Source organism: Klebsiella sp. 7-CIP_Kleb. (genome assembly GCF_050378655.1).
Taxonomy (GTDB): domain Bacteria; phylum Pseudomonadota; class Gammaproteobacteria; order Enterobacterales; family Enterobacteriaceae; genus Klebsiella; species Klebsiella quasipneumoniae.
This window is the reverse complement of sequence record NZ_JBNRLJ010000005.1, coordinates 56,758-111,711: the sequence shown is the minus strand read 5'-3', so window position 1 is coordinate 111,711 and position 54,954 is coordinate 56,758. Positions and strand designations below refer to the sequence as shown.

The 54,954-nt window shown below is 57.3% G+C and carries 58 protein-coding genes and 1 tRNA gene (2 of these 59 cut by a window edge); 25 read left to right on the top strand and 34 right to left on the bottom strand.

Features of this window, described 5'->3' with window-relative positions:
- The 3 genes from plsC to ACQUTI_RS17770 all read left to right on the top strand — a co-directional run.
- A protein-coding gene (plsC, locus tag ACQUTI_RS17780) for a 1-acylglycerol-3-phosphate O-acyltransferase (RefSeq protein WP_004205223.1) crosses the window boundary here: on the top strand, positions 1-333 show its 3' portion. It extends 405 nt beyond the left edge of the window; 333 of the gene's 738 nt are visible here — the last part of the coding sequence; the start codon falls outside the window, past its left edge; its stop codon occupies positions 331-333.
- Positions 334-416: 83 nt separating this feature from the next.
- Positions 417-1,829 carry a cell division protein FtsP gene (gene ftsP / locus ACQUTI_RS17775; RefSeq protein WP_004205222.1) on the top strand — a complete coding sequence of 471 codons (1,413 nt, stop codon included), beginning with the start codon at positions 417-419 and terminating at the stop codon, positions 1,827-1,829.
- A 33-nt stretch (positions 1,830-1,862) separates the two neighbouring features.
- On the top strand, positions 1,863-4,136 hold the full coding sequence (locus ACQUTI_RS17770; protein WP_072500773.1) for a YgiQ family radical SAM protein: 2,274 nt from the start codon (positions 1,863-1,865) through the stop codon (positions 4,134-4,136).
- An 86-nt stretch (positions 4,137-4,222) separates the two neighbouring features.
- Here ACQUTI_RS17770 and dkgA read toward each other — a convergent pair whose 3' ends face one another.
- Both dkgA and yqhD read right to left on the bottom strand, forming a co-directional pair.
- The gene (gene dkgA / locus ACQUTI_RS17765) at positions 4,223-5,050 is read right to left on the bottom strand and encodes a 2,5-didehydrogluconate reductase DkgA (RefSeq protein WP_004205220.1); all 828 of its coding nucleotides are present in this window, start codon (positions 5,048-5,050) and stop codon (positions 4,223-4,225) included.
- A 144-nt stretch (positions 5,051-5,194) separates the two neighbouring features.
- Complete coding sequence (yqhD, locus tag ACQUTI_RS17760; protein ID WP_023319157.1) at positions 5,195-6,358, bottom strand: alcohol dehydrogenase; 1,164 nt, start codon at positions 6,356-6,358, stop codon at positions 5,195-5,197.
- A gap of 196 nt (positions 6,359-6,554) precedes the next feature.
- On the opposite strand from yqhD, the gene ACQUTI_RS17755 reads away from it, so the two are divergent.
- On the top strand, positions 6,555-7,454 hold the full coding sequence (locus ACQUTI_RS17755) for an AraC family transcriptional regulator (protein WP_023319156.1): 900 nt from the start codon (positions 6,555-6,557) through the stop codon (positions 7,452-7,454).
- 51 nt (positions 7,455-7,505) lie between these two features.
- Here the strand turns inward: ACQUTI_RS17755 and yghB are convergent, their stop codons facing one another.
- Together yghB and metC are read right to left on the bottom strand one after the other, a co-directional pair.
- Entirely contained in the window at positions 7,506-8,165 is a 660-nt protein-coding gene (gene yghB, locus ACQUTI_RS17750) for a DedA family general envelope maintenance protein YghB (protein ID WP_004205217.1), read from the bottom strand.
- Between the two features lie 131 nt (positions 8,166-8,296).
- Positions 8,297-9,484, bottom strand: coding sequence for a cystathionine beta-lyase (gene metC, locus ACQUTI_RS17745; protein WP_108450845.1), 1,188 nt, complete (start codon positions 9,482-9,484; stop codon positions 8,297-8,299).
- A 250-nt stretch (positions 9,485-9,734) separates the two neighbouring features.
- On the opposite strand from metC, the gene exbB reads away from it, so the two are divergent.
- The 5 genes from exbB to ACQUTI_RS17720 all read left to right on the top strand — a co-directional run bounded on the left by exbB (position 9,735) and on the right by ACQUTI_RS17720 (position 12,908).
- Complete coding sequence (gene exbB, locus ACQUTI_RS17740) at positions 9,735-10,466, top strand: tol-pal system-associated acyl-CoA thioesterase (RefSeq protein WP_004174395.1); 732 nt, start codon at positions 9,735-9,737, stop codon at positions 10,464-10,466.
- Positions 10,467-10,472: 6 nt separating this feature from the next.
- Positions 10,473-10,898 (top strand): TonB system transport protein ExbD, encoded by a 426-nt coding sequence (exbD, locus tag ACQUTI_RS17735; RefSeq protein ID WP_002916785.1) that lies wholly within the window; start codon positions 10,473-10,475, stop codon positions 10,896-10,898.
- 140 nt (positions 10,899-11,038) lie between these two features.
- A complete protein-coding gene (locus ACQUTI_RS17730) occupies positions 11,039-11,533 on the top strand; it encodes a TIGR00645 family protein (protein ID WP_004105804.1) in 495 nt (164 codons plus the stop codon).
- Positions 11,534-11,654: 121 nt separating this feature from the next.
- Positions 11,655-12,542 carry a YghX family hydrolase gene (gene yghX, locus ACQUTI_RS17725; protein ID WP_064189586.1) on the top strand — a complete coding sequence of 296 codons (888 nt, stop codon included), beginning with the start codon at positions 11,655-11,657 and terminating at the stop codon, positions 12,540-12,542.
- 78 nt (positions 12,543-12,620) lie between these two features.
- Positions 12,621-12,908, top strand: a complete 288-nt coding sequence (locus ACQUTI_RS17720) for a DUF2623 family protein (protein ID WP_004205207.1) — start codon at positions 12,621-12,623, stop codon at positions 12,906-12,908.
- A 35-nt stretch (positions 12,909-12,943) separates the two neighbouring features.
- Here ACQUTI_RS17720 and yghU read toward each other — a convergent pair whose 3' ends face one another.
- Together yghU and ACQUTI_RS17710 are read right to left on the bottom strand one after the other, a co-directional pair.
- Positions 12,944-13,810, bottom strand: coding sequence for a glutathione-dependent disulfide-bond oxidoreductase (gene yghU, locus ACQUTI_RS17715; protein ID WP_002916742.1), 867 nt, complete (start codon positions 13,808-13,810; stop codon positions 12,944-12,946).
- Positions 13,811-13,857: 47 nt separating this feature from the next.
- Positions 13,858-14,418 carry a DsbA family protein gene (locus ACQUTI_RS17710; protein ID WP_032456622.1) on the bottom strand — a complete coding sequence of 187 codons (561 nt, stop codon included), beginning with the start codon at positions 14,416-14,418 and terminating at the stop codon, positions 13,858-13,860.
- A gap of 34 nt (positions 14,419-14,452) precedes the next feature.
- On the opposite strand from ACQUTI_RS17710, the gene ACQUTI_RS17705 reads away from it, so the two are divergent.
- The 3 genes from ACQUTI_RS17705 (at position 14,453) to ACQUTI_RS17695 (ending at position 17,834) form a co-directional block, all read left to right on the top strand.
- Positions 14,453-14,560: a hypothetical protein gene (locus ACQUTI_RS17705; protein ID WP_032426103.1), complete on the top strand. Its 108-nt coding sequence runs from the start codon at positions 14,453-14,455 to the stop codon at positions 14,558-14,560.
- 76 nt (positions 14,561-14,636) lie between these two features.
- Positions 14,637-16,502, top strand: a complete 1,866-nt coding sequence (gene gss / locus ACQUTI_RS17700; RefSeq protein WP_004205206.1) for a bifunctional glutathionylspermidine amidase/synthase — start codon at positions 14,637-14,639, stop codon at positions 16,500-16,502.
- A 150-nt stretch (positions 16,503-16,652) separates the two neighbouring features.
- On the top strand, positions 16,653-17,834 hold the full coding sequence (locus ACQUTI_RS17695) for a PLP-dependent aminotransferase family protein (RefSeq protein ID WP_004205205.1): 1,182 nt from the start codon (positions 16,653-16,655) through the stop codon (positions 17,832-17,834).
- A gap of 195 nt (positions 17,835-18,029) precedes the next feature.
- Here the strand turns inward: ACQUTI_RS17695 and ACQUTI_RS17690 are convergent, their stop codons facing one another.
- From ACQUTI_RS17690 to ACQUTI_RS17680, 3 genes are all read right to left on the bottom strand, one after another.
- A complete protein-coding gene (locus tag ACQUTI_RS17690) occupies positions 18,030-18,218 on the bottom strand; it encodes a hypothetical protein (protein WP_004205204.1) in 189 nt (62 codons plus the stop codon).
- A gap of 205 nt (positions 18,219-18,423) precedes the next feature.
- On the bottom strand, positions 18,424-18,762 hold the full coding sequence (locus ACQUTI_RS17685) for a hypothetical protein (protein ID WP_025999196.1): 339 nt from the start codon (positions 18,760-18,762) through the stop codon (positions 18,424-18,426).
- Between the two features lie 86 nt (positions 18,763-18,848).
- Positions 18,849-19,451, bottom strand: a complete 603-nt coding sequence (locus tag ACQUTI_RS17680; RefSeq protein WP_108450846.1) for a short chain dehydrogenase — start codon at positions 19,449-19,451, stop codon at positions 18,849-18,851.
- Positions 19,452-19,548: 97 nt separating this feature from the next.
- Between ACQUTI_RS17680 and ACQUTI_RS17675 the strand changes: the two genes are divergently transcribed.
- Positions 19,549-20,460 (top strand): LysR family transcriptional regulator, encoded by a 912-nt coding sequence (locus ACQUTI_RS17675; RefSeq protein WP_032456620.1) that lies wholly within the window; start codon positions 19,549-19,551, stop codon positions 20,458-20,460.
- Here the strand turns inward: ACQUTI_RS17675 and ACQUTI_RS17670 are convergent, their stop codons facing one another.
- From ACQUTI_RS17670 to ACQUTI_RS17655, 4 genes are all read right to left on the bottom strand, one after another.
- Positions 20,461-21,609 carry a trans-sulfuration enzyme family protein gene (locus ACQUTI_RS17670; protein WP_108450847.1) on the bottom strand — a complete coding sequence of 383 codons (1,149 nt, stop codon included), beginning with the start codon at positions 21,607-21,609 and terminating at the stop codon, positions 20,461-20,463.
- Positions 21,610-21,619: 10 nt separating this feature from the next.
- Positions 21,620-22,996 (bottom strand): pyridoxal-phosphate dependent enzyme, encoded by a 1,377-nt coding sequence (locus ACQUTI_RS17665; RefSeq protein ID WP_072500772.1) that lies wholly within the window; start codon positions 22,994-22,996, stop codon positions 21,620-21,622.
- 559 nt (positions 22,997-23,555) lie between these two features.
- Positions 23,556-23,631 (bottom strand) — tRNA-Phe (locus tag ACQUTI_RS17660).
- A gap of 105 nt (positions 23,632-23,736) precedes the next feature.
- Positions 23,737-24,450, bottom strand: a complete 714-nt coding sequence (locus ACQUTI_RS17655) for a DUF554 domain-containing protein (RefSeq protein WP_004205197.1) — start codon at positions 24,448-24,450, stop codon at positions 23,737-23,739.
- A 419-nt stretch (positions 24,451-24,869) separates the two neighbouring features.
- On the opposite strand from ACQUTI_RS17655, the gene ACQUTI_RS17650 reads away from it, so the two are divergent.
- Positions 24,870-27,008, top strand: a complete 2,139-nt coding sequence (locus ACQUTI_RS17650) for an ornithine decarboxylase (RefSeq protein ID WP_004900586.1) — start codon at positions 24,870-24,872, stop codon at positions 27,006-27,008.
- Between the two features lie 42 nt (positions 27,009-27,050).
- Here ACQUTI_RS17650 and ACQUTI_RS17645 read toward each other — a convergent pair whose 3' ends face one another.
- The 4 genes from ACQUTI_RS17645 to mutY all read right to left on the bottom strand — a co-directional run bounded on the left by ACQUTI_RS17645 (position 27,051) and on the right by mutY (position 30,987).
- Positions 27,051-28,304, bottom strand: a complete 1,254-nt coding sequence (locus ACQUTI_RS17645; protein WP_023319141.1) for a nucleoside permease — start codon at positions 28,302-28,304, stop codon at positions 27,051-27,053.
- A 190-nt stretch (positions 28,305-28,494) separates the two neighbouring features.
- Positions 28,495-29,577 (bottom strand): membrane-bound lytic murein transglycosylase MltC, encoded by a 1,083-nt coding sequence (mltC, locus tag ACQUTI_RS17640; protein ID WP_002916629.1) that lies wholly within the window; start codon positions 29,575-29,577, stop codon positions 28,495-28,497.
- A gap of 48 nt (positions 29,578-29,625) precedes the next feature.
- Positions 29,626-29,901 carry an oxidative damage protection protein gene (locus ACQUTI_RS17635; RefSeq protein WP_004105744.1) on the bottom strand — a complete coding sequence of 92 codons (276 nt, stop codon included), beginning with the start codon at positions 29,899-29,901 and terminating at the stop codon, positions 29,626-29,628.
- Positions 29,902-29,928: 27 nt separating this feature from the next.
- The gene (mutY, locus tag ACQUTI_RS17630; RefSeq protein ID WP_017899765.1) at positions 29,929-30,987 is read right to left on the bottom strand and encodes an A/G-specific adenine glycosylase; all 1,059 of its coding nucleotides are present in this window, start codon (positions 30,985-30,987) and stop codon (positions 29,929-29,931) included.
- A 136-nt stretch (positions 30,988-31,123) separates the two neighbouring features.
- On the opposite strand from mutY, the gene trmB reads away from it, so the two are divergent.
- From trmB to ACQUTI_RS17615, 3 genes are read left to right on the top strand one after another with little or no spacing between them, the layout of a single operon-like run.
- A complete protein-coding gene (gene trmB, locus ACQUTI_RS17625) occupies positions 31,124-31,843 on the top strand; it encodes a tRNA (guanosine(46)-N7)-methyltransferase TrmB (RefSeq protein WP_004205192.1) in 720 nt (239 codons plus the stop codon).
- A complete protein-coding gene (locus tag ACQUTI_RS17620) occupies positions 31,843-32,169 on the top strand; it encodes a YggL family protein (RefSeq protein WP_002916620.1) in 327 nt (108 codons plus the stop codon). Before trmB ends, ACQUTI_RS17620 begins: the two co-directional genes overlap by 1 nt.
- Positions 32,170-32,219: 50 nt before the next feature.
- The gene (locus ACQUTI_RS17615) at positions 32,220-32,939 is read left to right on the top strand and encodes a DUF2884 domain-containing protein (protein WP_004205190.1); all 720 of its coding nucleotides are present in this window, start codon (positions 32,220-32,222) and stop codon (positions 32,937-32,939) included.
- A 47-nt stretch (positions 32,940-32,986) separates the two neighbouring features.
- Here ACQUTI_RS17615 and ACQUTI_RS17610 read toward each other — a convergent pair whose 3' ends face one another.
- The 8 genes from ACQUTI_RS17610 to ACQUTI_RS17575 all read right to left on the bottom strand — a co-directional run bounded on the left by ACQUTI_RS17610 (position 32,987) and on the right by ACQUTI_RS17575 (position 39,438).
- Complete coding sequence (locus ACQUTI_RS17610; RefSeq protein ID WP_048295591.1) at positions 32,987-34,288, bottom strand: TRAP transporter large permease; 1,302 nt, start codon at positions 34,286-34,288, stop codon at positions 32,987-32,989.
- The gene (locus tag ACQUTI_RS17605; RefSeq protein ID WP_064150879.1) at positions 34,281-34,790 is read right to left on the bottom strand and encodes a TRAP transporter small permease; all 510 of its coding nucleotides are present in this window, start codon (positions 34,788-34,790) and stop codon (positions 34,281-34,283) included. The genes ACQUTI_RS17610 and ACQUTI_RS17605 overlap by 8 nt, the downstream gene beginning before the upstream one ends.
- A gap of 46 nt (positions 34,791-34,836) precedes the next feature.
- Positions 34,837-35,823 (bottom strand): TRAP transporter substrate-binding protein, encoded by a 987-nt coding sequence (locus tag ACQUTI_RS17600; RefSeq protein ID WP_428923333.1) that lies wholly within the window; start codon positions 35,821-35,823, stop codon positions 34,837-34,839.
- A gap of 304 nt (positions 35,824-36,127) precedes the next feature.
- The gene (gene hemW, locus ACQUTI_RS17595) at positions 36,128-37,264 is read right to left on the bottom strand and encodes a radical SAM family heme chaperone HemW (RefSeq protein WP_064183218.1); all 1,137 of its coding nucleotides are present in this window, start codon (positions 37,262-37,264) and stop codon (positions 36,128-36,130) included.
- On the bottom strand, positions 37,257-37,850 hold the full coding sequence (locus ACQUTI_RS17590) for an XTP/dITP diphosphatase (protein ID WP_004205185.1): 594 nt from the start codon (positions 37,848-37,850) through the stop codon (positions 37,257-37,259). The genes hemW and ACQUTI_RS17590 overlap by 8 nt, the downstream gene beginning before the upstream one ends.
- A 12-nt stretch (positions 37,851-37,862) precedes the next feature.
- Entirely contained in the window at positions 37,863-38,153 is a 291-nt protein-coding gene (gene yggU, locus ACQUTI_RS17585; protein ID WP_023319134.1) for a DUF167 family protein YggU, read from the bottom strand.
- On the bottom strand, positions 38,150-38,716 hold the full coding sequence (locus ACQUTI_RS17580) for a YggT family protein (protein ID WP_004205182.1): 567 nt from the start codon (positions 38,714-38,716) through the stop codon (positions 38,150-38,152). The genes yggU and ACQUTI_RS17580 overlap by 4 nt, the downstream gene beginning before the upstream one ends.
- A 20-nt stretch (positions 38,717-38,736) precedes the next feature.
- On the bottom strand, positions 38,737-39,438 hold the full coding sequence (locus ACQUTI_RS17575; RefSeq protein WP_004205181.1) for a YggS family pyridoxal phosphate-dependent enzyme: 702 nt from the start codon (positions 39,436-39,438) through the stop codon (positions 38,737-38,739).
- A 16-nt stretch (positions 39,439-39,454) separates the two neighbouring features.
- On the opposite strand from ACQUTI_RS17575, the gene ACQUTI_RS17570 reads away from it, so the two are divergent.
- Together ACQUTI_RS17570 and ACQUTI_RS17565 are read left to right on the top strand one after the other, a co-directional pair.
- Entirely contained in the window at positions 39,455-40,435 is a 981-nt protein-coding gene (locus ACQUTI_RS17570; protein ID WP_101993845.1) for a type IV pilus twitching motility protein PilT, read from the top strand.
- A 348-nt stretch (positions 40,436-40,783) separates the two neighbouring features.
- On the top strand, positions 40,784-41,437 hold the full coding sequence (locus tag ACQUTI_RS17565) for a LuxR family transcriptional regulator (RefSeq protein ID WP_004205179.1): 654 nt from the start codon (positions 40,784-40,786) through the stop codon (positions 41,435-41,437).
- Between the two features lie 51 nt (positions 41,438-41,488).
- On the opposite strand, the gene ruvX is transcribed toward ACQUTI_RS17565, so the two are convergent.
- The 8 genes from ruvX to metK form a co-directional block, all read right to left on the bottom strand.
- Complete coding sequence (ruvX, locus tag ACQUTI_RS17560) at positions 41,489-41,905, bottom strand: Holliday junction resolvase RuvX (RefSeq protein ID WP_004205178.1); 417 nt, start codon at positions 41,903-41,905, stop codon at positions 41,489-41,491.
- Positions 41,905-42,468 (bottom strand): YqgE/AlgH family protein, encoded by a 564-nt coding sequence (locus ACQUTI_RS17555; RefSeq protein WP_002916603.1) that lies wholly within the window; start codon positions 42,466-42,468, stop codon positions 41,905-41,907. The genes ruvX and ACQUTI_RS17555 overlap by 1 nt, the downstream gene beginning before the upstream one ends.
- 174 nt (positions 42,469-42,642) lie before the next feature.
- A complete protein-coding gene (gene gshB / locus ACQUTI_RS17550; protein ID WP_004205176.1) occupies positions 42,643-43,593 on the bottom strand; it encodes a glutathione synthase in 951 nt (316 codons plus the stop codon).
- Positions 43,594-43,613: 20 nt separating this feature from the next.
- Positions 43,614-44,345 (bottom strand): 16S rRNA (uracil(1498)-N(3))-methyltransferase, encoded by a 732-nt coding sequence (rsmE, locus tag ACQUTI_RS17545; RefSeq protein WP_004205175.1) that lies wholly within the window; start codon positions 44,343-44,345, stop codon positions 43,614-43,616.
- A 91-nt stretch (positions 44,346-44,436) separates the two neighbouring features.
- A complete protein-coding gene (gene endA / locus ACQUTI_RS17540) occupies positions 44,437-45,144 on the bottom strand; it encodes a deoxyribonuclease I (RefSeq protein WP_004205174.1) in 708 nt (235 codons plus the stop codon).
- A gap of 94 nt (positions 45,145-45,238) precedes the next feature.
- Complete coding sequence (locus tag ACQUTI_RS17535; RefSeq protein ID WP_004205173.1) at positions 45,239-45,739, bottom strand: SprT family zinc-dependent metalloprotease; 501 nt, start codon at positions 45,737-45,739, stop codon at positions 45,239-45,241.
- Positions 45,740-45,816: 77 nt separating this feature from the next.
- Positions 45,817-47,211, bottom strand: a complete 1,395-nt coding sequence (locus tag ACQUTI_RS17530) for a sugar porter family MFS transporter (RefSeq protein ID WP_004205171.1) — start codon at positions 47,209-47,211, stop codon at positions 45,817-45,819.
- A gap of 380 nt (positions 47,212-47,591) precedes the next feature.
- Entirely contained in the window at positions 47,592-48,746 is a 1,155-nt protein-coding gene (metK, locus tag ACQUTI_RS17525; RefSeq protein WP_004205170.1) for a methionine adenosyltransferase, read from the bottom strand.
- A 467-nt stretch (positions 48,747-49,213) separates the two neighbouring features.
- On the opposite strand from metK, the gene ACQUTI_RS17520 reads away from it, so the two are divergent.
- The 4 genes from ACQUTI_RS17520 to speB all read left to right on the top strand — a co-directional run bounded on the left by ACQUTI_RS17520 (position 49,214) and on the right by speB (position 52,718).
- A complete protein-coding gene (locus tag ACQUTI_RS17520) occupies positions 49,214-49,363 on the top strand; it encodes a hypothetical protein (RefSeq protein ID WP_418268681.1) in 150 nt (49 codons plus the stop codon).
- Between the two features lie 84 nt (positions 49,364-49,447).
- Positions 49,448-49,579 (top strand): acid stress response protein YqgB, encoded by a 132-nt coding sequence (yqgB, locus tag ACQUTI_RS17515; RefSeq protein ID WP_002916578.1) that lies wholly within the window; start codon positions 49,448-49,450, stop codon positions 49,577-49,579.
- An 8-nt stretch (positions 49,580-49,587) separates the two neighbouring features.
- Complete coding sequence (gene speA / locus ACQUTI_RS17510; protein ID WP_004205167.1) at positions 49,588-51,564, top strand: biosynthetic arginine decarboxylase; 1,977 nt, start codon at positions 49,588-49,590, stop codon at positions 51,562-51,564.
- Between the two features lie 233 nt (positions 51,565-51,797).
- On the top strand, positions 51,798-52,718 hold the full coding sequence (gene speB, locus ACQUTI_RS17505; RefSeq protein WP_004205166.1) for an agmatinase: 921 nt from the start codon (positions 51,798-51,800) through the stop codon (positions 52,716-52,718).
- Positions 52,719-52,845: 127 nt separating this feature from the next.
- Here speB and ACQUTI_RS17500 read toward each other — a convergent pair whose 3' ends face one another.
- Entirely contained in the window at positions 52,846-54,066 is a 1,221-nt protein-coding gene (locus ACQUTI_RS17500) for an MFS transporter (protein ID WP_057212958.1), read from the bottom strand.
- 427 nt (positions 54,067-54,493) lie between these two features.
- On the opposite strand from ACQUTI_RS17500, the gene ACQUTI_RS17495 reads away from it, so the two are divergent.
- Together ACQUTI_RS17495 and ACQUTI_RS17490 are read left to right on the top strand one after the other, a co-directional pair.
- Entirely contained in the window at positions 54,494-54,817 is a 324-nt protein-coding gene (locus ACQUTI_RS17495) for a Rieske (2Fe-2S) protein (protein WP_004151769.1), read from the top strand.
- Positions 54,814-54,954, top strand: the beginning of a protein-coding gene (locus ACQUTI_RS17490) for a recombinase-like helix-turn-helix domain-containing protein (RefSeq protein WP_017899772.1). The gene runs 168 nt beyond the window's last position; only the first 141 of its 309 coding nucleotides appear in the window; its start codon is at positions 54,814-54,816; its stop codon lies beyond the right edge, outside the window. The genes ACQUTI_RS17495 and ACQUTI_RS17490 overlap by 4 nt, the downstream gene beginning before the upstream one ends.

Genomic DNA, 54,954 nt, shown 5'->3' with positions numbered 1-54,954 from the left:
AAAAAGCGTAAAATTTCGTTCTGGATGTTCCCGGAAGGGACCCGCAGCCGCGGCCGCGGTCTGCTGCCGTTTAAAACCGGCGCCTTCCACGCGGCTATTGCCGCCGGAGTGCCGATTATTCCGGTGTGTGTCTCGAATACATCGAATAAAATAAAGCTCAATCGCTGGAACAACGGTCTGGTGATTGTGGAAATGCTGCCGCCGGTGGATACCAGCCAGTTCGGTAAAGACAACGTGCGCGCGCTGGCGACGCATTGCCGCGAGCTGATGGCCGCCAAAATCGCTGAGCTGGACAACGAAGTGGCCGAGCGCGAAGCGGCCGGCAAGCAATAAGACAGGAAACGCCGCCACCGCGCGCGTATTGCTGGCGGGAAACGAATTCCCTTTTTCATTTGTCAGTATGTCATGGAGTTAATATGTCACTCAGTCGGCGTCAGTTTATTAAGGCTTCCGGCGTAGCGCTGTGCGCTGGCGCCGCGCCGCTGAAGGCCCATGCCGCCGGCCAGCAGCCTGCGCTGCCGGTTCCGCCGCTGCTGGAATCCCGTCGCGGTCAGCCGCTGTTTCTGACGCTGCAGCGTTCGCACTGGTCGTTTACGCCAGGCACCCGCGCCCCCGTCTGGGGGATCAATGGCCGCTATATGGGGCCGACGATCCGCGTCTGGAGCGGAGACGACGTCAAGCTTATCTACAGCAACCGTCTGACAGAGAACGTCGCGATGACCATCCGCGGCCTGCAGGTGCCGGGCCCGCTGATCGGCGGCGCGGCGCGCATGATGTCGCCGAACGCCGACTGGGCGCCGGTGCTGCCGATCCGCCAGAGTGCGGCGACGCTGTGGTACCAGGCCAATACGCCGAACCGGATGGCGAAGCAGGTCTATAACGGTCTGGCCGGCATGTGGCTGGTGGAGGATGAGGTGAGCAAGAACCTGCCGATCCCTAACCACTATGGCGTCGATGACTTCCCGGTGATAATTCAGGATAAACGGCTGGATAACTTCGGCACGCCGGAATATAGCGAACCGGGCAGCGGCGGCTTCGTCGGCGACACGCTGCTGGTCAATGGCGTGCAGAGCCCCTATGTCGAAGTGTCGCGCGGCTGGGTGCGACTGCGCCTGCTGAACGCCTCCAACTCCCGGCGCTATCAGCTACAGATGAGCGATGGCCGACTGCTGCATGTCATTTCCGGCGACCAGGGGTTCCTGCCGGCGCCGGTTTCGCTCAAGCAGCTGTCGCTGGCGCCGGGGGAACGGCGTGAAATCCTGGTCGATATGACCAACGGCGATGAAGTGTCCATTACCTGCGGCGAAGCGGCGAGCATTGTCGACCGTATCCGCGGCTTTTTTGAACCGTCCAGCATTCTGGTCTCCACGCTGGTGCTGACCCTGCGCCCGACCGGGCTGCTGCCGCTGGTCACCGACAGTCTGCCGGTGCGTCTGCTGCCGACCGAGCTGCTCTCCGGTACGCCGATCCGCAGCCGGGATATCACCCTCGGCGACGATCCAGGGATTAACGGCCAGCTATGGGATCCGCAGCGTATTGATATTACGGCGCAGCAGGGGACCTGGGAGCGCTGGACAGTGCGCGCCGACCGCCCGCAGTCGTTCCATATTGAAGGGGTGATGTTCCAGATCCGTAACGTCAACGGTTCGACCCCTTTCCCGGAAGACCGCGGCTGGAAGGACACCGTGTGGGTCGACGGGCAGGTCGAACTGCTGGTCTACTACGCCCAGCCGTCGTGGCCGCACTTCCCGTTCCAGTATCTGAGCCAGACGCTGGAGCTGGCCGACCGCGGTTCGATTGGCCAGATGCTGGTGAATCCTGCGCCATAATCTCTTCGACCCTGGCCGGCATACGGTCAGGGTTTGAGAAAATCCTCCTTCATTTCCACTATCATTCCGGCTTATAATCCACGCCCTTTTGGTTATTTTTTTATCATTTTCCCCGGAAGCAATATGAGCGCAATATCCCTGATCCAACCGGATCGTGACCTTTTTTCCTGGCCGCAATACTGGGCTGCCTGTTTCGGCCCTGCGCCATTTTTACCGATGTCGCGTGAAGAGATGGATCAACTTGGCTGGGATAGCTGCGACATTATTCTGGTGACCGGCGACGCCTACGTCGACCACCCGAGCTTCGGGATGGCCATCTGCGGCCGAATGCTGGAAGCGCAGGGGTTCCGCGTGGGGATCATCTCCCAGCCGGACTGGAACACCAAAGACGACTTCATGCGTCTGGGCAAACCGAACCTGTTCTTCGGCGTGACCGCCGGCAACATGGACTCGATGATCAACCGCTACACCGCCGACCGTAAGCTGCGTCATGATGACGCTTACACCGCCGGCAACGTGGCGGGCAAGCGTCCGGACCGCGCCACCCTGGTCTACACCCAGCGCTGTAAAGAGGCGTGGAAAGATGTGCCCGTGATCCTCGGCGGCATCGAAGCCAGCCTGCGCCGTACCGCCCACTATGATTACTGGTCCGATACCGTGCGCCGCTCGGTGCTGGTGGACTCCAAGGCCGATATGCTGATGTTCGGCAACGGCGAGCGTCCGCTGGTGGAAGTGGCTCATCGCCTGGCGATGGGCGAAACCATAGATCAGATCCGCGATGTGCGCAATACCGCCATCATGGTGAAAGAGGCCCTCCCGGGCTGGAGCGGCGTTGACTCCACCCGTCTGGATACCCCGGGCAAAATCGACCCCATCCCGCACCCGTATGGTGAAGATCTGCCGTGTGCAGACAACAAACCGGTGGCCCCGAAAAAAGCCGAGGCTAAAGCCGTTGTCGTGCAGCCGCCGCGGCCAAAACCGTGGGAAAAGACCTATGTGCTGCTGCCCTCCTTCGAGAAGGTGAAAGGCGATAAGGTCCTGTACGCTCACGCCTCGCGCATTCTGCACCATGAAACCAACCCCGGCTGCGCCCGGGCGCTGATGCAAAAGCACGGCGAGCGCTACATCTGGATCAACCCGCCGGCAATCCCGCTCTCCACCGAAGAGATGGACAGCGTTTTCGCGCTGCCCTACAAGCGCGTGCCGCATCCTTCCTATGGCGATGCGCGCATCCCGGCGTATGAGATGATCCGCTTCTCTATCAACATCATGCGCGGCTGCTTCGGCGGCTGTTCGTTCTGCTCGATCACCGAGCACGAAGGACGCATTATCCAGAGCCGTTCTGAGGATTCGATCATCAATGAGATCGAAGCCATTCGCGACACGGTGCCGGGCTTTACCGGAGTGATCTCCGATCTCGGCGGACCCACCGCCAACATGTATATGCTGCGCTGCAAATCGCCACGAGCCGAGCAGACCTGTCGCCGTCTCTCCTGCGTCTACCCGGATATCTGCCCGCACATGGATACCAACCATGAGCCGACGATCAACCTTTACCGTCGCGCCCGCGAGCTGAAGGGCATCAAGAAGATCCTTATCGCCTCCGGGGTACGCTATGACATCGCGGTCGAAGATCCGCGCTATATTAAAGAGCTGGCGACCCACCACGTCGGCGGCTATCTGAAGATCGCGCCGGAGCATACCGAAGAGGGCCCGCTGTCGAAGATGATGAAGCCGGGAATGGGCAGCTACGACCGCTTTAAAGAGCTGTTCGACACCTATTCGAAGCAGGCGGGTAAAGAGCAGTATCTGATCCCGTACTTTATCTCCGCCCACCCGGGGACCCGTGATGAAGACATGGTGAACCTGGCGCTGTGGCTGAAGAAGCACCGCTTCCGTCTCGACCAGGTGCAGAACTTCTATCCGTCGCCGCTGGCGAACTCGACCACCATGTATTACACCGGCAAAAACCCGCTGGGCAAGATCGGCTATAAGAGTGAAGAGGTGGTGGTGCCGAAGGGTGATAAACAGCGCCGTCTGCACAAAGCGCTGCTGCGCTACCACGATCCGGCCAACTGGCCGCTGATCCGTCAGGCGCTGGAGACGATGGGCAAGAAACACCTGATTGGCTCTCGTCGCGACTGCCTGGTGCCGGCGCCGACCCTGGATGAGATGCGCGAAGCGCGTCGCCAGAACCGTCATACCCGCCCGGCGCTGACCAAGCACACGCCGATTGCGCATCAGCGTTCTAACGGTGGCGCAACGGCGAAAAAGCCCGTCAAACGGGGTAAAGTCGCCGGGCGTTAAGCCTGACTTTGCGCCCGGCTGCGTTTCGCTGGCCGGGTGGTTTCTCAAGCCGGGCACGCATCAGCGCAGCCCGGCTTTTTTACCTGTTATCCGCCGAACTGATCCGGGTCAGGACCCAGACGCTTGCCCTGATCCAGCTTCGCAATCTCACCCAGCTCCTCTTTATCCAGGCGGAAATCCCAGACGTTAAAGTTTTCAGCGATGCGCGACGGCGTGACGGATTTCGGGATCACCACCAGACCGCTGTCGAGATGCCAGCGGATGACAATCTGCGCCGGCGTTTTACCATATTTATCAGCCAGCTGATGGATGACTTTCTGATCGAAGACGCCCTTACCGCCCTGGGCCAGCGGGCTCCAGGATTCGGTCTGGATCTTGTGGGTGGCGTTCCAGGCGTGCAGCTGCCGCTGCTGAAGCAGCGGATGCAGCTCTATCTGGTTGATCACCGGCGCGACGCCGGTTTCATCAATCAGCTTCTGCAGATGCGGTACCTGGAAATTACACACGCCGATGCTCTTCGCCAGCCCCTGCTGCTGCAGCTCAATCAGCGCCTGCCAGGCCTCGACGTAATGGCCGATAGCCGGCACCGGCCAGTGGATTAAATAGAGATCCACATAGTCCAGTTTCAGCTTGCTGAGACTCTCTTTCAGCGCCTCGTGTGGCCGTTTTTGATCGTCGTTCCATAGCTTGGTGGTGATGAACAGCTCATCGCGATTGACGCCAGCGCTTTGCAGCGCGTTGCCGACGCCAGCCTCATTTTGGTACGCGGCGGCGGTGTCAAAAGAGCGATAACCGACTTCCAGCGCCTTATGAATGGCGGAGACGACTTCCTCGTTGCCAGCTTTCCACACGCCGAGACCCAGCTGCGGCATCAGGTTGCCGTCGTGTAGTTTTATAACGGTTGGATGTGTCATGCCTTCCTCCTGTTAATGAACTCGGCGAAGCAGGATCCGCCGAGGGGTAGCATTAAGTCTGGACGAAATAGCTAAAAACGGTAGTAAAAACACCCCTCCCCGACGTTTGTTTAACGTAAGGAGAGGTGAATCAGGCGGGGTAACTTAGCGGGCAGCCTCGTAGATACGGCGGCTGACGTCCAGGGTGATATCCTGATGCTCGCCCAGTTTGGTCATGCCGTGCTCTTCCAGTTTCGCCAGCAGCGCCGGGATGGAGCTCCCGTCGAGACCGTAATCGGAAAGGCGGGTCGGCACGCCCATCTGCTCGAAGAACTGGCGCGTCGCGGCGATGGCGGCATCGATACGCTGGTCGTCGGAGCCCTCGGTGATATGCCACACGCGCTCAGCATATTGCAGCAGCTTGTCGCGCTTGGTATCGCGCTTCTCATTCCACAGCGCCGGCAGAACGATAGCCAGCGTCTGGGCGTGATCGAGACCATGCATCGCCGTCAGTTCGTGACCAAGCATATGCGTTGCCCAGTCCTGCGGCACGCCAGCGCCGATCAGGCCGTTCAGCGCCTGGGTCGCGGCCCACATAATGTTGGCGCGCACGTTATAATTTTCCGGCTCCTGCAGCGCTTTCGGGCCATCCTCGATCAGGGTCAGGAGAATGCCTTCGGCGAAGCGGTCCTGAATTTTGCCGTCAACCGGGTAGGTGACGTACTGTTCGACGGTATGGACGAAGGCGTCAACCACGCCGTTGGCGACCTGGCGCGGCGGCAGGGTATAGGTGTAGACCGGGTCGAGGATCGCGAACTGCGGCTGAACGTGCGAAGACATAAACGCGCGTTTGTCGCCGGTAGTTTTCCGCGAAATCACCGCCCCTTTGTTTGATTCAGAACCGGTCGCCGGCAGAGTGAGAACCGAGCCCATTGGAATGGCGCTGGCGATCTTACTGCCATAGGTTTCCAGAATTTCCCACGGATCAATGTTGGCGTCATAGTGGGCTGCTGCCGCGATAAATTTGGTGCCATCCAGCACCGAACCGCCGCCGACCGCCAGCAGGAAAGTGACCTTCTCTTCGCGGGCGAGCTTCACCGCATTCATCAGGGTTTCGTAAGACGGGTTCGGCTCGATGCCGCCAAATTCAAGGACGTCCAGGCCATTCAGGGCGGTCAGTACCTGATCCAGGACGCCCGTTTTTTTCACGCTGCCGCCGCCGTAGGTGATCAGTACGCGAGCTTCCGCCGGGATCTGTTCACGCAACTTTTCAATCGCGCCTTTGCCAAACAGAATGCGGGTTGGGGTATGCAGGTCAAAATTATTCATTGCTTGGGTCCTCCAAAGAGTAAAACTGCCGACAGGGACGATACCGCTGCCCGATGACGGTTATTGTGGTCCTCGCGCCGTTGCCCCTCAATGCACATTTCTGCCTATGTCTTGCCTATTTCTCCATATAGCTGGAGAATCCGCGGCGACCTGCGCACAATATATAGGTGAAGAAACATCGGGAGAGACGGTGGCAATGCAACACGCAGAGATATGTCGGACACTGACAGAGAAGGTTAACCAGCTGAAAGATAAGCACGAAATGTTAAGTTCGCTGCTACCTGACGTTCGGCTGCTGTACGGGACGCAGCCCGGACCGCGGATGCCGGTGATGTACCAGCCGGGGATCGTTTTTCTCTTTTCTGGCCATAAAATTGGTTATATCAATGAGCGGACGTTTCGCTACGATACAAACGAATATCTACTGCTGACCGTACCGCTGCCCTTCGAGTGCGAAACCTTTGCCACCCCGGAGGTGCCCCTGGCCGGGATGCGCCTGAACGTCGATATCCTGCAGCTGCAGGAGCTGCTGATGGACATTGGCGAGGATCCGCTGTTTCAGCCCGCCGTTGCCTCCAGCGGGATAAACTCCGCAGTGCTTTCGGAGGACATCTTGTGCGCTGCTGAACGGCTGCTCGACGTGATGGAGCGGCCGTTGGACGCGCGGATCCTTGGCAAGCAGATCGTCCGTGAAATCCTCTACTATGTGCTGACGGGACCCTGCGGCGGCGCGCTGCTGGCGCTGGTCAGCCGGCAGACCCACTTCAGCCTGATTAGCCGCGTGCTCAAGCATATCGAGAGTCAGTACACCGAAAACCTCAGCGTCGATCGGCTGGCGGCCGAAGCGAATATGAGCGTGTCGGCGTTTCACCATAATTTTAAAGCGGTGACCAGCACTTCGCCGCTGCAGTATCTGAAAACCTACCGTTTGCACAAGGCGCGCATGCTGATGATCCATGACGGCATGAAGGCCAGTGCGGCGGCGATACAGGTGGGCTATGAAAGTCCTTCCCAGTTCAGCCGCGAGTTTAAGCGCTACTTCGGGATGACGCCCGGGGAAGACGCCGCGCGTATTCGTATGATGCAGGGGATGTAAGACCGGGGGAGGGAGCAGGCCGGGCGGGCGCAGCCCCCCCGGCAGTCAACGTCAGGCGCTGCAGTATTTCTTTTTGATCACCACGAACAGCGTGCCGAGCAGGCCAGCCAGCAGCAGGGCAATTGGCAGGATCATCAGGCAGGTCATCACCTGATCTTCATGACGTTTCACAAACGGGATCATGCTCAGCGCATAGCCGAGGCCCGTGACCACGCCGACCCACAGCAGGGCGCTCAGCCAGTTGAAGAACTGGAAGCGGCGGTTAGGCAGACCGGAAATCCCCGCCATGGTTGGCAGCAGGGTACGGACAAAGGCCAGAAAGCGGCCCGCGAGCAGCGCCAGCAGACCGTGGCGGTCAAACATGCAGGTGGCGCGCTGATGGTACTTATGCGGCAGGTGCGCCAGCCAGCCTTTCACCGTTTGCGTATTGCCCAGCCAGCGCCCCTGTACATAGCTCAGCCAGCAGCCGAGGCTGGCGGCGGCGGTCAGAATGGCGATAGTGGGCACAAAGTCCATGACGCCTTTAGCAATCAGCGCGCCGGCGAGCAGCAGCAGGCTGTCTCCAGGTAAAAAGGAGGCAGGCAGCAGCCCGTTTTCCAGAAACAGGGTCGCGAACATAACCAGATATACAACGCCCACAACATGAGGGTTCGCCAGTGCGGCAAAATCATGTTGCCACAGCGCGGCGACAATCTCTTGAATGACAACCATGGACTTTCCTAAGTGGTACCGTATTGTTGACTAGTGTACTCCTGAAGAGACCCGAGCACCTTGATCCCGGGCGCAACAAAAGCGGCCGCTCCGATAAAAAGCGTCCGCTATTGTTGCCACTGACTGTCACTTTACACGATACGCGCGAAGCCCGCTGCTAAATCCGCCTGCAGATCGTCAACATTTTCGAGACCAATGTGCAAACGGATCAGCGTGCCGCTGAAGTCGACTTCCGCATCCGGTCGGATGTGAGCGATTTGCTCCGGCTGATTGGCCAGTATCAGCGATTCAAAGCCGCCCCACGAGTAGGCCATGCTGAACAGGCTGAAGTTGTCGAGATACTCTGTCAGCTCAGCGTCGTTGAGACGCTTGTTGAGCACAAACGAGAACAGCCCGCTGCTGCCGGTAAAATCGCGTTTCCAGAACTCATGGCCTTTACTGCCGGGCAGGGCGGGGTGGTTGACCCGCGCCACCTGCGGATGCTGCGCCAGCCACTCGGCGATGCGCAGGCTGCTTTCATGATGCTGACGCAGGCGGACGCCCAGCGTGCGCAGGCCGCGGCTGGTCATATAGGCGGTATCGGCGTCCAGCATTTGCCCCATCAGATAGGCATTCTCACGCAGCTGCGGCCAGCAGCGCGCGTTCGCCACCGCGGTGCCGACCATGGCGTCGGAGTGGCCGATCAGGTATTTGGTGCCTGCCTGGATGGAAATATCAATGCCAAAATCCAGCGCTTTGAACAGGATCCCCGCCGCCCAGGTGTTATCGATCATGATAATCGCTTCCGGCGCGACCTGACGCACGGCGGCGACAATCGCTGGCACATCATGCACTTCCATGGTGATGGATCCGGGCGATTCCAGGAACACCACGCGGGTCTCCGGCCGAATAAGTTGGGCAATATCAGCGCCGATTAAGGGATCGAACCAGCTGGTGGTGACGCCGAGTTTAGCGAGAATTTTGGTACAAAAGTCCTGGCTTGGCTCATAGGCGGTATTGGTCATCAGCACATGGTCGCCCTGCTCGACAAACGCCAGGATAGTGTTGGCTACCGCGGCGGCGCCGCAGGGGAAGAGGGCGCAGCCGGCGCCGCCTTCCAGCTCGCACATCGCTTCCTGCAGCGAGAAGTGGGTCAGGGTGCCGCGACGCCCGTAAAACAGCTCGCCGTTGGCCCGATTGCGAGTGGCGTGCTTTTTGGCCTCTACGGTGTCGAAAACCAGCGATGACGCGCGCTGGATCACGCTGTTCACTGAGCCCTGGGTGTACTTTTTGCTCCGCCCGGCGTTGACCAGCGCGGTATCAAGATGTTTATCAGCCATGTTGATGAACCTGTTTTTATACGTCTGGACGTCTAAACTAGCATGATTCTTCTTTTCTGTACCAGCGCGCTGCCGATACAGGCGAAAATTTTACCAGGCCCGCGGTTAGCCACTTTTTTACTGCGTAAGCGCAAGGAAAAGAAACGTGATTTGCTGCACAGTGTAAATACTAATGAGAACCACTATCAATTCGATGTCGTTTTGATATTATTGAGGGCAGATTTTGTGATTATCGTCGTGGAGATAGAGCGTGGGTAATAATTTGATGCAGGCGGATCTCTCCGTTTGGGGTATGTATCATCATGCTGATATTGTCGTTAAGGTGGTGATGATTGGCCTGATTCTGGCGTCAGTCGTCACCTGGGCCATCTTCTTCGGCAAAGGGGCGGAAATCCTCGCCAGTAAGCGTCGCCTCAAACGCGAACAGCAGCAGCTGGCGGAAGCCCGCTCTCTCGATCAGGCCAGCGATATCGCCAGCGCCTTTGAGGCGAAAAGCCTCACCACCCAGCTTATCAATGAAGCGCAGAACGAACTCGAACTCTCCGCCGGCGCCGAAGACAATGAAGGCATCAAGGAACGAACCGGTTTCCGCCTTGAGCGCCGCGTCGCGGCCGTCGGTCGCCATATGGGGCGCGGCAACGGCTACCTGGCCACCATCGGCGCCATTTCGCCGTTCGTTGGCCTATTCGGGACCGTCTGGGGCATCATGAACAGCTTTATCGGCATCGCTCAGACCCAGACCACCAACCTTGCGGTGGTGGCGCCGGGCATCGCGGAAGCGCTGCTGGCGACGGCCATCGGCCTGTTCGCCGCCATCCCGGCGGTGGTCATCTATAACATCTTCGCCCGCATGATCGGCAGCTATAAGGCCTCGCTCGGTGACGTCGCCGCTCAGGTACTCCTGCTGCAAAGCCGCGATCTGGACCTCAGCGCCAGCGGCGTGAAGCCGGTGCGCAGCGCGCAGAAATTACGGGTAGGTTGATCGGCTATGGCGATGCGTCTTAATGAAAATCTGGACGATAACGGCGAAATGCATGAGATCAACGTGACGCCGTTTATCGACGTCATGCTGGTTCTGCTGATTATCTTTATGGTGGCCGCGCCGCTGGCGACGGTCGACGTGAAGGTGAATCTGCCGGCCTCCTCCAGCCAGCCGCAACCGCGACCGGAAAAACCTATCTACCTGTCGGTGAAGGCGGATAAGAGCATGTTCCTCGGCAACGACCCGGTGACCGAAGCGAATATGATTAACGCCCTGGATAGCCTGACCGCCGGCAAAAAAGATACCACCGTCTTCTTCCGCGCGGATAAAACCGTCGATTACGAGACGATGATGAAAGTGATGGATACCCTGCATCAGGCGGGATATCTCAAGATCGGGCTGGTGGGCGAAGAGACCGTCAAAGCCAAATAACCCGATGCTTTTCCTGAAAAGGCTGGCCGCGCGCCGGCCTTTTTTATTGTCGTCTGCCAGCGAAGTGTTGGCCTGGCGTTGCCATCACGTTATCTGTCTGGGATATAATGTCGCTTCTTTTTGTTAACTGACAGGATCTTATGGAACGCTTTCTGGAAAATGCTATGTACGCCTCGCGCTGGCTGCTGGCGCCGGTTTATTTTGGCCTCTCGCTCGGTCTGATTGCGCTGACCATCAAATTTTTTCAGGAGATCTTCCACATACTGCCGCATATTTTTAGCGTCAGTGAGTCGGATATGATTCTGACCCTGCTGTCGCTGGTGGATATGACCCTGGTGGGCGGTTTGCTGGTGATGGTGATGTTCTCTGGATATGAAAATTTTGTCTCGCAGCTGGATATTAACGAGGGTAAAGAAAAACTCAGTTGGCTGGGCAAAATGGACGCGACTTCGCTGAAAAATAAGGTTGCCGCCTCCATCGTGGCGATCTCCTCTATTCACCTGCTGCGGGTGTTTATGGATGCGAAAAACGTCCCGGACAATAAGCTGATGTGGTACGTGATTATCCACCTGACCTTCGTGCTGTCGGCCTTTGTGATGGGCTACCTCGATCGTCTGACCAAAGTGAAACACTAATCCCTTCTCTCCCGGCGGTGGCAGCTGCCGGGCTTTTTTCTCCCCGTTTCTGCTTTACTGCGCTGGCGTATGTCCGGGCTTCTGCTTTGCTTAAAAGGCGATAAACAATGGAGGCAGGGTGATGACGCGATTAACGGCCAAAGATTTCCCGCAGCAGCTGCTCGAGTATTATGACTACTATGCCCACGGTAAAATCAGCAAACGCGAGTTTCTCCAGCTGGCGGGGAAATATGCCGTCGGCGGGATGACCGCGCTGGCGCTGTTTAATCTGCTGAAGCCCGACTATGCCCTGGCAGAGCAGGTACCGTTCACCGAACCGGATATCCGCCCGGAGTATATTCATTATCCCTCTCCTGACGGCCACGGCGAAGTGCGGGCTTACCTGGTGACGCCGACGAAAATAGCCGATAAAGCGCCCGCCGTTGTGGTGGTACATGAGAACCGCGGCCTGAATCCCTATATTGAAGACGTCGCCCGGCGGGTAGCGAAAGCGGGGTATATCGCGCTGGCGCCGGATGGCCTGAGCTCCGTCGGCGGCTATCCGGGGAATGATGATGAAGGCCGCGCGCTCCAGCAGAAAGTCGATCCCGTGAAGCTGATGAATGATTTTTTTGCGGCGGTCGCGTTTATGGCGAAGCATCCGCAGGCGACGGGGAAGGTCGGTATCACCGGTTTTTGTTACGGCGGCGGCGTCAGCAACGCGGCGGCGGTCGCCATTCCGGAGCTGGCCTGCGCGGTGCCATTTTACGGCCGCCAGCCGCCGCTGAAGGAGGTCGATAAAATTAAAGCGCCGCTGCTGTTGCACTATGCCGGCCTCGATAGCGGCATTAATGAAGGCTGGCCTGCCTATGAACAGGCGTTGAAGGAACACCATAAAGTCTACGAGGCCTATATCTATCAGGGCGTGAATCACGGCTTTCATAATGATTCTACGCCGCGCTACGATCGGGCTGCGGCTGATCTGGCCTGGCAACGCACGCTGGCATGGTTTGATAAGTATTTACGCTAACGCAAACGTCATAAATAGCGCTACCGCTCGCTCAAAAAAACGCTATATAATTTATTATATAACGATTGGGAGAGCTTGATGGAAAATCATTTTGGCAAAGGCTTAATGGCGGGGCTACAGGCATCCTATGCTGATACCGCCGCGCATGCGGCGAATTTTTGCGCCGACTATAAACGCGGGTTTGTGCTTGGTTACTCGCACCGCATGTTTGAAAAAACCGGCGACCGCCAGCTCAGCGCGTGGGAGGCGGGGATCCTGACCCGTCGCTATGGCCTTGACAGAGATATGGTGATGGACTTCTTCAAAGAGAGTGGTTCCTCGACCGCGATGCGCTACTTTATGGCGGGCTATCGGCTGGAAAGCTAACAACCGGAGGCGGTTGCCTCCGGTGGGTCAGAGCGTTACGCCTGGCGCTTATCTTCCGTTTGGGTGTCAAAGTCGCGGGCGTCGTGGCGCTCATGCAGCTGCTCATTGAGCGGGCCGTTGGTGCGGTTCACGATGCGTCCCCGCTTGACCGCCGGGCGGTTGCCCACATCCTGCGCCCAGCGCAGCACGTTTTTATAGCTCCCGGCGTCGAGAAACTCCGCTGCGTTATAGACATTGCCCAGCACGACGTTGCCGTACCACGGCCAGACAGCCATATCGGCGATGGTGTACTCCTCGCCGGCTACATAGCGACCGCGGGCGAGCTGTTTGTCCAGCACGTCGAGCTGGCGTTTGGCTTCCATCGTAAAGCGGTCGATCGCGTACTCGATCTTCACCGGCGCATAGTTATAGAAGTGGCCGAAGCCGCCGCCGAGGAACGGCGCCGCGCCCTGCAGCCAGAACAGCCAGTTGAGGGTTTCGGTGCGACCGGCAGGATCTTTCGGCAGGAAGAAACCAAATTTTTCCGCCAGATAGAGAAGAATGTTGCCGGACTCAAATACCCGGGTCGGCGGCGTGGTGGAATGGTCGCTGAGGGCCGGGATCTTCGAGTTCGGGTTGATCTCGACAAAGCCGCTGGAAAACTGATCCCCTTCGCCAATGCGTATCAGCCAGGCGTCGTACTCCGCGCCGCTGACGCCTAACGCCAGCAGCTCCTCCAGCATGATCGTCACCTTCTGGCCGTTGGGCGTGCCGAGTGAGTATAGCTGGAGCGGATGGGTTCCCACCGGCAGGACGCGTTCATGAGTCGCGCCGGAAACGGGACGGTTGATGTTGGCGAACGCGCCGCCGCTGTTTTGCTTCCATTCCCACACTTTTGGTGGCTGGTAGTTTTGCTCTGACATGCTGGTTTGCCTTTTTCGTGGATGTACAAAAAGTGTAGCAGGTGACCTCAGGCCATAATCCGCGCGGCCCACACGCTGACATCATCGCCGCTGCCCAGATCCGGCTGCACCAGGCCATTGACCATAAAGGTCGGCGAGACATGGATGCCGTTCTGGCGGGCATATTTACTGTGCCATTTGATCACGTCCTGCAGCTCCGGGCGGGCAAAGGCGGCCCCCAGCAGCACGTGACTGTAGCGCTCAATGCGTTCAATGATTTGCTGCGGGGTGGCGTTCATGTTCGGCCCGCTGCAGTGATCGGTAAACTCAAACTCTTCCCGATGGTCTGCCACGGCCTGCATCACCTTATGCGCCTGCTCTCTGCCATGCGGCAGGGTGGACGCGGCGAGGATGCAGCGGACAATCACCCCAGAGAACAGATGCCACGGCTGCGATTGCAGCCGTATCTTGATGGTGACGTTATCGGCGCCGACCTCATCGAGCAGATCGTCGAGTTTATTAAACGCGCGGACAGAGTAGGGGCAGGTGGGCTCAAGGAACACCTCAAACGTCCGCGGGCCGTGTCCCCAGACCAGCGGTTGGGCATTCAGATGCGAGTGTGTGCTCATTGTCGACTCCTGATGTTGCGTTGTTTTTTGTTATATCACCGATAACGATATCACTTCTGCTTCCGGCTGCAGGGTTATTTTCCTTAACGGCACGATTAGCGAAACGAATGAGTGGTATCATCGTTACACCTCTGTCTGGTAAGTGCCTGCGGCAGGATAAGAAGAGGGAGTTTTGTTTCGCCAACTGCCCGGGCTGCATTAATTTGAGGTCAGGCTAAATGAGCAAAGGATCGACAAGCAGTGACGCCCCGTTTGGGACATTGTTAGGCTACGCGCCCGGCGGCGTAGCGATTTATTCATCGAATTACAGTAGCTTAAATCCACAGGATTATCCGGATGACGCGACGTTTCGCAGCTACATCGGCAATGAGTATATGGGGCATAAATGGCAGTGCGTGGAGTTTGCGCGCCGCTTTCTGTTCCTGACCTACGGGTTTGTCTTTACCGATGTGGGGATGGCCTATGAAATCTTCTCCCTGCGCTTTCTGCGCGAAGTGGTCAATGACAACATTCTCCCGCTTCAGGCCTTCGCCAACGGCTCCCGTCGTCCGCCGATCGCTGGTTCGCTGCTGATCTGGCAGAAGGGCGGCGAGTTCAAGCACACCGGCCATGTCGCGGTGATCACCCAGCTTGTCGGCAATAAGGTGCGTATCGCCGAGCAGAACGTCATTCACTCGCCGCTGCCGCAGGGCCAGCAGTGGACCCGCGAGCTGACCCTCGAGGTCAACGCCGGCCGGTACACCATCAAAGATACCTTTGCCGATACCGAAATTTTAGGCTGGATGATCCAGACCGCCGATACCGAACACAGCCTGCCGCAGCCGGTACTGCCGGGTGAGGCGATGGCGATCAAGGGCGCGCGGCTGCCGAACAACGGCCAGTTCCGCGGCAAATGGCTGAACGAGAAAGATCCGCTGCAGAAAGCCTACGTGGCGGCCAACGGCCATTTTATCAATCAGGATCCTTATCAGTATTTCACTATCAGCGAAAGCGCCGAACAGGAGCTGATTAAAGCCACCAACGAGCTGCACCTGATGTATCTGCACGCCACCGATAAGGTGATGAAGGATGATAACCTGCTGGCGCTGTTCGATATCCCGAAAATCCTCTGGCCGCGTCTGCGTCTCTCCTGGCAGCGCCGGCGTCATCATATGATCACCGGGCGCATGGATTTTTGCATGGACGAGCGCGGGCTGAAGGTATACGAGTACAATGCCGACTCCGCCTCCTGCCATACCGAAGGCGGGCTGATCCTCGAGCAGTGGTTGAAGCAGGGCTACTATGGCACTGGTCACAATCCGGCGGAAGGTCTGCTCGATGAGCTGGCGGGAGCGTGGAAACACAGCCGGGCGCGGCCTTTCGTGCACATCATGCAGGACAAGGATCTGGAGGAGAATTACCACGCGAAGTTTATCCAGCGTTCGCTGACCCAGGCCGGTTTCGAGAGCAAAATTCTCTTTGGCCTCGATGAGCTGCGCTGGGACGCTGCCGGCCAGCTGATTGATGCCGACGGGCGGCTGGTCAACTGCGTCTGGAAAACCTGGGCATGGGAAACCGCCATTGAGCAGGTGCGCGAAGTCAGCGCCGATGAGTACGCGGCGGTGCCGATTCGTACCGGGCATCCGCAGAATGAGGTGCGACTGATTGACGTCCTGCTGCGTCCTGAAGTATTGGTATTCGAACCCCTGTGGACGGTGATCCCGGGCAACAAAGCGATCCTGCCGGTGCTGTGGTCGCTGTTCCCGCATCATCGCTATCTGCTGGATACCGATTTTGTGGTTAACGACGAGCTGGCGAAAACCGGCTATGCCGTGAAGCCCATTTCCGGACGCTGCGGGAACAATATCGACCTGATCGGGCCTCAGGATGAGGTTCTGGATAAGACCAGCGGCCAGTTTGTCGATCGCAAGAATATCTACCAGCAGCTGTGGTGCCTGCCGAAAGTGGATGGCAAGTATATCCAGGTGTGCACCTTTACCGTCGGCGGTAACTACGGCGGTACCTGCCTGCGCGGCGATTCGTCGCTGGTGGTGAAAAAAGAGAGCGACATAGAGCCGCTGATCGTATTGAAAGACAAAGCGTGACGTGCTGACCCCGGATAGCGGCTCCTGCCCTGTCCGGGGAGAGCGCAGAGACACGAACAAGGATAGCCCGGACTGGTAAGCGCCGCCGGGGAACACCTGCAACAAAGCCAAGATAATTAACACAACAACAAGACAGAAAAGGAAAATAGTATGCACGATCGGCGTCTCGCCGCCCGCGCGGGTGAACTCAAGCCCTCCGCCGTCCGCGAACTTCTCAAGCACAGTAAACTGCCGGGCGTGATCTCGCTTGGCGGCGGCATTCCGGCCCCGGAACTGTTTGATACCGAAGGCCTGGAGCTGGCGGTGCAGAAGGTGATGAGCGAGCGTTTTCATGACGCATTTCAGTACGGTCTGACGGAAGGCTACCCGCCGCTGCGTCAGGCGGTGAGTGAAATCTGCCACTCCCGTGGCGTGACCTGTTCAGCCGCTCAGGTCTATATCACCTCCGGCTCCCAGCAATCGCTGGATATCGTTGCCCGCACGCTGCTCGATCCAGGCGATACTATCGTCGTTGAGCGACCCACCTATCTGGCGGCGCTGCAGGTGTTTCAGCTGGCGCAGGCCAATATTCTCAGCGTCGATACCGATGATGACGGGATGCTGGTGGAGCAGCTGGCTGACCTGCTGGAGACCACCCGCGTCAAAGCTGTTTACCTGGTGCCGACGTTCGGCAACCCCGGCGGTAAAACGCTGAGCGAGGCGCGTCGTCGCCGGCTGGTCGAGCTGGCGAAAAAATATGACTTCGTCATTCTGGAAGACGATCCCTACGGTGAAATTAGCTTTACTGACGCCGTGCGACGCCCGCTCTATCAGCACGCCGTTGAGCTGGGCTGTGAAGATCAGGTGGTTTACACCTCGACGTTTTCAAAGATCCTCGCGCCGGGGATGCGTATCGGCTGGATCGTCATGCCGGACTGGCTGGCGCAGCAGACGGTGATCGTGAAGCAGGCGGCGGATCTGCATACCAATATGCTGTCGCAGGTGATCACCGCGGAATACCTCAGTCTGAACCGGCTGGATAACCAGATTGCGTTGATTCGCGAAGACTATCGCAAGAAGTGCGTGGCGCTGGCCGACGCGCTGGAGAGTCGCCTTGGCGAGCATCTGGAATTCAGCCGCCCGCAGGGGGGGATGTTCCTGTGGGCGCGTTTCCGCTATCCGTTCGATACCATGGAATGGATGAAGAAAACGCTGGAAAACGGCGTGGTATACGTTCCGGGGGAAGCGTTTTATCACGATAATCCGGATACCCGTACCCTGCGTCTTTCCTACTCAACGGTGTCGGAAGCCGGGCTGCTGACCGCCGTTGAGCGGCTGGCGGCCTCCCTGTAACGGCCCTGCTGTGCGCCGCTTAGCGGCGGCGCATCCTCTTCGCTTCAATAGCGAGAGGGAGTGACGCTAGCGTTCAGCGCTGGGGTCACTCCGTATCGACGATGCGATCATCCAGCCAGACCAACATCAGCGCTGCGAGAAAAGCCACCGCAAAGGTACCAATAAACAACCACATAGATGTCCCTCACGGGTTAATTATTTTGCTGATTTTACCGGAGAACGATCGTTTCGGTCGGAGATGGAGATTTTTGTCCCAGCCGAATGGCTGGCGAGAGAGAAAAAGTCATCGGCATCAATATCGAAGTTAAGAATAATTTCCCTGTATTCCCCACCGTTAATTAACGCTTTGGCTTCTTTAACACTACTGGCAATAATGACAGGCATCAGTTTTATCTCATTTTGAAAACTGAGAAGCAAAATAAGAGTTAGTTCGTACCAGATCAACTACTTTTTATCGTATACGACTGCAGAAAAAAACGTCCTCCTGTGGCTCGGTGATAGAGGAGGATTTTGTGACAGCGATCGGCTCGTCAACAGCGGGATCTTATCGGGCGCTGTGACGGGCTGCGGTTTCGCCAGCCCGCCGGGATTATTTACCCTGCTGTTTTGCTCGTAATATCTCGCCACAGCGCTGCTGGTCCTGACGCAGCGCCTGCTGTTCCTGCGGGCTGAGCTGATGCCAGGTGTCCAGCATCCGCTGCCCCAGCGCCGGCAGGTAATGTGCTTTATGCAGCGCGTAGTCAGAATTCCCCCCCTCGACGATGTTTTGCATATCGTGGAGGAACTGGCGGCTGTCGTCATGATCGATCACGCAAAATACCGCCCGGTAGTAAGCTTCGTCTTCCTCGGTGTAATGCGGAGTGAACCACCAGACCAGCAGCACGGTAAGCGCCAGCAGCGGGATAATAAAGAGTAATTTTTTCAACATCAGTTTTTCGGCCGGAGACAATCAGCCGTCAGTGTACCTGCAACGACGGCCTGATGTAAGCGCCGGCCCCGGCGGGCCGGCACTGGCTAGTAGCCGACCGGGTAGATGCGGCCGGTTTGCACCCCTTCAATGCTGCGGCGATAGGCCTGTGCTACGGCGGCGGCGGGAACGCTGGCAAAGCCAGGGAAAAAGTCGCCGTAGGCCGCCAGCGACTCGCTGAGCACGGTGGGGCTGATGAGATTGATGCGGATCCCGCGCGGCAGTTCGCAGGCGGCGGCCCGCACAAAGCCTTCCAGACCGGCGTTGACCGTCGTGGCATTGACGCCCTGAGCAATGGGTTCCTGCGCGACAATACCGCTGACCAGGGTAATCGACCCGCCGTCGCCCAGGAAATGCTGGCCGACCAGCGCCAGGCGAATTTGCCCCAGCAGCTTGTCCTGCAGACCGAGGTTGAACTGGCTGTCGGTCATGGTGCTTAACGGCCCAAAGTGCAGATTGCCGGTGGTGGAGACGATGGCATCTACTTCACCCGTTTGGGCAAATAGCGTCTCGACGCTCTCCTGCGAGGTGATATCCACCTGATAATCTCCCCGGGTGCGGCCGACGCGGATAACGTCATGTCTCTGACTCAGTTCTTCGCTGACCGCGCGACCGATGGTGCCGCTGGCACCGATAACGATAATTTTCATGGCAGACTCCTGATGAGGTGAGAGGCTATTCTTTAATAAAACGGATATCGGATAAACTGGCTAAAAGTTAGAACATTACTAACCAGAGGTTAGCAATATGGATAAGCTGCGAGGGATGGAGACGTTTATTGCCGTGGTGGAGTGCGGCAGCTTTACCGGGGCGGCGTCGCGCCTGGGGCTGTCGGCGGTGATGGTCGGGAAATATATCGCCCAGCTGGAAACCCAGCTGGCGACGCGCCTGCTGGAGCGTAACACCCGACGCCAGAGCCTCACCGACGCCGGGCGGGTCTATTTTGACGAAGCGAAACGGGTGATGGAGCAGGTCTCCATCGCCGAAAGCGCGGTCGAGCGGCTGCGGCTGGCGCCCGCCGGCACCCTGCGGGTGAGCGCGCCCACCTCGTTCGGCGCCAGCGTGATTGCGCCCCTGACCGCCACCTTTCTGCAAGCCTGGCCAGCGGTCCGGGTGGAACTGGATCTGACCAACCGGATGGTCGATCTGGTGGATGAGGGGTTCGACCTGGCGATCCGCATTGGCGAGATCCATCAGGAGGATCTGGTGGCCCGCTATCTGGCGCCCTATCGGATGGTGATCTGCGCCGCACCGGCTTATCTGGCGCGTTACGGAACGCCCGGGAGGCCGGAAGATCTCGCCGATCATCTCTGCCTGTCCCATACGGTCTGGACCGCCCGCAACGAGTGGCGGCTGCCGGGCATGGAGGGGGAAGTGCGCTGGAAGCGCGATGCGGTTTTGCGCTGCAACGATGGCTATGCGCTGCGCCAGGCGGCGATCGCCGGGGCTGGGCTGCTGATGCAGCCGGAGGTGCTGCTGGCCGATGCGCTGGCCAGCGGCAGCCTGGTGCGGGTGCTGGAGGCGTGGACCCCACAGCCGCGGCCCGTGCATCTGCTCTGGCGCCAGGATCGCCGGCCCCTGCCGAAGCTGACGCAGTTTATCGCCCACCTTCAGCAGGGAATGCCTGACGCGCTGGCGACGACCTGCGCGTCGGAATAATCACTCCTCCCGAAGCGCCTGCTGCCAGTCGGCAATCAGATCGTGAGGATCTTCGATCCCGACCGACAGGCGGATCAGCTGCGGCGTGATGCCGTTCGCCAGGCGCTTCTCCAGCGGGATCGAGGCATGGGTCATGCTGAAGGGCTGGCTCACCAGGCTCTCGACGCCGCCCAGACTCTCCGCAAGGGTGAACCAGCGCAGCTTGCTGATGATGCGTTCGGCGTAACCGTCATCGCCTTTCACCACTACCGAAATCATGCCGCCGGGCAGGGCCATTTGCCGGCGCGCCAGCTGATGGTGCGGGTGCGAGGACAGCCAGGGGAACCAGACTCGCTCTACCTCCGGCTGCTGTTCCAGCCATTCGGCGAGCTGCAGCGCGTTCGCGCTGTGGCGCTCCATCCGCAGCGCCAGGGTGCGGATGCCGCGTAGCGTCAGGAAGCTGCTGAACGGGTCGAGTACGCCGCCTACCGCATTCTGCAGGTAGCCAAGCTTCTCCGCGAGTGCGGCGTTATCGCCGACCACCGCCAGGCCGGCGACGACATCGGAATGGCCATTGAGGTACTTAGTCGCGGAGTGGACCACAATATCAAACCCGTGCTCCAGCGGGCGATGGATCGCCGGCGAGGCGAAAGTGTTATCGGCGACGCTGATCAGGTTATGACGGCGCGCGATAGCGGCGATAGCGCTGAGATCCGCCAGCTTCAGCAGCGGGTTGGTGGGCGTTTCCACCCAGATCATGCGCGTATCGGGGCGGATCGCCGCTTCAATTCCCGCCAGGTCGTCGGGTTTCACCCAGCTCACCTGCAGACCAGCGCTACGGCGGCGTACGTTTTCCAGCAGGCGGTAAGTGCCGCCATACACATCATCGACCGCCACCAGGTGACTGTCCTTATCCAGCAGCTCCAGCACGGTGGCGATGGCGGCCAGCCCGGAGGCGAACGCGTAGCCGCGCGTACCGTTTTCCAGGTCGGCGATCGCCGTCTCCAGCGCATGGCGGGTAGGATTCCCGCTGCGGGAATATTCATAGCCGGTATGCTGCCCCGGCGCCGGCTGAGCGAAAGTGGAGGTGGCATAAATAGGCGGCATCACTGCGCCGTGGCTGTCGGTGAAGGTTCCGCTATGTACGCTCAGGGTGTGGATAGATGACATAAAAAATTCCTTATTGTGCTACTTGGTTACGCCAGGCGGTCAGTACATCGCTGCGGGTGACCAGGCCAAGAAAACGCGCGTTGTCAGCGATCACCGCCACCAGACCGCGATCGAGAATGGCCTGCAGTTCGCTCTCTGGCGCACGCTTATCGAGAGTTTCAACATGGCGGCTCATCGCTTCGCTGACCGGCAGGGAGAAGCGTTGGCGATCGCCCTGTACGTGGCGGATCAAATCCCACTCATCGACGATGCCGACCACGCGGCCATCCTCCAGAACCGGCAGCTGGGAGATGTCATACAGCCGCATGCGGGTAAAGACCGCGGCCAGGGTGTCGTCCGGCGCGGCCGTGACGGTAGCGCCTTCGTCATGGCGCAGGGCGATAAAATCGCTGAGATCGCCCTGTTCGGGGCGGGCGATCAGCCCTTGCTGGCGCATCCAGTCGTCGTTGAACATTTTTGACAGGTATTTATTGCCGCTGTCGCAGGCGAAGGTCACCACCCGCTTCGGACGGCTTTGCGCCCGGCAGTAGCGCAGCGCGGCGCTGAGCAGGGTGCCAGTGGAGGATCCGGCCAGCACACCCTCGACCTGCAGCAGCTGGCGCGCGGTGTGGAACGCTTCGCGGTCGCTGACGCGATAGGCGGTATGCACCCCCTCCAGCCTGGCCAGCGGCGGGATGAAATCTTCTCCAATCCCTTCGACCAGCCAGGATCCCGTTTCGCCGTAGCGTCCGGTATCAACCTGATCTGCAAGGATCGAGCCCGCCGGATCGGCGAGGATAAATTCCGTTTTCGGCGAGTGTTCTGCAAACCAGGCCTGAAGCCCGCCCAGCGTGCCGCCAGAGCCAACGCCGACGACGATGGCGTCGATGTCGCCCTCCAGCTGCTGGAAAAGTTCTGGCGCGGTGGAGGTCGCGTGCGCCAGCGGATTAGCGTCGTTGTTAAACTGGTCGATATAAAAAGCCCCCGGCGTTTCATCGGCAAGGCGGCGGGCATAATCCTGGTAATAGGCCGGGTGACCTTTATTGACGTCGGAACGGGTGAGCAGCACCGTCGCGCCCAGCGCCCGCAGGTGAAAGATTTTCTCGCGGCTCATTTTGTCCGGCACCACCAGGATCAGGCGGTAATTTTTCTGCGCCGCGATCAGCGCCAGGCCGAGGCCGGTATTGCCGGCAGTGGCTTCGATAATTGTCCCGCCGGGCGCCAGTTTACCCTGACGCTCGGCTTCGTTAATCATCGACAGCGCAACCCGATCTTTAATTGATCCGCCCGGGTTCTGATTTTCCAGTTTTAAAAACAGACTGCAGGGCCCGGTATCCAGTTTGTGCAACTGGAGCAGGGGAGTATGACCTATCAGGTCGCTCACGGAATGAAACAGTGACATAACCATTTACCCACTCGTTTAAGATATTTTTGCATGGTAGGTCTGTGAAATCGGTAATTTAAAGAACATTTCTCTGTCATTTAGCGCAAAATGGAATATAAGATGCTGTTCAGCCATCCAGAGGGAAAGCAGGGTAGCCGCCTGGGCGGATCGATTGCCAGAAAAGGGCGTTTTTAGCCGCTTTTAACGACAGAATGGCGATTTGAATCAGCGGGTTATCTGATATTTGAAAATGTATTTGCGAAAAGATTCTATGGGGAGAGGCGGTCTGCGCTGGCCGTTAAGTGGCAGCTGGCTCACCAGGAGAAAAGTGCAGCAGAGAATCACGTGTTAGCGTTGTTCGATGAAGAGTCCGGCTACAGAAACGCAAAAACCCGCCTTGTGGGCGGGTTCTTTAAATAGTGGTGCCCGGACTCGGACTAACGCCGCAGGCGTTGAACAGCGCGCGTGTCGCGCTGGCCCCGAAGGGGTGAGCCGCTGCGCGGCGAATAATCGAACGGAGTTCGATGAAGAGTCCGGCTACAGAAAAGCAAAAACCCGCCTTGTAGGCGGGTTCTTTAAATAGTGGTGCCCGGACTCGGAATCGAACCAAGGACACGGGGATTTTCAATCCCCTGCTCTACCGACTGAGCTATCCGGGCAACGGGGCGCATTAAACCGTAATCGCCGCGCCTCGTCAACGAAATTTATCTGTTTTGCAGCAGACTGAACAATCTATCACCACATTGCGCTAAAAGCACGCGTCTTCAGGCAAAAAACAGCGTCCAGGCCGCTGAGATCGGCATCGCCAGCACCAGCGCAGGCAGCATATTCACCACGGCAAACATTTTTATTCCGCAGATGCGCAGCCCGGTGGCCACCAGCAGCATACCGCCGACGGCGCTGAAATCCGCCAGCATCATCGGCGTGGTGAGCGGCATAATGATCGCCGCGCAGGCCGCGAGAGTCAGCTGGATAAGTAGCATCGGTACGCTGATGGCGGCGACGGCAATGCCCAGGGTACAAGCGAAAATGGTGGCGGTGAAAAAATCGAGAAACGCTTTGGCAATCAGAATGCTGGCGTCGCCGGTCATCCCTTCGCGCATGGCGCCGAAGACGCCGGTGCCGCTGGCGCAGAACAGGACGATAATCGCCACATAGCTCTGAATATAGGAGTCATGAGCCGAGGCTTTTTTCTTACCCTTCGGCGTCAGCAGTTGCTGGAGCTGACTGACCAGCGTATTAATCCCTTTTTCCATATTACAAATTTCGCCGAGCAGCGTCCCCACCAGGGTCGACAGCACCATCACCGGCAGATTGGCGCATTTGATCACCAGTAAAATGCCGATGCCTAATGACGCCAGACCAAAAATTGAGGTCATGGATGTGCGGATCCGTTCCGGCAACCGCTGGCTGAGTAAGGCGCCTAACACGCCGCCGACCAGCACCGCGCTGGCATTAATAAAAGGTCCTGTAACCACGCTGACTCCTGTTAAATATCCCTGATAACCGAATGATTATGACGTTAACCCGCCGTGAAAGCTTGTGTATCCGTGATATAAGTGCATACGGTTTTCATCTTGCGCCTGTCGGGGAAAGGTGCCATGATTGCGCGAATTTTCTCCTCCCTGATATGAGGCCGCCGATGACGACACTGCCATTACCTCGCCAGCGACGCCGCGCACAGATGCGTGGGCTGCCTCATCTTGCTACGCTTACCCCTCTGTTCACCATGCGGTGAAGGACACGTATGCTCACTGTAGGGCAACAGTAAGATCGGACGCGTCTGCTTTTACTGATGTCCGGCGGTCGGAGCTGAATCCGTCAGACCCGGACACATCGTTGGGCAAGGTTTCCCTTGCCTGAGATTTTTACACTCCCGATACGGGCATTTGCGCTTATGAAATCCATGCACATTGCCGCCAGCTGCGAGCTGGTCACCCGCTTGTCCACCCACCGTCGCGTTGTGGCGCTGGACAGTACCGATTTTACCGATGTGGCGGCAGTCGTCATCACCGCGGCGGACAGTCGCAGCGGCATCCTCGCCCTTCTCAGGCGTAGCGGATTTAACCTGCCGGTCTACCTGCTGAGCGAGACGGCGGTCGATAAGCCGGAGGGGGTACAGGCGGTGATCGCCGGTAAAGATCAGGAGTGGCTGGAGCTGGAAGCGGCGGCCTGCGATTATGAAGCGCGTCTGCTGCCGCCGTTTTTCAATACGCTGACCCAGTACGTCGAAATGGATAACAGCACCTTTGCCTGTCCGGGACACCAGCACGGGGCCTTTTTCAAAAAGCATCCCGCAGGCCGCCAGTTCTATGACTTTTTTGGCGAAAACGTCTTTCGCGCCGATATGTGTAACGCCGACGTAAAATTAGGCGATCTGCTGATCCACGAAGGGTCGGCCAAGCACGCGCAGAAGTTCGCCGCGAAGGTCTTTAATGCGGATAAAACCTACTTCGTCCTTAACGGCACCTCGGCGGCCAACAAAGTCGTGACCAACGCGCTGTTGACCCGCGGCGATCTGGTGCTGTTCGATCGCAACAACCACAAGTCAAACCATCACGGGGCGCTGATTCAGGCTGGAGCGACGCCTGTCTATCTTGAAGCCGCGCGCAATCCGTTCGGCTTTATCGGCGGTATTGACGAGCGCTGCTTTGATGAGCGCTACCTGCGGGATCTCATCCGTGAAGCGGCGCCAGAGAAAGCCACGGCCTCTCGCCCGTTTCGTCTGGCGGTGATCCAGCTCGGAACCTATGACGGCACGGTCTATAACGCCCGCCAGGTGGTCGATAAAATCGGCCACCTCTGCGATTACATCCTGTTCGACTCGGCGTGGGTGGGCTATGAGCAGTTTATCCCGATGATGGCCGACTGTTCGCCGCTGCTGCTGGAGCTGACCCCGGACGATCCGGGCATTTTTGTCACCCAGTCCGTTCACAAGCAGCAGGCCGGTTTCTCGCAGACGTCGCAGATCCATAAAAAGGATAACCATCTGCGCGGCCAGGCGCGCTTCTGTCCGCACAAGCGGCTGAATAACGCCTTTATGCTGCATGCCTCTACCAGCCCGTTTTATCCGCTGTTCGCCGCACTGGACGTCAACGCCAAAATCCACGAAGGCGAGAGCGGCCGCCGCCTGTGGGCCGAATGCGTGGCGCTGGGCATCGAGGCGCGCAAAGCGATCATCGCCAATTGCAAGATGATCCAGCCTTTTATTCCGCCGATAGTGGCGGGGCGCCCGTGGCAGGATCACCCGACTGAGGCGATCGCCCGGGAGCGCCGTTTCTTCAGCTTCGAACCGGGCGCGCGCTGGCATGGCTTCGAGGGCTATGCCGACGACCAGTATTTTGTCGACCCGTGCAAGCTGTTGTTGACCACCCCGGGCATCGACGCGGAGAGCGGGGAGTACAGTGAGTTCGGCATCCCGGCGACCATTCTGGCGCATTACCTGCGGGAAAACGGCATCGTGCCGGAGAAGTGCGATCTCAACTCGATTCTGTTCCTGCTGACGCCGGCGGAAAGCGCCGAAAAAATGGCGCAGCTGGTGGCGATGCTGGGGCAGTTTGAACAGCATATTGAAGCGGATACGCCGCTGGCCGATGTGTTGCCGACCATCTATAACAAATACCCGGTGCGTTATCGCGACTATACCCTGCGCGAACTGTGCCAGGAGATGCACGATCTGTACGTCAGCTTTGACGTGAAGAGCCTGCAAAAAGAGATGTTCCGTAAACGGAGCTTCCCGCGGGTGGTGATGAATCCCCAGGATGCCAACCGCGAATTTATCCGCGGCGACGTGGAGCTGGTGCGTCTGAGCGAGGCGGAGGGCCGCGTCGCGGCGGAAGGGGCGCTGCCGTATCCGCCGGGGGTATTATGCGTGGTGCCCGGTGAGGTCTGGGGTGGCGCTGTACTGCGCTATTTCCTCGCGCTGGAGGAGGGGGTTAATATGCTGCCGGGCTTCTCGCCGGAGCTGCAGGGGGTATATAGCGAGACGGATCCGGACGGCATTAAGCGGCTGTATGGCTACGTGCTGAAGGGATAAAAAATGCCCCGCTGAACCGGCGGGGCGTTTTGCTTTTGACGATCACGCGCTCTGCTGCGCGGCGGTCGGTTGTCTGACGTGTTTGTATTTGAACAGCGCCACGAAGGCAAAAGCCAGCACCAGCGAATAGCCGGCGAAAATCAGCCACACGCTCTGCCAGTTAGTGATCCCTTCGACGGTAAAGTGCTCCACCACTTTGCCGCTCACCATGCCACCGAGGATACAGCCGAAGCCGTTGGTCATCATCAGGAACATGCCCTGGGCGCTAGCGCGGATTTCCGGACGCACCTCTTTCTCCACGAACACTGAACCAGAGATGTTGAAGAAGTCGAAAGCGCAGCCGTAGACGATCATCGACAGCACCAGCAGCACGGTGCCGAACGGTGTCGGATCGCCGAAGGCGAACAGGCCGAAGCGCAGCATCCACGCCACGATACTGATAAGCATCACGTTCTTAATGCCGTAGCGGCTGAGGAAGAACGGAATGGTCAGGATAAACAGCGTCTCGGAGATCTGCGAGATCGACATCAGCACCGAGGCGTGTTCGACGATAAAGCTGCCGGCAAACAGCGGATCTTTATCGAAGCTGTGCAGGAAGGTATTACCGAACATGTTGGTGATTTGCAGCTCGGCGCCTAGCATCATCGAGAAGATAAAGAAGATTGCCATGCGCTTGTTTTTAAACAGCGCAAAAGCGTTAAGCCCCAGCATCTCCGTCCAGCTTTGATTACGCTGGGCGTTAGCCACCGGGATCGTCGGCAGCGTCAGGGTGAACAGCGTCAGCAGGACCGACAGCGTCGCGCCAATGTACAGCTGCATATGGCTCAGTTCGAAGCCGGAGAAGCTGACGCCCCACATGGCGAAGATAAAGCCGATGGTGCCCCAGATCCGGATCGGCGGGAAATCGGTGACGATATCCAGCCCCGCCGACTGCAGGCGGTAGTAAGAGATGGTGTTAATCAGCCCCAGCGTCGGCATATAGGCCAGCGAGTTGAGGAGGATCACAAGGAACATCTCGCCCGGCGTGGTGACCTGCGCCGCCAGATACAGCGTCAGCGCGCCCACCAGGTGGCAAGCGGCATACACCCATTTGGCGCTGATCCACTTATCGGCGACGATGCCGAGCAGCGTCGGCATCAACACCGCGGCGATACCGAGCGAGCTATACACTGCGCCGATAGCCGCGCCATCAAACTTCAGCGTGACAAACATGTATGAGCCAAGCGTGGTGAGCCAGCTCCCCCAAAGGCAGAACTGCAGGAACGACAGTATTTTGAGCTGCAGCTTAAGATTCATGTAGTTATCCTCACGAATGTGGGCTTGTTATGTTTTTAAAATAACATTAATCCCGTTATTTTGATGCGATTCTATCATTCACCAGCTGAAGGCTTCTGTTAACTGCCGCAGAAAACCGAAAGATATTCCACAGTATGGCGCAGAAAAAAAGCGGCCTCAGCGCGTGGCTGAGGCCGGTGTCAGGAGGGGGTTATTTACGGCGGTAGCTTTTCTGCGCCGTGTTAACTTTATACAGATAGCGGCGCGATTCCGCCGACGGGTGACGGGTGGTCAGCGTCTGGTAGACGTCACCTGGCGCCATGCTGTTGATGATATTGGCCGCCTGGACTTTATCGCTGGAGAAGACCCGCAGCACGCTGCCGGCGCCGCCGTTATAGGCGGTGATCACCGCGTAGCGACGCGAGGTGGGGTTATCGATGCCAGCAAGGTAGACATTGTTCAGCATCGCCAGGTAGGCAGTACCGGTGTCAATGTTATTCGCCGGGTCGAACAGATAGCTGCGGCTTGGCAGGCCCGATTTACCCTGGGAACGGAAGACGTCTCTGCCGGCGCTGTGCTGGACTACCTGCATCAGCCCCATGGCGTCGGCATGGCTGACCGCATAAGGGTTAAAGGAGGATTCGGTCTGCATAATCGCGAGGATCAGCGACTCATCAACCCCATACTTACGCGAGGCCTGACGCACCATGCCGAGGTATTTATGCGCACGTTTGTCGAGGTGGTTCGGCACCAGGTTGATGGTGATGCTGTAGACCACGCGCAGGCCGTTGTTGCGGCTCTTCAGGCGTGTTTGCAGCAGATAGTCGGCAAAGCGCGCGGCGCGCCACTCCCAACGAATTGATGCCCCGGTGTTATCCACCACCTGGCCATAGAGGAACGGCTCTTTGGAGATCTGAATGTCATCGACATCGGAATAGAGGTCGATGGAGTTGGGGTCATCGCCCATCAGCAGGGTTTTGACGATCGCCTGGCGCAGTCGTCCGCGCGGATCGGTGCCGGCGATGGTCTCGACGGTGATCGTCCCTTCATCGAAGTTGATGTGGCTGCGGGTTTGATACTGGTCGGTGTATTTGACGTAGTCCTTCGGCCCGGCGAGCAGGACTTCGTTGTACCCCCAAATGTTCTCGATGTTGTGGGCAAACTGGCCCATCAGGATATCAAAACCGTTGGTATCCTTGACCCAGGCCTCGTTGTATTCGGCGCCTTTTTTATTGGAGCTGGAACACGAAACGAGCAACGGCGCAATCAGCGCGAGCGCTAAGTATTTTTTCATCATTCCGGGCGTGCGTGTTGTGTTTGTTTTTAAAAGGCCGCAGGGCCCTTACTGTTTTTCCGGCGGCGTATAGCCTTCGATGTGCACATCTTTCCCTTCAAACAGGAACTGCACCATTTCCTGCTCCAGCAGCTTGCGGTGCTCCGGGTTCATCATGCTGAGCTTTTTCTCGTTGATCAGCATGGTCTGCTTGTGCTGCCACTGCGCCCAGGCTTCTTTGGAGATTTCGTTGTAAATGCGCTTCCCGAGTTCGCCCGGATACAGCTGAAAATCCTGGCCGTCCGCTTCACGCTGCAGGAAGGTACAAAAAATGGTTCTGCTCATAATCAATCCTCTTTGATAGCCGAAAATTTATACCGGCGTTCCGGCTTTTAACTGTTGCAACAAGCGCTCCACGGGGGCCGCCAGACCGACCGACGGCGGCTGCGCTAAGTTATACCAGAGTGCGTTGCCTTCATCCATGCATGCGCCAGATGAGTGCACTGTAAGCCACATCGGCACAATATCCAGGTGGAAATGGCTGAAAGTATGGCGAAAAGCGGTGAGCTGCGTCAGATTATCGGCCTTAATCTGGCGCTGTGCCAGCCACTCGCGCAGGCCCGCTTCGTCGGCAAACTGCGGAAAACAGAACAATCCGCCCCACAGACCCACCGGCGGACGTTGGGCGAGAAACACCTCGTCACCGTGCTGCATCAGCAGAAAATAGCCGGTGCGTTCCGGAATGGTCTGCTTCGGTTTTTTGCCCGGATATTCTGCCCATGAATGATTGGCGTAGGCCACGCAGCCGTTGCTCAGCGGGCACAGTTCGCACTTCGGCTTCGAGCGGGTGCAAACCATCGCCCCGAGATCCATCATCGCCTGGTTAAAACGCTCCACGCCCTTCGCCGGCGTGACCGCTTCGCTGATCTCCCACAGCCGTTTTTCCACCTCTTTTTTCCCCGGCCAGCCGCTGACAGCATAGCAGCGGGCGAGCACGCGCTTCACGTTGCCGTCGAGAATCGGATAATGCTGACCGAGCGAAAGCGATAAAATGGCCCCCGCCGTTGAGCGCCCGACGCCGGGAAGCGCCGCCACTTCGTCAAAGGTCTGCGGGAATTCGCCGCCGTGCTGCGTCGCCACCTGCTGCGCCGCTTTGTGTAAGTTGCGCGCCCGCGCGTAATAACCCAGTCCGGTCCACAGATGCAGCACTTCATCCAGCGGCGCGTTGGCGAGATCGACCACCGTAGGGAAACGCGCCATAAAGCGTTCAAAATAGGGGATAACCGTGGTCACCTGGGTTTGTTGCAACATCACTTCGGAGAGCCATACTTTGTAGGGCGTCTTGGCGATTTGCCAGGGCAGGGTTTTACGCCCGTATTTGTCGTACCAGTCCAGGACCTGGGCTGAAAATTGCGTGGCGAGAAAAGTCAAAGCTACGGCTCCGGGATCGCGATTACAGGGGGGCAGATTGCAGCATAAGGGCGAGTGGCTGTAAACCCTTGCATCCGCCGGGTAACTTTGGATAATGCCCGTTTTCCGAACACATTCACAAGCAGACCAAACTTTTATGAAAAACGACGTCATTTCTCCGGAATTCGATGAAAACGGTCGCCCGCTGCGCCGTATTCGTAGCTTCGTCCGTCGCCAGGGCCGCCTGACGAAAGGGCAGCAGCATGCGCTGGATAACATTTGGCCGGTGATGGGCGTTGAATTCAACGATGCGCCGCTCGATTTCGCCGCCCTGTTTGGCCGCGAAGCGCCGGTCACCCTCGAAATTGGCTTCGGGATGGGCGCATCGCTGGTGGCGATGGCAAAAGCCAAACCGGAACAGAATTTCCTCGGCATCGAAGTGCACTCCCCGGGCGTCGGCGCCTGTCTGGCCTCGGCCGAAGAAGAAGGTGTGCAAAACCTGCGCGTGATGTGTCACGATGCGGTGGAAGTGCTGCACACTATGATTCCGGATAACTCGCTGAATATGGTGCAGCTGTTTTTCCCTGACCCGTGGCATAAAGCGCGCCATAATAAACGTCGTATCGTACAGCCGCCTTTCGCCGAGCTGGTGAAAAGTAAACTGAAGCTCGGCGGCGTCTTCCATATGGCGACCGACTGGGAAGCCTATGCCGTCCATATGCTGGAAGTGATGTCCTCGCTGGAAGGATATCGTAACCAGTCGGCAAGCAACGATTACGTACCGCGCCCGGAATCGCGCCCGGTAACCAAATTTGAACAGCGTGGCCATCGTCTCGGCCACGGCGTATGGGACTTAATGTTCGAGAGGGTGAAATAATGGCCAAGAATCGTAGCCGTCGTCTGCGGAAAAAAATGCATATCGACGAGTTTCAGGAGTTAGGCTTCTCCGTCGCCTGGCGTTTCCCGGAAGGGACCAGTGAAGAGCAGATCGACCAGACGGTCAACGATCTGATCGAAGAGGTGATTGAGCCGAACAAGCTGGCCTTTGACGGCAGCGGCTATCTCTCCTGGGAGGGGCTGATCTGCATGCAGGAGATCGGTAAATGCACCGAAGAGCATCAGGCCATCGTGCGCAAATGGCTGGAAGCGCGTAAGTTAGAGGATGTGCGCACCAGCGAACTTTTTGACGTCTGGTGGGACTAAGTTTGACAAGGGTCGGCAACTGCCGGCCCGTTTTGTCTTAAGGGAGTTTTATGATGCGTAAAACGCTGCTGGCGGTGGCGCTCTCCGTCACCGCTTTGTCTGCCCATGCGGACTACCAGTGTAGCGTCACGCCGCGTGACGATGTGATCCTCACCCCTCAGCAGGTACAGGTGAAAGGGGAAAACGGCAATCTGGTGATCAAACCGGACGGCAACCTGACCTTTAACGGCAAGGCTTATGCGCTCAGCGCCGCCCAGCGCGAACAGGCGCAGGATTACCAGGCCAGTCTGCGCAGCAGCCTGCCGTGGATTGACGAAGGCGCGCGTTCGCGAGTCGAAAAAGGCCGCAAGGCGCTGGATAAAATCATTACCGAACAGGTCGGCGCCAATAGCAGTATGCACGGTCGTCTGACCAAGCTGGACGCGCAGCTGAAAGAACAGATGAACCGCATCATTGAGCGCCGCAGCGATGGCCTGACCTTCCACTATAAAGCCATCGACCAGGTGCGCGCCGACGGCCAGCAGCTGGTAAATCAGGCGATGGGCGGTATTTTGCAGGACAGCATTAACGAGATGGGGGCGAAAGCGGTGCTCAAAGGCGGCGGCAACCCGCTGCAGGGCATTCTCGGCAGCCTCGGCGGTCTGCAAACCGCTATCCAGGATGAGTGGAAAAACCAGGAGGCCGATTTCCAGCAGTTTGGTAAAGACGTCTGCAGCCGGGTGGTCTCCCTTGAGGACAGCCGCAAAGCGCTGGTTGGCTCGTTAAAATAGCTTGATTTCGCTACCTGCGCCCGCAGGTAGCGACGACGCTCAGGCGATCACATCAGCCCCAGCAGCTGTGGAATAAACAGCGAGATCGGCGGGATATAAACAATCATCATCAGCGCGATCAGCAGGGCGGCGTAGAACGGCAGCAACGGTTTGATGAGCTGCTGAATTTTCACCCCTGAAATGGAGCAGCCGACAAACAGCGCACTGCCAACCGGCGGGGTCAGCAGGCCGATGCACAGGTTAGCGACCATCATGATGCCGAAATGAACCGGGTTCATGCCCAAATCCTCAGCAATGGGCAGAAATATCGGCGTGAAAATCAGCACCGCTGGGGTCATATCCATAAAAATGCCGACGATTAGCAGCACAATGTTAATCAGCAGCAGGATCACCACTGGGTTTTCCGACACCCCCATTAGCGCATCGCTTATCATGTAGGGAATATCGGCATTGGTCATCGCCCACGACATGCCGACCGAAAAGCCGATCAGCAGCAGAACGATAGAGGTCATCACCACCGACTCCAGAATCAGCTGCGGAAGATCGCGCCATTTGACTTCACGATAGATCAGCACCGAGAGAATAAAGGTGTAGACCACGGCGATGGCGGACGCCTCAGTGGCGGTGAAAATACCGCCGAGGATCCCGCCCATCACAATAATGACCAGCAGCAGGCTGGGTAGGGCGTCGAAAAAGGCCTTGGCCGCCTGGGCACAGGTCGGCCGTTCGGAAACCGGATAGCCGCGGCGTTTAGCGATGCAGCCGCAGACCAGCATGATGGACAGACCCATCAGAATGCCCGGCAGATAACCGGCCATAAACAGCGAGGCGACCGAGACGCCGCCGGCTGTCAGGGAAAAGACGATCAGCACGTTTGACGGCGGAATAAGCAGACCCGTGATGCAGGATGAGACGTTTACCGCTGTGGAAAAGGTCGGATCGTAGCCTTTTTGCCTCTGAATGGGATTCAGCGTCCCGCCTACCGCCGCGGCGGCCGCGACGGCTGAACCGGAAATCGAGCCGAACATCATATTGGCCAGCACGTTAACGTGCCCCAGCGATCCGGGCACTCGCCCAACCATCACCTGCGCCAGATTGATTAAGCGTATTGCAATCCCGCCGCTGTTCATCAGGGTTCCGGCAAAGATAAAAAAGGGGATGGCCAGCAGCGCGAAGTTATCAAGCCCGTTCGCCAGGCGTTGAGACACGGTTATCACCGCGATATCCCAGGGAAACATCAGCAGCATCGAGCCAACGGTAGCGATACCGATGGCGAAGGAGATGGGAACGCCGATAAAAACCAGAATAAAGAAAACGCCAAATAGCGTCAGTGCAATAGCGCTATCCATGAGTTGCTCCTTCTTCTGCATGTTTCATGGTTTTCAGGCCGTTACTGATAAAACACAATGCGTAAAACATCATCATGATGCCGGTGAGCGGCAGGATCAGATACACGTAGCCCATGGGGATCTGCATCGCGGCTGAGACCTGGGCGGTCGACAGCGTTTTTGCAATCAGTTTTACGCCGCCGGTCACAATCACTGCGCCGGCAAACAGTAGGATCAGCAGGTTAATAATGACGCTGAACAGCGCCTGCCTGCGGGGAGAGAGCGTCATGGTGAGTAAATCAATCGCCAGGTGACGCTGGGCGCCGACGGTGTAGGCCGCGCCCAGTAGCCCGACCCAGATCATTAAGAAGCGCGCCAGCTCATCGGTCAGGGTGCTTGGCTGGTTAAGCACGTAGCGGCTGAATACCTGCCAGACGACGCAGACAACCAGCGCAATCATTACAGCGACAGAGAAGGCGGCGATGGTGCGGTCCACCGCCAGCTTGATGCGGTTAAGTATCATCGTTGATTTCCTGATGAAGACGGGCCAGCGGCTGGCCCGTTAAAGGTTATTCTGCGGCAGCTTCAAATTTGGCCAGCAGGGCGGCCTGTACAGGATCTTTTTTAAAGTCATCGAATAGCGGCTGCACGGCGGCGCGGAACGGCGCTTTATCCACTTTGATAATTTCGCCCCCCATGGCTTTGGCCTGCGCGCGGGTATCGGCGTCGATTTTCCGCCACAGCTGTTGCTGAAAAACCTCTGACGCTTTCGCCGCTTTGATCAGGATTTGTTGCTGATCCGGCGTCAGCTTGTCCCAGGTTTTACTGGAGATAACGAGGAAATCAGGGATGGAGGCATGCTCATCTTCAGAGAATACTTTCGCGATTTCGATATGGCGCGTCTGCACCCAGGAGGGAACGTTATTCTCCGCGCCGTCCACCACCCCCTGCTGCATGGCGGTATAAACTTCACCAAAGGAGATGGGGGTTGGGGAACCGCCCATTAATTCGACCATTTTTAACGTTGTCGGACTGGCCTGAACGCGGATCTTCAGTCCTTTTAAATCTTCCGGCCTGGTGATGGGCTTTTTTGCATAAAAACTTCTCGTCCCGGCGACATAAGCGGAAAGGGCAAAAAATCCTTTCTCTTTCGTCGAGTTCATTATTTCTTTGCCCACCTCGCCGAAGACCACGTTATTGAAGTGATTCTGGTCGTTAAACAAGAATGGTAAATTATATATGGCGTAAATATTATCGAAAGATTCCAGATCGCTGGCGGAACCTTTGGTCATATCCAGCGCGCCATTTTGTAATAACTCCATGGTCTCGCGCGCGCTGCCCATCTGACTACTGAGGTAAATGCGAATCTTCATCTTACCGTCAGAAAGCTGGTTTACCTCTTTGGACATCTCCTCAAACGCCTGATGCACCACATGGCTGCGCTCAAGGTTATGCGCCAGTTTTAATGTTATTTTTTCAGCCGCGACGGCACCTGCAGAGAGTAGGGCCAGTAAAGCTATACCTACCAGAGAACGAGAAAAAGGATATTTTTTCATGAGTTGGCTCCATGCACTTGGGGTAATGGGTCAATATCTTAAGCATCATGCTTTATTTCTGTATGACATATTATCTTTGTTGTCGTACATCTTTAAGCTGCCTGACTCACACTTTCTGGCAATGAGGTAATGAAATAACCGATCTTATTGAAGGATTGATATTTGGTTTGTATTAATTAATGCAAATTAATTTGAGAGTGGAATATTTAATAACAATGGAACGGATGTAATGAGGTATATATGGCGGAGGAATCGAGTGATTCCCATTCCCGCCATATTGCTGCCGGGAATGGGATAACGATATTTATTCGCTGAGGAATAGTTCGAGAAGAGAATTTAAAAACAGCTTTCCATGCTCGGTAATCTGCCAGTTCTGCTCGTCTTCCTGCAGATAGCCGTGGGCTATCGCCGCGTCCAGCTGCGGACGGATCGCCGCTTCATCAAGACCGGTATAACGGCGGAATTCCGCGCGCGGCGCGGCCTCCAGCAGGCGAAAACGGTTCATAAAGAACTCAAACGGTTTATCCGCCTCTTCCACATCATGCTGGCGTTCGAGGTAGCGGCCTTCCATATAGCCGCGCGGGTGGCGGGTTTTGGCGGTACGCAGGATGCGCCCGTCAGGGAAGGTTATCTTGCCGTGCGCGCCGCAGCCGATGCCGAGATAGTCGCCAAAGCGCCAGTAGTTGAGATTGTGCTGACACTGATAGCCCGGTTTGGCGTAAGCGGAAGTCTCGTACTGCTGGTAGCCGGCGGCGCTCAGCAGCTGATGTCCCTGCTCAAAAATATCCCATAGCGCGTCGTCATCCGGCAGCACCGGCGGCCGGGAACCGAACAAGGTGTTCGGCTCAATGGTCAGCTGGTACCACGAGAGATGCGGCGGGTTGAGAGCAATGGCCTGACGCAGGTCGTCCAGCGCCTCCTCCAGCGACTGGTCCGGCAAACCGTGCATCAGGTCGAGATTGAAACTGCGCAGGCCCAGGCTGCTGGCGAGGCGTGCCGCGCGTTTGGCCTCTTCCGGGCCGTGGATCCGCCCCAGCCGCTGCAGCTTTGGTTCGCTAAAGCTTTGTACGCCGATAGAGATGCGATTCACCCCGGCGCGCTGGTAATCAACGAAGCGATTGGCCTCCACGGTGCCCGGGTTGGCTTCCATGGTGATTTCCGCCCCGGCGGCCAGCGGCAGGCAGGCGCGGACGCCATCGAGCAGGGTTTGCATGGCCGGGCCTGACAGCAGGCTCGGCGTACCGCCGCCGATAAAAATGGTGCCTATTTCCCGTCCCTGGGCATACTGCGCATCGGCCCGCAGATCGTTCAGCAGATGCTGGACGTAGTCATCGTGCGGCACCTCGCCTTTCAGTGCATGCGAATTAAAGTCGCAGTACGGGCATTTCTGCACGCACCAGGGAATATGAATATAGAGACTCAGCGGTGGCAAATTAGCCATTACGTAATGCATCCAGTAACAGTTTAAGCGCCTGCCCGCGATGGGAAATGGCGCTCTTTTCTTCACGGCTCAGTTCGGCCGCGGTTTTTCCCTCTGACGGGACGAAGAAAATCGGGTCGTAGCCGAAGCCGCCATGACCTGCGGCTTCCCGGGCGATCACCCCAGGCCAGCTGCCGTGGCACACCAGCGGCGTGGGATCTTCGGCATGGCGTAGATAGACCAGTACGCAGTGGAACTGCGCCTGGCGCTGGTCGTCCGGCACGTCCTGCAGGGCGTCGAGCAGTTTCTCAAGATTCTGCTGGTCGCTGGCGTCGACGCCGGCATAGCGGGCGGAGTAGATGCCCGGCGCGCCGCCAAGGGCATCGACGGCCAGACCGGAATCGTCGGCGATAGCCGGCAGGCCGGTGATCTGCGCCGCATGACGCGCTTTCAGAATCGCGTTTTCAATGAAGGTCAGACCGGTCTCTTCCGCAGACTCGACGCCGAGCTCGGTCTGAGCGACGATATCGAGACCAAAATCTTCCAGCAGCGAGGCCAGTTCGCGCACTTTACCGGCGTTGCCGGTAGCGAGGACGACTTTTTGCATGATGAATCCTGTTTATTCAGTTAGCGCCGCGACCGCAGTCGGGATCTGTTGTGGGGCGATGATTTTAACTTGCTTATGGCGGCCCAGCTCGCCTTTTTCAATCAGTACCTGGCTTTTGGCGACGCGGAACTGTTTGGCGAGAAATTTCACCAGATGGGCATTGGCCTGGCCATCAACGGGCGGGGCGGTAATGGCGACTTTGAGCTCGTCGCCATGTACGCCCACGATGCTGTCGCGGCTGGCCTTCGGCTGAATATACAGCCTCAGCACCAGCCCGTCAGCGCAGCGTTCAACGGCACTCATAGCGCCATCCACAGCCCCGGCAGCAGTACGTTACCGGTAGCCTGCAGCACCTCGGCGACCCCCATATTGATCACGTACAGCAGCAGCACCAGCACCATCGGCGAGAAATCGATACCGCCCATCGACGGCAGCAGGTTGCGGATTGGACGCAGCAGCGGGTCCGCCAGCTGCATCAGCACATACTCCACCGGGCTGCGTCCCTGGCTGACCCAGCTCATGATCGCCATCAGCAGCAGCACCCAGAAGATCAGCGAGCCGATGGTTTTCAGCAGAATAAGCAGGGCGGAGATCCAGATGATCGGCTGGAAGGTGATCACCATAAACAGGACGATCGCTTTGATGACGCAGAGGATGAATGCCACCAGCAGCGAGGCGCTGTCAATCGGCCCCATTGCCGGGATGATCCGGCGCAGCGGCCCGACAATCGGCTGGGTGGCCTTTACCACAAACTGCGAAAACGGGTTGTAAAAGTCGCAGCGCGCCCACTGCATCCAGACGCGTAACAACACGACCATTGTGTAAAGCTCAATGACCGTTGAAAGCAGGAAAGTCAACGTCTTCATGGCGTTCCTCAGATTCCTTATTATTTGCTGTAGTCGCGCGCACCAAAAATGGCCGTGCCGATGCGCACCATCGTGCTTCCCGCCGCGATAGCGGCTTCCATATCGTCCGACATTCCCAGAGACAACGTATCGACCGTGGGGTACCGCGTTTTTAACCGCGCAAATGCTACCGCCATTTGCTGGGCGACGGCAAACTGCCTTACATATTCTGACTCAGGCGCGGGGATCGCCATCAGGCCGCGCAGCTCCAGATGAGGTAACTCAGCGATCTCCGCGGCTAAGGCATCGAGCGCTTCCAGCGGGATGCCGGATTTACTCTGCTCATCGCTGATGTTGATTTGAATCAGCACCTTCAGCGGCGGCAAATGCGCCGGGCGCTGCTCGTTCAGGCGGGTGGCGATTTTCAACCGATCGACGGTGTGGCACCAGTCAAAATGTTCGGCCACCAGCCGGCTTTTGTTGGACTGCAAGGGACCAATAAAGTGCCACTGCAATCCGCTGACGCCTGCCTGCTGGAAATGGTTAATCTTCTCCACGCCCTCCTGGACGTAGTTTTCACCAAATGCCCGCTGGCCTGCCGCGATGGCTTCTTCGATCGCGCTCGCAGGTTTCGTTTTACTCACTGCAAGCAATGTCACTTCTTCTGGCGCACGCCCGCAACGGGCGGCGGCACCGGAGATTTTGTCCCGGACCTGTGCCAGGTTATGCGCAATATCGTTCATATTCCGAGGATGAGTTATGAAGCTGGAAGAAATCGTAGCCCTTAGTGTAAAGCATAATGTCTCCGATCTACACCTGTGCAATTCCGCCGCACCGCGCTGGCGGCGGCAGGGTAAGCTGGAGCCCGCGCCCTTTCCCGCACCGGATATTGCGGATTTACTCAACGACTGGCTCGATGCCGCACAGTTACAGCACTGGCAGGAGCACGGCCAGATAGACTTTGCGCTGACTCTGGCCTGTGGTTCACGGTTACGCGCCAGCGCTTTCGCCCATACGCGCGGAATATCGCTGGTGCTGCGCCTGCTGCCCAGCCAGTGTCCGCGCCTGGAGGCGCTGGGCGCGCCGCCTGCGCTAAGCGAGCTACTGGCGGAAGAGAGTGGCTTGCTGCTGGTCACCGGGGCGACGGGCAGCGGCAAGTCGACCACCCTGGCGGCGATGGTCGGCCATCTCAACCAGCATTTTGATGGCCATATTCTGACGCTGGAGGATCCGGTGGAGTTTATTCATCACAGCGAGCGATGCCTGATTCAGCAGCGGGAGATTGGCCGGCACTGTCCTTCGTTCTCCGCAGCGCTTCGCGTGGCGCTGCGTCAGGATCCGGATGTGATCCTGCTCGGCGAGCTACGCGACAGCGAAACCATTCGTCTGGCGTTAACTGCGGCGGAGACCGGGCATCTGGTGATGGCGACATTACACACCCGCGGCGCGGCGCCGGCGGTGGAGAGATTGATCGATGTCTTTCCGGCAGAGGAGAAAGATCAGGTTCGTAGCCAGCTGGCCGGAAGCTTGTGCGCGGTGCTGGCGCAAAAATTATTACCCGCACGTCAGGGCGGCAGAGTTGCGCTATACGAGCTTCTGGTTAATACGCCGGCGGTAGCGAATTTGATCCGCGAAGGAAAAGTGCACCAGCTGCCCGGTGTAATGCAGACCGGGATGCAGGCCGGAATGTTGACATTTACCCAGAGTTTTCAGCAACGTGTGGCCGCAGGCGAGCTGTAAGGGGAGTGTGAAGCGAGTTGGGTGGTTGAAATGGTGTGTTAACTAAATGTTTAAAAGCTGTTTCTGGATATTATTTGATAATACAAATAATCTTTGTGAATAAATTCAAATAAGATATTCAGTTGAGATATGTCGGCAGTGAATACGCATTTCCAGGAAAAAAGTTTGATTACCTTTTGACAGCTTTGAGTCATTCGATTTATGCTGTTTACGGGAATAGGATGATTCTCATGGAATAACGTTTCAATTTGTAAATTGCCAATGCTATTTATAAATTCACGGCTGATTGTATATTTTTTTATTCATTTAACCACCATGACGGTGGATAGCTGCTAAGGAGAGTTTTAAGTGATTAATTTAAATGGAAATTCATCATCTTCTCGTCAGGTAACCTTTATTACCCACCCGTCTATTCAAAGCAAAGCCTTTGCCAGCTATCTGAGCGAAACCCTGATGGCACCGGTGGTTTTACAAAATATTAATAAACCGCTGGCGCAGCGTCTGGCAAAAGATTCTGTAATATTATTTGATATTGCAGTGTCAAATAAGAAATTAAACGGGGTGTGGCGGGATATTATTCGCTTGCAGGCAGATAATCCTCGTTTGTTGATTATTAATAGCGCACAAAAGTATGAGTTATACGAAATGGCGCAGTGGCCGGCTTTATATGGCGTGTTCCGCCATGACGATGATGAATCGCGCTTAATTGAGGGCGTCAAGGCCGTGCTGAACGGCGAACAGACGGCTGAATTGAGCGTGATGCACCCGGCGATGTACGCTGCGGACCATGCATCGGCACCCGTTGAGAACTCGCCGCTGACCGAACGAGAATGCGAGATCCTCAACGAACTGCGCTGCGGCGCGACCAACCTCGATATTGCCCGCGCGCTGTTTATCAGTGAGAACACGGTGCGGACGCACCTGTATAACGTGTTCCGTAAGCTGAGCGTTAAGAATCGCACCCAGGCGGTGAGCTGGGCTAACGAACATCTGCGCCACTAGGCGGGGGAGCTGCGCCGTCTGCGGTTCGCCGGCGGCGCAGAAGAGCAGGGCTTAAAAGCTCTGCTCGAAGTAGCTTTCCAGAATGACCACCGCAGAGGCCGAATCGACGCTGCCTTTATTCAGCGCCCGATAGCCGCCATGTTCGAACAGGCCCGCCCGGGCCTCAACCGTACTCAGACGTTCATCGTGGAGAAGGATCGCGACGCCAAAGCGGCCATGAATTTTATTGGCGAAATTACGCGCGCGCGCGGTCAGCGGTTGCTCAGTGCCGTCCATATTCAGCGGCAGGCCGACGATTACCGCCTCCGGCTGCCACTCCTTAAGCAATTTTTCGATGATATTCCAGTCCGGTTTACCGTCCTGCGCCTTCAGCGCCGGCAGTGGCCGGGCGGTTGCGGTGATCCGTTGCCCTACCGCCACACCGATGCTTTTGGTCCCGAAATCAAAGCCGAGAAAGGTACCGCTCATTATGCATGCCCCGCGACGCCTGGCATCGTCACGATGTCGATGCCAATCAGTTTAGCCGCCTCGCGCCAGCGATCGGCGATGGGCGTACGGAAGAGAATGTTCTGGTCAGCCGGGGCGGTAAGCCAGGCATTATCTAGAATCTCCTGCTCCAGCTGCCCTTTCTCCCACGAAGAGTAGCCCAGGGCAACCAGCACGTTGCCCGGTTGCCGGTCGGTGCCTAAGGTTTCGAGGACATCCCGCGAGGTGGTGATCACCGTGTTATCCGAGATACGGATGCTTGAGGAAAAGTCAGAGGGCGGGGTATGTAAAATAAAGCCGCGGTCTTCCGCCAGCGGGCCGCCCAGCATCACCGGTTTATCCAGGCGGATCTCCGGATTACGCGGCTCCGGGACAATTTTGAGCTTCTCAAGGATCCCTTCCACCTGCAGATTTTCCAGCGGCTTATTGATAATAATGCCCATGGCACCCTCGTCGTTATACTCGCAGATATAGACCACGGAGCGGCGGAAAATGGGGTCCTGAAGCGCAGGCATGGCAATCAGAAAGTGATGCTGTAAATTCATTGTCAGAGGTTCTGTTCCTGGTTCAAAAAGCAACACCCAGTATGCGGGCAAAGTAGAATGGTGTCGATGCACTTTATCTGGCAGGCGCCCGAGCGGCGCCTGGCTGGAAGGGTTTCGCCAGCGCGGCGATCCGCGCTCGCTGTGCCCTGAGCGGACGTTCGTCCGCTGTAGTGCTTATCGGGCGAGACGTCTTTCGATAGCGTCCATCAGCATGCCGGTGATCGAAATATCCGGGAAGGCGGCCTCGATCTCACGGACGCAGGTGGGGCTGGTGACGTTAATTTCCGTCAGACGGTCGCCAATGATATCCAGGCCAACGAAAATCAGGCCTTTAGCCTTCAGCGTCGGGCCGACGCGGCGGGCGATATCCCAGTCGCTTTCGGTTAGCGGGCGGGCTTCGCCGCGGCCGCCGGCGGCCAGATTGCCACGAGTCTCGCCGCCCTGCGGAATGCGCGCCAGGCAGTAAGGTACCGGCTCGCCATCCACCACCAGCACGCGCTTGTCGCCATCTTTAATGGCCGGCAGATAGTTCTGCGCCATGCAGTAGCGGCTGCCCAGCTCGGTCAGCGTCTCGGCGATCACGCCGAGGTTCGGATCGCCGGCTTTGACGCGGAAAATAGAGGCGCCGCCCATGCCGTCGAGCGGCTTCATGATGATATCGCCGTGCTTTTCCCAGAAGGCTTTCAGCTGGGCTTTATTGCGGGTGACCAGCGTTTCCGGGGTCAGTTCGGAGAACCAGGCGGTGAACAGCTTCTCGTTACAGTCGCGCAGGCTCTGCGGCTTGTTGACGATAAGCGTGCCTTTCTCTTCCGCTCGTTCCAGAATATAGGTCGCATAAATAAATTCGGTATCGAACGGTGGATCCTTACGCATCAGAATGACGTCAAGATCCGCCAGCGGCAGATCCTGCTCGCCGGTAAAGTCATACCATTTGTCGTAGTTCTGTTCGACGCTCAGTGTGCGCGTCCGGGCGCGGGCCTCGCCGTTGATCAAATAAAGGTCGTTCATCTCCATGTAATGGAGTTCATAGCCGCGACGCTGCGCCTCCAGCAACATAGCGAAGCTGGTGTCTTTCTTGATGTTGATGGTTGCGATGGGATCCATCACGATGCCGAGCTTGATCATGGTTCTTCTCCGTTAACGCCTCAACCTAAGTCGCCAAAACGCACCTGCAGGGCAGTAATGGCGGTGAGCGCAGTAGTCTCTGTACGCAGAACGCGCGGTCCCAACAGGATATCAGTAAACTGGTATTTCGCGGTCATTGCTATCTCTTCAGCCGACAGCCCGCCTTCCGGGCCAATCAGCAGACGGACTCGTTCAACCGGCAGCGGCAGCGTGTTAATGCTGGCGCTGGCGCGCGGGTGCAGGTTGAGCTTCAGCCCGCTGTCCTGCTCGGCGCACCACTCCTCCAGCTGCATCGCCGGACGAATTTCCGGTACCACGTTACGACCGCTCTGTTCGCAGGCGGCAATAGCGATTTTCTGCCACTGCTGGATCTTTTTCTGCAAACGTTCGGCGTCCAGTTTAACGCCGCAGCGCTCGGAAAACAGTGGCGTTATGAGGCTTACCCCGAGTTCGATCGATTTCTGGATGGTGAATTCCATTTTTTCGCCGCGGGACATCACCTGGCCTAAATGGATATGCAGCGGCGATTCCCGATCGTCGGGTTCGCCACTGAGGACTTCAACCGTGACGCTTTTCTTACCGGCCTCGGTGATGACGGCGTCAAACACCTGGTTACTGCCGTCGAATAGCTGAAGGTGCTGACCGGCGGTCATGCGCAGAACGCGCCCGACGTGGTTGGCCGCGTCATCGCTCAGCGCGATCAGGCTGCCGACAATGAGGCGTTCTGGATGATGGATGCGAGGAATGCGCATGCTTGATATTCCGTTCTTTGCGCAGATGCCAACTTCCCGCCATTAGGCGGGAAGCACAGGGCTGCAAATTAACAATTGCCGCTAGTGTAGGTTAGCTCTTTTGCGCCTGGCAAGCCTGCTGGACATAAGGATTATGGTTGCCCTGCACTTTCGCGATGCGCTCATCGCGTTCACATTCCCAGGCGGTGACCGGATACTGTTTGTTCCAGGCGGTAAACAGCTGAGTTTGCTGGCGGGAAAGATTTAACTGGTAGCGGTCGCGCATATAGAAGTAGGTGCGGGCGATGGCGCCGCGGGCGCGGGCAGGGGGCTCAGCGATTTTATCTTTAAAATCGACCTTCATGGTGCACTGGCCGTACTGGCCTTCACCGCCGTTCCACTGGCTGTACATAAAGTTGCCGCGATCGCCATTCACTTCTCCCACCGCCGGCTGCAGGTTGTGCATGTCGCTTTCCATCTTGCGGTACTCCGGATCTTTGGCGCAGTTTTTACGACCACCCTCCTGCCAGCACTGGCGCTGATGGCCGAACTGCCACGCCGGCACCACGTGTTCCCATTCAACCCGGCTGGCGCGGTTCTCATTTTTACGCACTTTATAGCCACAAGATTCCAGATCGATAACGCCTTTTTTACCCTGCCAGGCAATTTTACAGCCGCAGTAAAAGTCGCCGGGAACGTCGGCGTTTACTTTGACGCCAGCGGCCTTGGCCTGGGAAAAACTGGTAATTTCTGCGGCCGCAAGCGGGCCACTCACTGCCGTGCTCAATACTGCAACGGCTAAAACATGCATACGGGACATCGTTCACTCCGTGTCAAAACGAGCCCGCAACGTAGCGAATGAGGGTGCCGGATGCAATCAGTCAGATCAGAAAGTTTCTAATTAATTCCAATGGTTATTCTTCAGCCACCAGCAGATCGCCGCAGCGCACGCAGCGGTAAGTGGCTTCGCCGCGCACCACCCGGTTATGGCGACGGACGGTGAGCTGATGCTGCTGGCAGCGGCAGCGGTAGGGGAAGGTATTCTGGCGGACCGAATCGAGTTCAAAGCGATGGGTGCGACGTGCGGGAACGCCCAGCACGCCCTCCATCATCCATTTCCACTCTTTACCGTGCGGGGCTACCCGGCCAAAGTGTTGCCACACCAGCAGGTGCGCCAGCTCATGGGGCACCACTTCATCGATAAACGCCTGCTGATTTTCCAGCAGCAGCACCGGATTTAAACGAATTTCGTTTTTCTCCAGCCAGGCGGTGCCGGCGGAGGTACCGCGCTGCTGGTAGACCAACGTCGGCTCCGCGTAGCGGCGTTCCAGCTTGAGGTTCGCTTTGGCGAGATGCTCCCGCAGGCTGCGCATCACGGCCTGCTGAATAGCGATGGGAATACGGGGTGTTTTCATAGCGCCAGAGGATAGTGCGGCGGAGGGGGGAGAGCAAGCGGAAGCTTCCTCCCGAAAGGGGAGGAAGCTCAGACGGATTAATCGCGGGCGCCGATCTCGCGCAGCGGACGACCCTGCATCAGGTTGCGTTCGATATGTTCCAGCGAGACGTTTTTGGTTTCCGGGATCAGCCACAGCGTCAGCAGAATAAACAGCACGTTCAGACCGCCGTAGACCCAGAAGGTGTTGGCGCTGCCCAGCGAATTGAGCATGGTCAGGAAGGTGGCGCCGACAATCATGTTGGCAATCCAGTTGGTCGCCGTTGAGCAGGTGATACCGAAGTCGCGGCCTTTCAGCGGCTGGATTTCGGAACACAGTACCCAAATCAGCGGGCCGGCGCTCATGGCGAAACCGACGATAAACATCAGCAGCATCAGGACGGCGATGTACTGGGCGGTTGAGGAGTGAATACCGATGTGCATCATGCTGCCCAGGACGCCCATTCCCGCTGCCATGACGATAAAGCCAAGGATCAGCGTCGGTTTACGGCCCCAGCGGTCGACCAGACCGATGGCGATAAAGGTGGCCAGCACGTTAGTCAGACCGACAATGACCGTCCCCCACATCTGTTCGGTGGTGTTGGCGTAGCCTGCCAGCTCAAAGATCTTCGGCGCGTAGTACATGATGACGTTCATCCCGGTGAACTGCTGCATTACCTGCAGCAGAATGCCGAGGAACACCGCGCGGCGGAAGTTGCTGTTGTCTTTAAACAGCGACCAGCCGGACTGTTTTACCTTCAGGCTTTCGCGGATTTCGTCGAGCTCGCGTTTCGCTTCGGCGCTGGTATCGCGCAGGCGCAGCAGCACGCGCTCGGCATCGACAAAGCGGCGTTTGGCGGCGAACCAGCGCGGGCTGTCCGGCAGGAAGATAACGCCGATCAGCAGCAATACCGCCGGAATAATGATCACGCCGAGCATCCAGCGCCATGCGCCGCTGTAGCTAAAGGCGGTGTCGGAGAGGTAAGCGCCAAGGATCCCGATGGTGATCATCAGCTGGTACATGGAAATCATACTGCCGCGAATTTTCTCCGGAGCGATTTCCGATAGATACAGCGGCGCGGTGTATGAGGCGACGCCTACCGCCAGGCCCAGCAGCACGCGGGAAACCAGCAGGATCTCGACGTTTGGCGCGGCGGCGGAGAACAGAGAGCCGGCGACAAAGAGGATGGCGCCGATCATCAGGCTCTTTTTACGGCCCAGTTTGAAGGAGAGCCAGCCGCTGCCGACCGCACCGACGGCGGCGCCGAACATCATGGAGCTGACCACCCACTCCTGAGTGTGGGCGGAAATCTGGAACTCATTGGCAATAAAGGGTAAGGCACCCGCAATAACACCGATATCAAGGCCAAACAGCAGGCCAGCCAGCGCGGCGAGGAAACAGACGAAGAACGTCATGGTCTTGTTTGAACGCCCTTGTTTTTTGTTGTCAGGCATAACGCCCTCCAGTTGAGTTATTGATTCTGTCGATGGTTAGCGTAGGACACTCGTCGGTAAAAAAACGTGATTATAATCACGGCTGTGTAATCGTTTCCACAAAGGTAAAGAAACGTAATGCATTAAATGCTTTTTAAATCAGCAATATAAACAAGGATAGTCGACAATTTGAAAAACGGTAATCAGAGTTAACCGAAACAATATGTAACATTGTGAAAAATACGCCGATGAGATGACGCACGCAGGCAGCAATCGACCATTACCATAATGTAATCGCTTTCATTGAGATGTTGCGCTACGTTGAAGCAAGGTACGGCAGGGAAGGTCAGGGAATAAAAAGGCCAGCGCGAGGCTGGCCTTAAAGAGAGGAAGCGGAGAGATTATTTCAGACCGGCCGCTTCGCGCAGCAGGGCCGCTTTGTCGGTTTTTTCCCAAGGGAAATGTTCGCGACCAAAGTGACCGTAGGCAGCGGTTTCTTTGTAGATCGGGTGCAGCAGATCCAGCATCTGAATCAGGCCGTACGGACGCAGGTCGAAGAACTCGCGCACCAGCAGGGTCAGCTGTTCAGAAGGCACTTTTTCAGTACCAAAGGTTTCCACCATGATGGACGTCGGCTCTGCAACGCCGATGGCGTAGGAAACCTGAATTTCGCAACGGTCAGCCAGGCCTGCGGCAACGATGTTTTTCGCTACATAGCGAGCCGCATAGGCTGCAGAACGGTCAACTTTAGACGGATCCTTACCGGAGAACGCGCCGCCGCCGTGACGAGCCATGCCGCCGTAGGTATCGACGATGATCTTACGACCGGTCAGACCGCAATCGCCCATCGGGCCGCCGATAACGAAACGGCCGGTCGGGTTGATGAAGAATTTGGTGGACGCGCTCAGCCATTCGGTCGGCAGAATCGGTTTGATGATCTCTTCCATCACCGCTTCCTGCAGCGATTTCTGGTCGATATCTTCGGCGTGCTGCGTGGACAGCACCACCGCGTCGATGCCGACGATTTTGCCGTCGTCATACTGGAAGGTCACCTGGCTTTTCGCATCCGGACGCAGCCACGGCAGGGTGCCGTTTTTACGTACTTCAGCCTGGCGCTGCACCAGACGGTGAGCGTAGGTCACCGGCGCCGGCATCAGCACGTCGGTTTCGTTGGTGGCGTAGCCAAACATCAGCCCCTGGTCGCCTGCGCCCTGTTCCAGCGGATCGGCACGGTCAACGCCCTGGTTGATGTCCGGAGACTGTTTACCAATGGCGCTCAGTACGGCACACGAGTTGGCGTCAAAGCCCATATCGGAATGCACGTAGCCAATTTCGCGGACGGTGTTGCGGGTGATCTCTTCGATGTCAACCCATGCGCTGGTGGTGATTTCGCCGCCTACCAGCACCATGCCAGTTTTGACATAGGTTTCACATGCGACACGCGCTTTCGGATCCTGCTCGAGGATCGCATCCAGCACGGCATCGGAGATTTGGTCAGCAATTTTGTCAGGATGCCCTTCTGATACGGACTCAGACGTAAAAAGGTGTTTTGCCATATTTTATTTCACCTGTGGACGATTCGGATAGCTCATACTGTTGTGTAATGTGGCTTTGGTGGATAATCAGCGCAAAGCCGCGCAGGTAGCGACACGAGCAGTCTGAGTGTTAATCAGTATAGACGGATTAACTTCTGGACGGCCATTTTAGGTCAAATCTTGAGCCTATTTCCAGCCTTTTTTGATGGCGGTCGCATTTATCGAAAAACTCGCCTGGCAAAATTTCCTGACAACCGCGCAAACGGGCACATTTTTATTTTGCTTTTTACCCCGCTTCTCGGTATAAAACGCCGCGCGCGGCTCATTAAAAAAGCGCACGGGGCATGGCCCTGTGGTGCCACTTCCAGCCGGGTTAAGCAGTCTGTATTTACAGAATCTCGCAACGGCATAGCGCTTGTTGCCCGGTATGTATAGCTTTGGCTTGTCGCCGACCCTGTCGCAGGGCGGTGTGGAGGTGATACCAGATAATGAACCAACGTTTTTCGCTTGTTTCGTCGCGTCGTTCTGTCGCGCGTCAGCACTCCGCAACCTGCATCTCTCTCATGCAAACCAGCCGATGTTCACCCCATCTCGGCGCTTCTCAGGATTCCAGGGCCGGTCGGCCGTCAGAAAACTGAACAAGGGCGCTCTTGCCAGGCAAGAGTTTTCTCGTGGTTTCTCCGGACTGTCATACTCTGTTCGGCTACGTGTTTTACGATGATATGAATAAGAAACCGGTCGCGCAGTCGCAAAACCAGCAGATAGTGCTGGGCTTTAGGACTGTTCATGGGTTGTTATCGCATCTTTGGACTGCGATAGTAGTTAACTGTCTTACACTTATTATTAAAAATTGAGGTTCGCTATGTCTGACGACATGTCTATGGTTTCGCCTTCGTCAGCAGGCGAACACGGTGTACTACGTTCCATGCAGGAGGTAGCGATGAGCTCCCAGGAAGCCAGCAAGATGCTGCGTACTTATAATATTGCCTGGTGGGGCAATAACTATTATGACGTCAACGAACTGGGTCACATCAGCGTTTGCCCGGATCCGGACGTCCCGGAAGCGCGCGTTGATCTCGCTGAATTAGTCAAAGCGCGCGAAGCGCAAGGGCAGCGCTTGCCGGCGCTGTTCTGCTTCCCGCAGATCCTGCAGCACCGCCTGCGCTCAATCAACGCCGCGTTCAAGCGCGCGCGCGAATCCTACGGCTATAACGGCGATTACTTCCTGGTCTACCCGATCAAGGTGAACCAGCATCGTCGCGTCATCGAATCGCTGATCCATTCCGGCGAGCCGCTGGGTCTGGAAGCCGGTTCGAAAGCGGAACTGATGGCCGTGCTGGCGCACGCCGGGATGACCCGCAGCGTCATCGTCTGTAACGGTTATAAAGACCGCGAATACATTCGTCTGGCGCTGGTGGGCGAGAAGATGGGCCACAAGGTCTATCTGGTCATCGAGAAGATGTCGGAAATTGCCATCGTGCTGGAAGAAGCCGAGCGCCTGAACGTGGTGCCGCGCCTTGGCGTGCGTGCGCGTCTGGCCTCGCAGGGGTCCGGTAAATGGCAGTCCTCCGGCGGCGAGAAGTCTAAGTTCGGTCTCGCGGCCACCCAGGTTCTGCAGCTGGTGGAGATCCTGCGTGCCGCAGGGCACCTCGACAGCCTGCAACTGCTGCACTTCCACCTCGGCTCGCAGATGGCCAACATTCGCGATATCGCCACCGGCGTGCGTGAATCGGCGCGTTTCTACGTCGAGTTGCATAAGCTGGGCGTGAATATCCAGTGCTTCGACGTCGGCGGTGGCCTGGGTGTGGATTACGAAGGAACCCGCTCGCAGTCCGACTGCTCGGTGAACTACGGCCTGAACGAATACGCTAACAATATTATCTGGGCCATCGGCGACGCCTGCGAAGAGAATGGCCTGCCGCACCCGACGGTCATCACCGAGTCCGGCCGCGCGGTGACCGCGCACCACACCGTGCTGGTTTCCAATATCATCGGCGTGGAGCGCAACGAATACACCGAGGCGACCCCGCCGGCGGAAGACGCCGCGCGTCCGCTGCAGAGCATGTGGGAAACCTGGCTGGAGATGCACGAAACCGGCAATCGCCGCTCGCTGCGCGAATGGCTGCACGACAGCCAGATGGACCTGCACGATATCCATATCGGCTACTCCTCCGGCACTTTCAACCTGCAGGAGCGCGCCTGGGCAGAACAGCTGTATCTGAACATGTGTCATGAAGTGCAGAAGCAACTCGACCCGAGCAACCGCGCTCATCGTCCGATTATCGATGAGCTGCAGGAGCGCATGGCGGATAAAATCTACGTCAACTTCTCGCTGTTCCAGTCGATGCCGGATGCGTGGGGGATCGATCAGCTGTTCCCGGTGATGCCGCTGGAAGGACTGAACAAGTCGCCGGAACGCCGCGCGGTGCTGCTGGACATCACTTGCGACTCTGACGGCGCCATCGATCACTACGTGGACGGCGACGGGATCGCCACCACCATGCCGATGCCGGAATATGACCCGGAGAACCCGCCGATGCTGGGCTTCTTTATGGTCGGCGCCTATCAGGAAATCCTTGGCAACATGCACAACCTGTTCGGCGATACCGAGGCGGTGGACGTGTTTGTCTTCCCTGACGGCAGCGTTGAGGTTGAGCTGTCCGACGAGGGCGATACCGTGGCGGATATGCTGCAGTACGTGCAGCTGGATCCAAACACGCTGCTGACCCAGTTCCGCGATCAGGTGAAAAACACCGGCCTGGACGACGCGCTGCAGCAGCAATTCCTCGAAGAGTTCGAGGCGGGTCTGTACGGGTACACTTATCTGGAAGACGAGTAGCCGCTGATGCCCGGTGGCGCTGCGCTGACCGGGCCTGCGTATGTCGGCCGCATAAGGCGAAGCCGTCATCCGGCAGACGGCGATACTCACTTGAACCCGTATGCATTACCGGCGATAATTCACGCCAATAAGCGATTTATCTATCAAACCCTTCCTCGTCGGGCCTAACGACGCGGAGGGGTTTTTTTATACTTATTTTTTACGTTCCACGACTGTGAAAAGAGGTCATATCCATGAGCACTTTAGGTCATCAATACGATAACTCCCTGGTATCCAATGCCTTTGGCTTCCTGCGTTTACCAATGAATTTCATGCCTTACGACAGCGATGCTGACTGGGTCATCACCGGCGTACCGTTCGATATGGCGACCTCCGGGCGCGCGGGCGGCCGTCATGGCCCGGCGGCGATCCGTCAGGTTTCCACCAATCTCGCCTGGGAGCACAATCGTTTTCCGTGGAACTTCGACATGCGTGAACGCCTGAACGTGGTTGACTGCGGGGATCTGGTGTACGCCTTCGGCGACGCGCGCGAAATGAGCGAGAAGCTGCAGGCCCACGCCGAGAAGCTGCTGGCGGCCGGCAAGCGCATGCTCTCCTTTGGCGGCGACCACTTTGTTACGCTGCCGCTGCTGCGCGCCCACGCCAAACACTTCGGTAAAATGGCGCTGGTGCACTTCGATGCCCACACCGATACCTATGCCAACGGCTGCGAGTTCGACCACGGCACCATGTTCTACACCGCGCCGAACGAAGGGCTTATCGATCCCAACCACTCCGTACAGATCGGTATTCGCACCGAATTCGATAAAGATAACGGTTTCACCGTGCTTGATGCGGGCCAGGTTAACGACCGCAGTGTCGATGACGTGATTGCCCAGGTGAAGCAGATCGTTGGCGATATGCCGGTGTACCTGACCTTTGATATCGACTGCCTGGATCCGGCGTTTGCGCCAGGAACCGGTACCCCGGTGATCGGCGGGCTGACTTCCGACCGCGCGATCAAGCTGGTGCGCGGCCTGAAGGATCTGAACATCGTCGGGATGGACGTGGTGGAAGTCGCCCCGGCCTACGATCAGTCCGAAATCACCGCCCTGGCGGCGGCGACTCTGGCGCTGGAGATGCTGTACATCCAGGCGGCGAAGAAGGGCGAATAAATCTGTTCCCGTCATATTTCAAGTTGCATAGGCGTGGGCAATAACTCGGCCCATCCCTGGGCCTCGTCCTTACAGGGCCAGCGCAAGCGCTGTTCAAAACGGCTAGCCGTTTTGTCCTGCAACTTTTTTAGGGTATAGACGCGTTTACTGCTGCTGCGCGACGCATACGCAGCAGCAGTGCGCCGCCGGCGCACAGCGTAATCAGCTGCGATGCCACCAGTACGGAAAAACCTGAACTGACCGATCCCACTGATTTCATTACCACTCCCATCAGCAGCGGAATAAACGCCGCGCAGATGTTGCCAATGCCGTTAATGATGCCATAGGCGCTGCCTACCGCTTCGCGCGGGGCGTGATGCTGAACCACCGCGGGGATCGCTGCCCCCTGTAATCCCCAGAACACGTTCGCCGCCAGCATAAACAGCGCCAGCATCGCCGGCTGTTCGCTGAGGATTAGCGCCAGCACGGAACCGGCGGTGAGTAGACCGCCAATAATAAACAACAGCGGCGCCTGCTCCGGGCGCATTTTGTCGAGGAGCACGCCGCCAAGGAACTTTGAGCCCAGGCTTAACAGAAAGGGGACAGCCGCCAGCAGGCCGGTGGCCTGTAGCGAGAAATGATGCTCATCGCGCAGCCAGGCTGGCAGCCAGGCGCTACTCCCCCACAGATAGCTGAGGGTGGCAATTTCTACCAGCAGGATCCAGCCAAGCAGCGGCGTACGCCAGGCGAGGGCAAAAGTTTGGCTAAAGCCAGGCTTCGCGCGCTGTGCAGTCACTTTTGGCGCGGGGAGAAACCGCCAGATTAACCCTCCGCCGAGCAGGAGATTCATCAGCGCCAGCGCATAGAAGGAGCCGATCCAGCCAACGTGCGCCATCAGCCAGGTGACCAGTGGGAAGCCTACCGCTAGCCCCAACGATACGCCAAGGGCGGTTACCGCATTCGGTTTGCCGATTTCATCGGCGGCAAAGTTGTCGTTGATAAAGCGCGTTTTCAGTGAAAACAGCGGTCCCTCCGCCACGCCAAGCACGATGCGCGCGATCAACATTCCCACCAGTGAACCGAGTAATGGGGAAATGGCGCACACCAGCGCCCATATAACAATGCTGATTAACAGCCCCTGACGATAATGCCATCTACTTTCTATAACTGGTGTTAATAATAATGCCGAAAACCCATAACCCAGAAGAAAGCATGTCATTAGCATGCCTTGTAACATTCTGTTTTCATTTAACTGGAAGTGGGCAGCGAATTCCGGGTTAAGGATCATCACCGAGATATTTACCCGATCGACGTAGGAAATAATTATTAACAAAAGTAATGCTATTACCCCTTGCCATCTTGCCGCCATTCGTTGTCTCCACGCTTAATTTAATGATTGCCAGTTATTATTTTTTAACGCCAGAAATAGTTACATGAGTAAAATGGTTCACCTGTGAAACTCATTGTTTTTAAATGATTAAATAAAGAGTTGTTTCATGGGTGAAACACCATGGTTTCCGCTGCTGCCCATTTTTAATGATCGATTTGAAAAGAAGTCAATAGTCGTATGTGAAATTTAAATCGGAATTTTTATTTATAATGGATCACCGCTTTAAATATCATCATTTCATCTGAATGCAGTTTTTCGTGATCAATTGCACACTTAGCTAATTTAAAAGCAATTCATTAACAAGTTTGTCACATTAACGCTTGACGAAACATTCGCCGCTTTTATATTGGTCGTATTAAATAAGAAACACAGTTTCATATATGAAACAACGGCCTGGAGGATTGCGATGAGCTGGATAGGCGTATGTGACGCGGAGCAAGTACAAGAAGATTTTCCATATAGCGGCAATATCGACGGTAAGGAGATCGGCATTTATCTGATTGATGGCGAATATTACGCGCTGGAAGACGTTTGCCCTCATGCCTATGCGCTCCTGAGCCAGGGCTTTGTCGAAGATGGCAAAGTGGAATGCCCGCTGCATGAGGCGGTATTCGACGTGAAAACCGGCCAGTGCCTGCATGGCCCCGGCGGTCGCAACCTTAATCGTTACCCGGTGCGGGTATATGACAATCAGATCCAGATTACCTTTATTGAGGAGAACGTGGCATGAGCGAATCCCTGGATTTCAACCCGGCGCTACCGGAAAGCCGCCAGTTTACGCCACCGGCGGAAGGTGGAAACGGCAATATCCATAAGCCCGGCGACTATCCCAATCTGATCTGGCAAACCCGCAGCCGGGTGCCGGAA

Excerpts from the sequence above, each read along its gene's own strand:
- ftsP (WP_004205222.1), top strand. The coding sequence starts at position 417 with ATGTCACTCAGTCGGCGTCAGTTTATTAAGGCTTCCGGCGTAGCGCTG.
- dkgA (WP_004205220.1), bottom strand. The coding sequence starts at position 5,050 with ATGACACATCCAACCGTTATAAAACTACACGACGGCAACCTGATGCCG.
- yqhD (WP_023319157.1), bottom strand. The coding sequence starts at position 6,358 with ATGAATAATTTTGACCTGCATACCCCAACCCGCATTCTGTTTGGCAAA.
- ACQUTI_RS17755 (WP_023319156.1), top strand. The coding sequence starts at position 6,555 with ATGCAACACGCAGAGATATGTCGGACACTGACAGAGAAGGTTAACCAG.
- yghB (WP_004205217.1), bottom strand. The coding sequence starts at position 8,165 with ATGGTTGTCATTCAAGAGATTGTCGCCGCGCTGTGGCAACATGATTTT.
- metC (WP_108450845.1), bottom strand. The coding sequence starts at position 9,484 with ATGGCTGATAAACATCTTGATACCGCGCTGGTCAACGCCGGGCGGAGC.
- exbD (WP_002916785.1), top strand. The coding sequence starts at position 10,473 with ATGGCGATGCGTCTTAATGAAAATCTGGACGATAACGGCGAAATGCAT.
- ACQUTI_RS17730 (WP_004105804.1), top strand. The coding sequence starts at position 11,039 with ATGGAACGCTTTCTGGAAAATGCTATGTACGCCTCGCGCTGGCTGCTG.
- yghX (WP_064189586.1), top strand. The coding sequence starts at position 11,655 with ATGACGCGATTAACGGCCAAAGATTTCCCGCAGCAGCTGCTCGAGTAT.
- ACQUTI_RS17720 (WP_004205207.1), top strand. The coding sequence starts at position 12,621 with ATGGAAAATCATTTTGGCAAAGGCTTAATGGCGGGGCTACAGGCATCC.
- yghU (WP_002916742.1), bottom strand. The coding sequence starts at position 13,810 with ATGTCAGAGCAAAACTACCAGCCACCAAAAGTGTGGGAATGGAAGCAA.
- ACQUTI_RS17710 (WP_032456622.1), bottom strand. The coding sequence starts at position 14,418 with ATGAGCACACACTCGCATCTGAATGCCCAACCGCTGGTCTGGGGACAC.
- gss (WP_004205206.1), top strand. The coding sequence starts at position 14,637 with ATGAGCAAAGGATCGACAAGCAGTGACGCCCCGTTTGGGACATTGTTA.
- ACQUTI_RS17695 (WP_004205205.1), top strand. The coding sequence starts at position 16,653 with ATGCACGATCGGCGTCTCGCCGCCCGCGCGGGTGAACTCAAGCCCTCC.
- ACQUTI_RS17690 (WP_004205204.1), bottom strand. The coding sequence starts at position 18,218 with ATGCCTGTCATTATTGCCAGTAGTGTTAAAGAAGCCAAAGCGTTAATT.
- ACQUTI_RS17685 (WP_025999196.1), bottom strand. The coding sequence starts at position 18,762 with ATGTTGAAAAAATTACTCTTTATTATCCCGCTGCTGGCGCTTACCGTG.
- ACQUTI_RS17680 (WP_108450846.1), bottom strand. The coding sequence starts at position 19,451 with ATGAAAATTATCGTTATCGGTGCCAGCGGCACCATCGGTCGCGCGGTC.
- ACQUTI_RS17675 (WP_032456620.1), top strand. The coding sequence starts at position 19,549 with ATGGATAAGCTGCGAGGGATGGAGACGTTTATTGCCGTGGTGGAGTGC.
- ACQUTI_RS17670 (WP_108450847.1), bottom strand. The coding sequence starts at position 21,609 with ATGTCATCTATCCACACCCTGAGCGTACATAGCGGAACCTTCACCGAC.
- ACQUTI_RS17665 (WP_072500772.1), bottom strand. The coding sequence starts at position 22,996 with ATGGTTATGTCACTGTTTCATTCCGTGAGCGACCTGATAGGTCATACT.
- ACQUTI_RS17650 (WP_004900586.1), top strand. The coding sequence starts at position 24,870 with ATGAAATCCATGCACATTGCCGCCAGCTGCGAGCTGGTCACCCGCTTG.
- ACQUTI_RS17645 (WP_023319141.1), bottom strand. The coding sequence starts at position 28,304 with ATGAATCTTAAGCTGCAGCTCAAAATACTGTCGTTCCTGCAGTTCTGC.
- mltC (WP_002916629.1), bottom strand. The coding sequence starts at position 29,577 with ATGAAAAAATACTTAGCGCTCGCGCTGATTGCGCCGTTGCTCGTTTCG.
- ACQUTI_RS17635 (WP_004105744.1), bottom strand. The coding sequence starts at position 29,901 with ATGAGCAGAACCATTTTTTGTACCTTCCTGCAGCGTGAAGCGGACGGC.
- trmB (WP_004205192.1), top strand. The coding sequence starts at position 31,124 with ATGAAAAACGACGTCATTTCTCCGGAATTCGATGAAAACGGTCGCCCG.
- ACQUTI_RS17620 (WP_002916620.1), top strand. The coding sequence starts at position 31,843 with ATGGCCAAGAATCGTAGCCGTCGTCTGCGGAAAAAAATGCATATCGAC.
- ACQUTI_RS17615 (WP_004205190.1), top strand. The coding sequence starts at position 32,220 with ATGATGCGTAAAACGCTGCTGGCGGTGGCGCTCTCCGTCACCGCTTTG.
- ACQUTI_RS17610 (WP_048295591.1), bottom strand. The coding sequence starts at position 34,288 with ATGGATAGCGCTATTGCACTGACGCTATTTGGCGTTTTCTTTATTCTG.
- ACQUTI_RS17605 (WP_064150879.1), bottom strand. The coding sequence starts at position 34,790 with ATGATACTTAACCGCATCAAGCTGGCGGTGGACCGCACCATCGCCGCC.
- ACQUTI_RS17600 (WP_428923333.1), bottom strand. The coding sequence starts at position 35,823 with ATGAAAAAATATCCTTTTTCTCGTTCTCTGGTAGGTATAGCTTTACTG.
- hemW (WP_064183218.1), bottom strand. The coding sequence starts at position 37,264 with ATGGCTAATTTGCCACCGCTGAGTCTCTATATTCATATTCCCTGGTGC.
- ACQUTI_RS17590 (WP_004205185.1), bottom strand. The coding sequence starts at position 37,850 with ATGCAAAAAGTCGTCCTCGCTACCGGCAACGCCGGTAAAGTGCGCGAA.
- yggU (WP_023319134.1), bottom strand. The coding sequence starts at position 38,153 with ATGAGTGCCGTTGAACGCTGCGCTGACGGGCTGGTGCTGAGGCTGTAT.
- ACQUTI_RS17580 (WP_004205182.1), bottom strand. The coding sequence starts at position 38,716 with ATGAAGACGTTGACTTTCCTGCTTTCAACGGTCATTGAGCTTTACACA.
- ACQUTI_RS17575 (WP_004205181.1), bottom strand. The coding sequence starts at position 39,438 with ATGAACGATATTGCGCATAACCTGGCACAGGTCCGGGACAAAATCTCC.
- ACQUTI_RS17570 (WP_101993845.1), top strand. The coding sequence starts at position 39,455 with ATGAAGCTGGAAGAAATCGTAGCCCTTAGTGTAAAGCATAATGTCTCC.
- ruvX (WP_004205178.1), bottom strand. The coding sequence starts at position 41,905 with ATGAGCGGTACCTTTCTCGGCTTTGATTTCGGGACCAAAAGCATCGGT.
- ACQUTI_RS17555 (WP_002916603.1), bottom strand. The coding sequence starts at position 42,468 with ATGAATTTACAGCATCACTTTCTGATTGCCATGCCTGCGCTTCAGGAC.
- gshB (WP_004205176.1), bottom strand. The coding sequence starts at position 43,593 with ATGATCAAGCTCGGCATCGTGATGGATCCCATCGCAACCATCAACATC.
- rsmE (WP_004205175.1), bottom strand. The coding sequence starts at position 44,345 with ATGCGCATTCCTCGCATCCATCATCCAGAACGCCTCATTGTCGGCAGC.
- endA (WP_004205174.1), bottom strand. The coding sequence starts at position 45,144 with ATGTCCCGTATGCATGTTTTAGCCGTTGCAGTATTGAGCACGGCAGTG.
- ACQUTI_RS17535 (WP_004205173.1), bottom strand. The coding sequence starts at position 45,739 with ATGAAAACACCCCGTATTCCCATCGCTATTCAGCAGGCCGTGATGCGC.
- ACQUTI_RS17530 (WP_004205171.1), bottom strand. The coding sequence starts at position 47,211 with ATGCCTGACAACAAAAAACAAGGGCGTTCAAACAAGACCATGACGTTC.
- metK (WP_004205170.1), bottom strand. The coding sequence starts at position 48,746 with ATGGCAAAACACCTTTTTACGTCTGAGTCCGTATCAGAAGGGCATCCT.
- ACQUTI_RS17520 (WP_418268681.1), top strand. The coding sequence starts at position 49,214 with ATGAACCAACGTTTTTCGCTTGTTTCGTCGCGTCGTTCTGTCGCGCGT.
- yqgB (WP_002916578.1), top strand. The coding sequence starts at position 49,448 with ATGAATAAGAAACCGGTCGCGCAGTCGCAAAACCAGCAGATAGTGCTG.
- speA (WP_004205167.1), top strand. The coding sequence starts at position 49,588 with ATGTCTGACGACATGTCTATGGTTTCGCCTTCGTCAGCAGGCGAACAC.
- speB (WP_004205166.1), top strand. The coding sequence starts at position 51,798 with ATGAGCACTTTAGGTCATCAATACGATAACTCCCTGGTATCCAATGCC.
- ACQUTI_RS17500 (WP_057212958.1), bottom strand. The coding sequence starts at position 54,066 with ATGGCGGCAAGATGGCAAGGGGTAATAGCATTACTTTTGTTAATAATT.
- ACQUTI_RS17495 (WP_004151769.1), top strand. The coding sequence starts at position 54,494 with ATGAGCTGGATAGGCGTATGTGACGCGGAGCAAGTACAAGAAGATTTT.